At 61.8% G+C, this 57,671-nt stretch carries 48 protein-coding genes; 37 read left to right on the forward strand and 11 right to left on the reverse strand.

All coding sequences use genetic code 11. The annotated features are described in order from the left end of the window. Positions 1-6: 6 nt before the first annotated feature. The 20 genes from motC (at position 7) to folD (ending at position 18,737) form a co-directional block, all read left to right on the forward strand. Complete coding sequence (gene motC / locus ATY76_RS22310; RefSeq protein ID WP_088676859.1) at positions 7-1,296, forward strand: chemotaxis protein MotC; 1,290 nt, start codon at positions 7-9, stop codon at positions 1,294-1,296. 1 nt (position 1,297) lies between these two features. Next, positions 1,298-2,758: a flagellar hook-length control protein FliK gene (locus ATY76_RS22315; RefSeq protein WP_088676860.1), complete on the forward strand. Its 1,461-nt coding sequence runs from the start codon at positions 1,298-1,300 to the stop codon at positions 2,756-2,758. Continuing rightward, positions 2,679-3,263 carry a lytic transglycosylase domain-containing protein gene (locus ATY76_RS22320; protein ID WP_088676861.1) on the forward strand — a complete coding sequence of 195 codons (585 nt, stop codon included), beginning with the start codon at positions 2,679-2,681 and terminating at the stop codon, positions 3,261-3,263. Before ATY76_RS22315 ends, ATY76_RS22320 begins: the two co-directional genes overlap by 80 nt. 280 nt (positions 3,264-3,543) lie before the next feature. Continuing rightward, positions 3,544-4,215, forward strand: a complete 672-nt coding sequence (locus ATY76_RS22325) for a winged helix-turn-helix domain-containing protein (protein ID WP_088676862.1) — start codon at positions 3,544-3,546, stop codon at positions 4,213-4,215. A gap of 125 nt (positions 4,216-4,340) precedes the next feature. Beyond that, positions 4,341-5,639 carry a flagellar hook protein FlgE gene (locus ATY76_RS22330; RefSeq protein ID WP_088676863.1) on the forward strand — a complete coding sequence of 433 codons (1,299 nt, stop codon included), beginning with the start codon at positions 4,341-4,343 and terminating at the stop codon, positions 5,637-5,639. Between the two features lie 18 nt (positions 5,640-5,657). Next, positions 5,658-7,145: a flagellar hook-associated protein FlgK gene (gene flgK, locus ATY76_RS22335; protein WP_088676864.1), complete on the forward strand. Its 1,488-nt coding sequence runs from the start codon at positions 5,658-5,660 to the stop codon at positions 7,143-7,145. A 3-nt stretch (positions 7,146-7,148) separates the two neighbouring features. After that, entirely contained in the window at positions 7,149-8,195 is a 1,047-nt protein-coding gene (locus ATY76_RS22340) for a flagellar hook-associated family protein (protein WP_088676865.1), read from the forward strand. Between the two features lie 36 nt (positions 8,196-8,231). Next, entirely contained in the window at positions 8,232-8,579 is a 348-nt protein-coding gene (flaF, locus tag ATY76_RS22345) for a flagellar biosynthesis regulator FlaF (protein WP_088676866.1), read from the forward strand. After that, positions 8,576-9,025: a flagellar biosynthesis repressor FlbT gene (gene flbT, locus ATY76_RS22350; RefSeq protein ID WP_012482697.1), complete on the forward strand. Its 450-nt coding sequence runs from the start codon at positions 8,576-8,578 to the stop codon at positions 9,023-9,025. Before flaF ends, flbT begins: the two co-directional genes overlap by 4 nt. Further along, positions 9,016-9,447, forward strand: a complete 432-nt coding sequence (gene flgD / locus ATY76_RS22355; protein WP_088676867.1) for a flagellar hook assembly protein FlgD — start codon at positions 9,016-9,018, stop codon at positions 9,445-9,447. Before flbT ends, flgD begins: the two co-directional genes overlap by 10 nt. Before the next feature lie 79 nt (positions 9,448-9,526). Continuing rightward, positions 9,527-9,793 carry a flagellar biosynthesis protein FliQ gene (fliQ, locus tag ATY76_RS22360; protein WP_009992823.1) on the forward strand — a complete coding sequence of 89 codons (267 nt, stop codon included), beginning with the start codon at positions 9,527-9,529 and terminating at the stop codon, positions 9,791-9,793. Between the two features lie 90 nt (positions 9,794-9,883). After that, positions 9,884-11,971, forward strand: coding sequence for a flagellar biosynthesis protein FlhA (gene flhA / locus ATY76_RS22365; RefSeq protein WP_088676868.1), 2,088 nt, complete (start codon positions 9,884-9,886; stop codon positions 11,969-11,971). Further along, positions 11,968-12,720, forward strand: coding sequence for a flagellar biosynthetic protein FliR (fliR, locus tag ATY76_RS22370; RefSeq protein ID WP_088676869.1), 753 nt, complete (start codon positions 11,968-11,970; stop codon positions 12,718-12,720). The genes flhA and fliR overlap by 4 nt, the downstream gene beginning before the upstream one ends. A 7-nt stretch (positions 12,721-12,727) precedes the next feature. Further along, complete coding sequence (locus ATY76_RS22375; protein WP_088676870.1) at positions 12,728-13,141, forward strand: hypothetical protein; 414 nt, start codon at positions 12,728-12,730, stop codon at positions 13,139-13,141. Positions 13,142-13,172: 31 nt separating this feature from the next. Next, positions 13,173-13,736, forward strand: a complete 564-nt coding sequence (locus ATY76_RS22380) for a rod-binding protein (protein ID WP_088676871.1) — start codon at positions 13,173-13,175, stop codon at positions 13,734-13,736. Positions 13,737-13,747: 11 nt separating this feature from the next. Beyond that, positions 13,748-14,113: a hypothetical protein gene (locus ATY76_RS22385; protein ID WP_003570277.1), complete on the forward strand. Its 366-nt coding sequence runs from the start codon at positions 13,748-13,750 to the stop codon at positions 14,111-14,113. After that, positions 14,113-14,652, forward strand: a complete 540-nt coding sequence (locus tag ATY76_RS22390; RefSeq protein ID WP_088676872.1) for a hypothetical protein — start codon at positions 14,113-14,115, stop codon at positions 14,650-14,652. The genes ATY76_RS22385 and ATY76_RS22390 overlap by 1 nt, the downstream gene beginning before the upstream one ends. A 292-nt stretch (positions 14,653-14,944) precedes the next feature. Further along, the gene (locus ATY76_RS22395) at positions 14,945-15,787 is read left to right on the forward strand and encodes a WecB/TagA/CpsF family glycosyltransferase (protein ID WP_088676873.1); all 843 of its coding nucleotides are present in this window, start codon (positions 14,945-14,947) and stop codon (positions 15,785-15,787) included. 169 nt (positions 15,788-15,956) lie between these two features. Continuing rightward, entirely contained in the window at positions 15,957-17,717 is a 1,761-nt protein-coding gene (locus tag ATY76_RS22400) for a succinoglycan biosynthesis protein exop (RefSeq protein WP_088676874.1), read from the forward strand. 120 nt (positions 17,718-17,837) lie between these two features. Continuing rightward, entirely contained in the window at positions 17,838-18,737 is a 900-nt protein-coding gene (gene folD / locus ATY76_RS22405) for a bifunctional methylenetetrahydrofolate dehydrogenase/methenyltetrahydrofolate cyclohydrolase FolD (protein WP_088676875.1), read from the forward strand. 130 nt (positions 18,738-18,867) lie between these two features. Here the strand turns inward: folD and ATY76_RS22410 are convergent, their stop codons facing one another. Next, entirely contained in the window at positions 18,868-19,896 is a 1,029-nt protein-coding gene (locus ATY76_RS22410; RefSeq protein WP_088676876.1) for a substrate-binding domain-containing protein, read from the reverse strand. Positions 19,897-20,190: 294 nt separating this feature from the next. Here ATY76_RS22410 and ATY76_RS22415 point away from each other — a divergent pair, with 294 nt between their 5' ends. The 6 genes from ATY76_RS22415 (at position 20,191) to ATY76_RS22440 (ending at position 27,243) form a co-directional block, all read left to right on the forward strand. Further along, positions 20,191-21,552: an ABC transporter substrate-binding protein gene (locus tag ATY76_RS22415; protein WP_088676877.1), complete on the forward strand. Its 1,362-nt coding sequence runs from the start codon at positions 20,191-20,193 to the stop codon at positions 21,550-21,552. A gap of 185 nt (positions 21,553-21,737) precedes the next feature. Further along, a complete protein-coding gene (locus tag ATY76_RS22420; RefSeq protein ID WP_088676878.1) occupies positions 21,738-22,751 on the forward strand; it encodes a sugar ABC transporter permease in 1,014 nt (337 codons plus the stop codon). 1 nt (position 22,752) lies between these two features. Further along, positions 22,753-23,916, forward strand: coding sequence for a carbohydrate ABC transporter permease (locus ATY76_RS22425; protein WP_088676879.1), 1,164 nt, complete (start codon positions 22,753-22,755; stop codon positions 23,914-23,916). Positions 23,917-23,950: 34 nt separating this feature from the next. Beyond that, positions 23,951-25,603, forward strand: a complete 1,653-nt coding sequence (locus ATY76_RS22430) for an alpha-glucosidase (protein ID WP_088676880.1) — start codon at positions 23,951-23,953, stop codon at positions 25,601-25,603. Between the two features lie 21 nt (positions 25,604-25,624). Then, the gene (gene ugpC / locus ATY76_RS22435; protein ID WP_088676881.1) at positions 25,625-26,713 is read left to right on the forward strand and encodes a sn-glycerol-3-phosphate ABC transporter ATP-binding protein UgpC; all 1,089 of its coding nucleotides are present in this window, start codon (positions 25,625-25,627) and stop codon (positions 26,711-26,713) included. A gap of 176 nt (positions 26,714-26,889) precedes the next feature. After that, the gene (locus ATY76_RS22440) at positions 26,890-27,243 is read left to right on the forward strand and encodes a hypothetical protein (protein ID WP_009996042.1); all 354 of its coding nucleotides are present in this window, start codon (positions 26,890-26,892) and stop codon (positions 27,241-27,243) included. An 84-nt stretch (positions 27,244-27,327) separates the two neighbouring features. On the opposite strand, the gene edd is transcribed toward ATY76_RS22440, so the two are convergent. From edd to ATY76_RS22465, 5 genes are all read right to left on the reverse strand, one after another. Continuing rightward, positions 27,328-29,148 carry a phosphogluconate dehydratase gene (gene edd / locus ATY76_RS22445; protein WP_088676882.1) on the reverse strand — a complete coding sequence of 607 codons (1,821 nt, stop codon included), beginning with the start codon at positions 29,146-29,148 and terminating at the stop codon, positions 27,328-27,330. A gap of 68 nt (positions 29,149-29,216) precedes the next feature. Continuing rightward, the gene (gene pgl, locus ATY76_RS22450) at positions 29,217-29,915 is read right to left on the reverse strand and encodes a 6-phosphogluconolactonase (RefSeq protein WP_088676883.1); all 699 of its coding nucleotides are present in this window, start codon (positions 29,913-29,915) and stop codon (positions 29,217-29,219) included. 11 nt (positions 29,916-29,926) lie between these two features. Continuing rightward, positions 29,927-31,402, reverse strand: a complete 1,476-nt coding sequence (gene zwf / locus ATY76_RS22455; protein ID WP_088676884.1) for a glucose-6-phosphate dehydrogenase — start codon at positions 31,400-31,402, stop codon at positions 29,927-29,929. Between the two features lie 134 nt (positions 31,403-31,536). After that, positions 31,537-32,832 carry an FAD-binding oxidoreductase gene (locus tag ATY76_RS22460; protein ID WP_088676885.1) on the reverse strand — a complete coding sequence of 432 codons (1,296 nt, stop codon included), beginning with the start codon at positions 32,830-32,832 and terminating at the stop codon, positions 31,537-31,539. 10 nt (positions 32,833-32,842) lie between these two features. Next, positions 32,843-34,279, reverse strand: coding sequence for a glutamine synthetase family protein (locus ATY76_RS22465; protein ID WP_088676886.1), 1,437 nt, complete (start codon positions 34,277-34,279; stop codon positions 32,843-32,845). A gap of 109 nt (positions 34,280-34,388) precedes the next feature. Between ATY76_RS22465 and ATY76_RS22470 the strand changes: the two genes are divergently transcribed. The 4 genes from ATY76_RS22470 to ATY76_RS22480 all read left to right on the forward strand — a co-directional run bounded on the left by ATY76_RS22470 (position 34,389) and on the right by ATY76_RS22480 (position 40,787). After that, a complete protein-coding gene (locus tag ATY76_RS22470) occupies positions 34,389-35,588 on the forward strand; it encodes an NAD(P)/FAD-dependent oxidoreductase (protein WP_088676887.1) in 1,200 nt (399 codons plus the stop codon). 177 nt (positions 35,589-35,765) lie between these two features. Beyond that, positions 35,766-35,897, forward strand: coding sequence for a hypothetical protein (locus ATY76_RS34470; protein ID WP_280950944.1), 132 nt, complete (start codon positions 35,766-35,768; stop codon positions 35,895-35,897). 310 nt (positions 35,898-36,207) lie between these two features. After that, positions 36,208-38,739, forward strand: coding sequence for a methyl-accepting chemotaxis protein (locus ATY76_RS22475; protein ID WP_088676888.1), 2,532 nt, complete (start codon positions 36,208-36,210; stop codon positions 38,737-38,739). 200 nt (positions 38,740-38,939) lie between these two features. Continuing rightward, positions 38,940-40,787, forward strand: a complete 1,848-nt coding sequence (locus tag ATY76_RS22480; RefSeq protein ID WP_088676987.1) for a methyl-accepting chemotaxis protein — start codon at positions 38,940-38,942, stop codon at positions 40,785-40,787. Here the strand turns inward: ATY76_RS22480 and ATY76_RS22485 are convergent. After that, entirely contained in the window at positions 40,760-40,987 is a 228-nt protein-coding gene (locus ATY76_RS22485; RefSeq protein WP_088676889.1) for a hypothetical protein, read from the reverse strand. The two genes, ATY76_RS22480 and ATY76_RS22485, sit on opposite strands and share 28 nt — an antisense overlap. 89 nt (positions 40,988-41,076) lie before the next feature. Here ATY76_RS22485 and ATY76_RS22490 point away from each other — a divergent pair, with 89 nt between their 5' ends. After that, positions 41,077-41,946 carry a LysR family transcriptional regulator gene (locus ATY76_RS22490; protein ID WP_088676890.1) on the forward strand — a complete coding sequence of 290 codons (870 nt, stop codon included), beginning with the start codon at positions 41,077-41,079 and terminating at the stop codon, positions 41,944-41,946. Between the two features lie 87 nt (positions 41,947-42,033). Here the strand turns inward: ATY76_RS22490 and ATY76_RS22495 are convergent, their stop codons facing one another. Continuing rightward, the gene (locus ATY76_RS22495) at positions 42,034-42,270 is read right to left on the reverse strand and encodes a hypothetical protein (protein WP_088676891.1); all 237 of its coding nucleotides are present in this window, start codon (positions 42,268-42,270) and stop codon (positions 42,034-42,036) included. Positions 42,271-42,291: 21 nt separating this feature from the next. Then, positions 42,292-43,581 (reverse strand): isocitrate lyase, encoded by a 1,290-nt coding sequence (aceA, locus tag ATY76_RS22500; RefSeq protein WP_088676892.1) that lies wholly within the window; start codon positions 43,579-43,581, stop codon positions 42,292-42,294. Between the two features lie 191 nt (positions 43,582-43,772). On the opposite strand from aceA, the gene ATY76_RS22505 reads away from it, so the two are divergent. The 5 genes from ATY76_RS22505 to ATY76_RS22525 all read left to right on the forward strand — a co-directional run bounded on the left by ATY76_RS22505 (position 43,773) and on the right by ATY76_RS22525 (position 49,374). Then, positions 43,773-45,182, forward strand: coding sequence for a helix-turn-helix transcriptional regulator (locus ATY76_RS22505; RefSeq protein WP_088676893.1), 1,410 nt, complete (start codon positions 43,773-43,775; stop codon positions 45,180-45,182). Positions 45,183-45,308: 126 nt separating this feature from the next. After that, complete coding sequence (locus ATY76_RS22510; RefSeq protein ID WP_088676894.1) at positions 45,309-46,406, forward strand: polyamine ABC transporter substrate-binding protein; 1,098 nt, start codon at positions 45,309-45,311, stop codon at positions 46,404-46,406. 87 nt (positions 46,407-46,493) lie between these two features. Next, complete coding sequence (locus tag ATY76_RS22515) at positions 46,494-47,636, forward strand: ABC transporter ATP-binding protein (RefSeq protein WP_088676895.1); 1,143 nt, start codon at positions 46,494-46,496, stop codon at positions 47,634-47,636. Positions 47,637-47,640: 4 nt separating this feature from the next. Next, positions 47,641-48,552 carry an ABC transporter permease subunit gene (locus ATY76_RS22520; protein ID WP_088676896.1) on the forward strand — a complete coding sequence of 304 codons (912 nt, stop codon included), beginning with the start codon at positions 47,641-47,643 and terminating at the stop codon, positions 48,550-48,552. A 3-nt stretch (positions 48,553-48,555) separates the two neighbouring features. Beyond that, positions 48,556-49,374: an ABC transporter permease gene (locus ATY76_RS22525; protein ID WP_088676897.1), complete on the forward strand. Its 819-nt coding sequence runs from the start codon at positions 48,556-48,558 to the stop codon at positions 49,372-49,374. A 27-nt stretch (positions 49,375-49,401) separates the two neighbouring features. Here ATY76_RS22525 and ATY76_RS22530 read toward each other — a convergent pair whose 3' ends face one another. Further along, the gene (locus ATY76_RS22530) at positions 49,402-51,294 is read right to left on the reverse strand and encodes an AsmA-like C-terminal region-containing protein (protein ID WP_088676898.1); all 1,893 of its coding nucleotides are present in this window, start codon (positions 51,292-51,294) and stop codon (positions 49,402-49,404) included. 218 nt (positions 51,295-51,512) lie between these two features. On the opposite strand from ATY76_RS22530, the gene ATY76_RS22535 reads away from it, so the two are divergent. After that, positions 51,513-53,465, forward strand: a complete 1,953-nt coding sequence (locus ATY76_RS22535; protein ID WP_088676899.1) for an acetoacetate--CoA ligase — start codon at positions 51,513-51,515, stop codon at positions 53,463-53,465. 315 nt (positions 53,466-53,780) lie between these two features. Here ATY76_RS22535 and ATY76_RS22540 read toward each other — a convergent pair whose 3' ends face one another. Next, positions 53,781-57,587 carry a PAS domain-containing sensor histidine kinase gene (locus ATY76_RS22540; RefSeq protein ID WP_088676900.1) on the reverse strand — a complete coding sequence of 1,269 codons (3,807 nt, stop codon included), beginning with the start codon at positions 57,585-57,587 and terminating at the stop codon, positions 53,781-53,783. Positions 57,588-57,671 lie beyond the last annotated feature (84 nt).

Below are 57,671 nucleotides of genomic sequence, written 5' to 3' on the forward strand. Positions count from 1 at the left end.
AACAGGATGGCGCGTCGTCAGCATCGCACCTTCGGATTCGTGGCCCTCGGCCTGGCGATACTCTCGCCAGCCGTAAGCAATGCCGAGGATCCGGACGATCTTGCGCCGTACAAGATGCTGCGGTCGCTGCAGTTCGTGCAGGATTCCGTCGCTGCCGGCGATCATTCGGCCGGCGAAATGCAGCGTTTCATGCTGGGTACGATCGATCAGCGGCTGCGCACTGTCGATCCCTCGATCTTCGACGACGACCGCAACGTAGACGCCGCATTGATCTACGCGATGAGCGGCGGCAATCCGCAGACGCTCGAATATCTGATCGCCCACGACGTCAACGGCTATTTCGACAATCGTGTCACCGATGTCCTGCGCAAATATCTGAGCGGCAAGGGGCTCCTCGTTGCGAAGACGCTGGAGGAGACGTCCAGGGAATATCGCGACAAGAAGATCGGCCCTTATCTTGCGCTGATCGGCGGCAATGTGCTGATCGCGACAAAGCCGACGGAAGCGCTGGATCTTTACGATCAGGCGCGTCTCGCGGCGCCGGGCACGATCGTCGAGGAGGCAGCGTTGCGCCGCTCCGTCGCCATCTGCCTCGATAAGGGAATGGTCGACAGGGGAATGGCCTATTCGCAGCGTTATATCAGGCGCTTCCTGCATTCGCCCTATGCCGGTCAGTTCGCCGACCTCTTCGTCAAGCTCGTCGTCGGTCATGATCACGATGTGAAGCCGCAGGATGTTATCGACATTCTGTCGTTCATGGATGCTCCGCGCCAGCGCGAGGTTTATCTGCGCATCGCCCGCGCCGCGGCAATATCGGGCAAGCCGGAGCTGGCGCGTATGGCGGTGGAACGCGTGCAATCGCTTGGTGCGGGAACCGACAATGCTTTCGGCCCGCTCGCCGATTTCTATGGCGGCATGGCCGGCTTGCCGACGGACGATATCGACCGGGCGGCGAAAAATGTCAGCGGCATCGATGGCAATGCGCTCTCGCCCCGGGATCAGGCGCTGCAGGAGGCGGCGAGATCCGTCGCGGAGCAGATCCTGCGCGCGCCAGATCCGGCAAGCCTGACGCAAGCATCCGCCTCTAACGATGAGCATCAAGAAATCACTTCTGAAAAGGCTGCGGCTCTAGCTACGCAACCGGGGGCGCCAGGCGCGCATCCCGAGCCTGTTCCAGGAGGTGTGGCATCGACTGGCCAAAGCCAGGATACCGACCCCTCATTCAACGCATTTGTGACGACCAGTCGATCCAGGCTCGACGAGATCGACAGTCTTCTGGCGCAGGAAGGCAATTAACATGATGGATATGAGCGTTTCGGGCGGAGCCCCTGGTACGGAGACAGCCGCGGCCGCGAAATCCGCGCGCCAGGGCGGAAAGGCTGATGCCGCCGACCAGAAAAACGGGTTCTTCGATGCGCTTGCCAAGGCGAGCGGCGGCGCGGCCAATAGCGAGTCTGATGAGGCGCAGTCGGACGAGGGCGCGGTTGCCGAAGGTGCGGCGGAAAAGACGGCGCGGGCTATCCGCAGCCGCGGCGCAAAGCCGTTGATCGATCTCAGCGATGCCGCGCTGAAGGCGCAGGCGGAAGTGGAGCCGGGGAAAATCACCGATCTCGCAAATGCTGGAAAGGTCGCGGCAAAGCCTGCAAAGAACCAGGCAAAAATGCCGGCCGATCTCGCTTTCGGCACGCTCGATCCGAAAGACGCCGCTGCAGCCGATGTCGCCCAGGCAGCCAAAGGCGCCAAGCACGTGAAGGTCGAAGCGTCGGAAACGGATGCGGATAAGGAGAGCAGCGGTGACGACGACGGCGGTATTTCCGATGTCCTCGGCCTGTTGAAGCAGGAGCCTTCCGAAGGTGCTGCGGCTTTGCCGGCGGCAGTCGTTGCGCATCAGGCGTCGGCCAAGGCTGATGAGGTGGCTGCATCAGACAGGAAAATCGACGGTATCAACGCCAAGGCCGACGGCCACGCGACCGATGCACTGGCGGCCGTCAGCAGCGTCGAGAGTGGCAAGGCGGACGACGCCAGGCTTCCGGGAACGGAGAATGCCGACGCGGCCGATGGCAGGACGTTCAGGATCAGCCGCGCCGATGGCCGCGGCGTGTCGATGGATATGCACATCGGCGCGGACCAAGCAGGGCCGAAGGACGGGTCCAAAAAGGCCGATCTCGAAAATGTTTCGGTCCTCGAATCACGCCGCTATATCGGCTTGGCGCAGAATTCGAATTCTGCCGCCGTCACGGCCGCTCTCTCCGGCGATTCCGAATGGGCGCGAGCCATGCAGCCAAGCTCGGCCCTGTCCAACGCGGCGGAGTGGACGAGCACCGGCAAGGTGGTCAATACGCTGAAGATCCAGATGAACCCGATCGATCTCGGCCTGGTGACGGCGACCATGCGCCTGTCCGGCGACGCGCTGAACGTCGATCTTAAGGTCGAGACGGGCGCGGCTTACCGCCAACTGAAGGAAGATCACGGCAAGATTCTCGAAGCGCTGCGCAGCCAGGGTTACACGATCGAGAACGTGACGGTCAGCATGGCGCCCGTCGAGCGTGCCGATGCGGGCAACCAGGCAGGCAGCCAGGGCCAGGCCTCCCAGCAGCAGTCGCTTGCCCAGCAGGGGCAGGGCGGCGCGGCGCGAGAGCGCCAGAATCAGACGGCGCAGCGGACGGATGGAGGCTTCAATGGCGCAGGCGAGACCGGTATCGAAGACGTTTCTGCTGGCCGGCCTGGCAGCAGCGGCGCTGGCGGCGTTTACCTCTGAGGTATCAGCCTCCACCGGCGCCTGCGAACGCGAGATCCAGTCGGCGGCTGCCAAATACGGCATCCCGGAAGGCATTCTCTATTCGGTCGGCCTGACGGAGACCGGCCGCAAGGGGTCGCTCTATCCCTACGCCATGAATGTCGAGGGCAAGGCAATCTTTCCACCCTCCGAGCAGGATGCGATGAAGCAGTTCGATGTCGCCCGAAGGAGCGGCGCAAAGCTGATCGACATCGGCTGCATGCAGATCAACCATTATTATCATGGAGAGAATTTCGGCTCCGCCGAGGACATGTTCGACCCGCATCACAACGTGGAGTACGCGGCGAAATTCCTCCGCAACCTCCATGATCGGCACGAAACCTGGACGATGGCGGTAGCCCGATACCACGCCGGCCCCAACAATGACCCCGCCCAGAAGCGATATGTCTGTCGCGTCATCACCAATCTGGTCGCCACGGGGTACGGTAAGTGGACTCCCAATGCGAGTAACTTCTGCCAAAATTAATTCAATCAAAAATTGAAGCGGCATATTGTGACAAAACTGTGTCATAATATGGCAGGAATCCGGCACGAATCCCGTGCGCAAGTCATAATTAAGGGAGCGTTAACTTTTCCACGAAATTTTTGTGTGCATAAAATGGCCCCCCTACTAGATATAGATCAAATCGCCACCGGGATCTTAATCAATTATTAATTTCTGCCATTAACTTTAACGAGTTGTCGTCGATTCGTGCGATTCGTACCCATAGATCATCGAAGTGCCACACTGATTCGGAGGCGGACGAATGATCGTAGTGGTTGATGAGCGTGAGCTCGTAAAAGATGGATACACATCTCTGTTTGGCCGTGAGGGCATTCCCTCGACCGGCTTTGATCCTGCGGAATTCGGCGAGTGGGTACAGACCGCCGCGGATTCCGACATTGCGGCCGTCGAGGCCTTCCTGATCGGCCAGGGCCAGCGCAATCTGGAACTGCCCCGGGCAATCCGGGATCGATCGATGGCGCCGGTGATCGCGGTCAGCGATCAGCCGTCGCTCGAAAATACCCTTGCGCTTTTCGATTGCGGCGTTGACGACGTGGTGCGCAAGCCGGTTCATCCCCGTGAAATCCTCGCGAGGGCGGCTGCCATCCGGCGCCGGCTGAAGGCGATTGCCAACCACACCGATATCGGCGCGATCCGCGTCTTTTCGGATGGCCGTGATCCCGAGATCAACGGCGAGGTCTTCGCGCTTCCCCGGCGCGAGCGGCGCATCCTCGAATATTTGATCGCCAACCGCGGTCGCCGGGTCACCAAGACCCAGATCTTCAACGCCATCTACGGCATCTTCGACGAAGAGGTCGAGGAGAATGTCGTCGAAAGCCACATCTCGAAGCTGCGCAAGAAGCTGCGCAAGAAGCTCGGCGTCGATCCGGTCGATTCCAAGCGTTTCCTTGGTTACTGCATTGATTGGGCTTGATTTTTCAGCCGGATGGAAACGCCCGGCTGAAGTTGGATATTTGGCCTTGCTGTCCGCATAACAGACAGCTTCACGCAAGGCCCGCCAAATACTCTTGAGCTTAACAGGTAAAACGAGGTTTTCAGATGAGCATTTTCGGCAGCATGAAGACGGCAGTATCGGGGATGAACGCGCAGGCGAACCGCCTCAGCACCGTCGCCGACAACATCGCCAACGTTAACACGTCCGGCTACAAGGCCGTGTCGACGAGCTTCTCGTCGCTGGTTCTGCCCTCCTCGGGCGGCAACTACAATTCCGGCGGCGTTCAGACCTCGGTCCGCCAGGCCGTCTCCGACCAGGGCGATATTTCCTACACCACATCCACCACCGATCTTGCGATCTCGGGCGACGGCTTCTTCATCGTTCAGGGCGCCGACGGCACGCCGGTCCTGACTCGCGCCGGCGACTTCCAGAAGGACGACGAAGGCAACCTCGTCAATGCCGCCGGCTTCCAGCTGATGGGCTACTCCTACGATTCCGGCTCTCCCGCCGTCGTCGTCAACGGCTTCGACGGCCTCGTTCCCGTCAACGTCAACCAGGACGGCCTGACCGCCATTGCCTCGACATCAGGGGTGTTTAAGGGCAACCTCGATTCCAACGCAAAGGTCGCTCCGGTCGCTCCTGCGACGTTGCCGAGTGCCAACCTCGCCACGACGACGACCGACACCAAGAAGGTTTCGATGGTCGCCTATGACCGCCTCGGCAACAAGGTCATGTACGACTTCTACTTCACGAAGACCTCGGTTGTGACCCCGCCGCCGGCAACCCCCGCTACGGCTGCCACCTGGCAAGTTTCGATGTTCCGCAACGCCGACGCTGCGGTGGGCGGCACCACCTCCTTCCCCTACAGCACCGCCTCTGTCGGCACCGGAACGCTGAGCTTCGATGCTAATGGCAAGCTAACCGCCGGCGGCGCCGTTAACATCGTCGATCCGGTGACTGGGCAGACGATCGCCATGGATTTCTCCGGCTTCACACAGCTCGGCGCCGACTTCTCCGGCACTGGTACGCCGAACGGCCAGGCGGCGACACCGGTCAAGGACGTCACCATCGATGGCGACGGCATTGTCTATGCCAAGTATGAGGACGGCAGCACAAAGCCGCTCTATCGCATCCCGCTCGCCAACGTCGCCAGCCCCGACAAGCTGACGCTGATGAGCGGCAACGTCTACAGCGCCAACGGCCAGTCGGGCGTCACCGTCACCGGCTTCCCGCAGACCAACGGTCTCGGCACGATCAAATCGGGCGCCCTCGAAGGTTCGAACGTCGACCTCGCCGGCGAACTGACCGAAATGATCGAATCGCAGCGCAGCTATACCGCCAATTCCAAGGTGTTCCAGACGGGTTCCGACATCATGGACGTACTCGTCAACCTCAAGAGATAAGTAGGGTACTGGTAAGCCATGTCGCTCACGTCAGCACTTAACACCGCGCAGAGCATATTCAACAATACTGGCACTCAGAGCAGTGTCGTATCGAACAATATCTCGAATGCCGGCAACAAAGATTACGTGCGCCGGCAGGCGATGCTTACCACGTCCTTGAATGGCGCGCAGGTCGTCCAGATCAACCGTGCACAGGAAGATGCCCTGCTGCGCCAATATCTGAAGACCTCTTCTCAAGACAGCGCCCAGCAGACCCTGCTGGGTGGTCTCGAGGACTTGAAATCGATCATGGGCGGCAACGACTACGAAACGTCGCCGTCCACCTATCTCGGTGTTTTCCAGCAGAAGCTTCAGGCTTTCAGGACCTCGCCGGGCAGCACCGTCGCGGCCCAGGGCGCCATCACCGCTGCCCAGGACGTCGCCAACTCGCTGAACAACGCGTCGAAAGCCGTGCAGGACGTTCGCGCCACGGCCGATAAGCAGATCGGCACTGCGGTCGATACGCTGAACACGCTTCTCAGCCAGTTCGAGAAGGCCAACAATGCGGTGAAGACCGCCACGGCTTCCGGTGCGGATGCATCCGGCGCGCTTGACGAGCGCGAGAAGGTCCTCAAGCAGATTTCGCAGATCGTCGGCGTCAGCGCGACGACGCGCGAGAACAACGACATGGTGCTGAGCACCCCTGACGGGACAATCCTCTTCGAGACCATCCCGCGCAAGGTGACGTTCAAATCCCAGGATGTCTATACCGCCACGACCGTCGGCAATTCCGTCTATATCGATGGCGTCGCGCTGCCGCTCGGCAAGGGCTCGACGACGACGGGGCAGGGGAGCCTGCAGTCGCTCTTGCAGATCCGCGACGAGATCGCTCCCAATTTCCAGAAGCAGCTCGACGAAGTTGCCCGCGGCCTTGTTTCGCTCTTCAAGGAGCAGAACACGGCAGCGCCCCCGGCCTATGTGCCAGGACTTTTCACCTGGAGCGGCGGCACGGTTGATACCGGCGGCACGGCCGTCGCCGGCATGGCGGCGACCATCACAGTCAGCGCCCGGGTGATTACCTCGCAGGGCGGCGATCCGATGCGCCTGCGCGACGGCGGCGTCAACGCCACGGGCCTGGTCACGAACCCCACCCACGTCAGCGGCTACACAACTGAACTTGATCGCCTATATACCGCGATGAGCTCCGACATCGATTTCGATCCAGCAGCGGGAACGCCGGTCGGCTTCGATGCCACGACGGGCATCGATTCGAACGTCAGCATCATGGAATACGCCACGAATTCCCTGGGCTGGCTCGAGCAGTACCGCAGCAACGCCACGACGGCGGCGGAGAATACCTCGGCGGCGTTGTCGCGCTCCGATGAAGCTTATTCCAACGAGACCGGCGTCAATCTCGACGAAGAACTGACGCTGCTTCTCGACATCGAGCAGTCCTACAAGGCGGCGACGAAGATCCTGAACGCCGTCGACGAAATGTTGAAGTCATTGCTGGATATTGCGAGTTAAGCCATGAAGAGCTCATTTATTTCAAGTTCGGCCATTCAGAATGCGATGCGATTGACGATCCGTCAGGCGCAGAACCAGATGACCAAGGCGACGATGGAAGCAACGACGGGAGTCTATGCTGATATCGGTGTCTCGCTCGGCGGCAATGCCGCCAGGAGCGTGGACTTCAGCCGCGAGGTCGACAGGATAGACTCGATCAAGTCAAGCAATTCGCTTGTCACGGCGCGTATGGAATCCTCGCAGCTCGGTCTGTCGAAGATGAAGGACGTCGGCGACGGCCTGGTTTCGAAGCTGACTGCGCTCCAGGGCAGCCGCGATCCCGGCAGCATCACCGTCGCCATCCAGTCGGCGACCAGCGCGCTCTCCACCATGATGGATACGTCCAACACCATGGTGAACGGCGAATATCTGTTCTCCGGCATCAATACCGATGTGCAGCCGCTGACCGACAAGACGACGGCGACGAGCGCGGCGATCGTAACGGCGCTGAACACCTATGCCACCGGTCTCGGCAAGCCGGTCAACCAGCTGACCGGCGCTGAGATGCAGACCTTCATCACGACGCAGGTCGAGCCGATGTTCAGCGAGGCCAACTGGACTGACCCGACGACGGGCTGGTCGCAGGCGTCGAGCCAGAACATGACGAGCCGCATCAGCAACTCGGAAGTGATCGAATCCTCGACCAACGCCAATTCCGAAGGCATGCGCTACTTCGCGCTCGCCTCGGTCATGACTTCGGCGCTGCTTAGCCAGAACCTCAGCACCGATGCGATGAGCACGGTTTCCAAGCAGGCGATCAGCTACACGACGAAGGCGACCACAGGCCTGGTGACCCAGGCAAGTCAGCTCGGCCTTTCCCAGGAGCGCGTCAAGAAGTCCAACGATGCGCTCGATGCACAGTCGAACATCATCAAGAACAAGCTCGTGGATCTGCAGGGCGTTGATCCTTACGAAGCCTCGACCTTGGTCAAGACTTTGGAAACCCAGCTTGAAACCGCCTACACGATCGTCTCGAAGATACAGCAGTTGAGTCTAGTAAACTACCTTTGATGAGCAAAGGCGCGCAATATAAAGAAGGATGCATGAATGTATCAGTTCTCATATGCCGAAGTCATGCAAGACTCGGTGGCCGACGCGAAAGAGCGGGAATGGCAGGTTCTTGACCGGTCCATAGAACTGCTCTCGTTGGCGCGCGACAAGGAAAAATACGGGCGGGAAGCCATTGAAGCCCTGTTTTATACGCGACGCGTGTGGATCAGCTTCATCGAGGATCTGAAACATCCCGACAACCAGCTGGAGATCGAGCTCAGGGCCAACCTCATCTCGATCGCGATCTGGATCTTGAAGGAATGCGACAGGATCAGAAAACGTCTGACTAATAACTACCAGGGCATCATCGACGTTACCACCATCATCAGGGATGGACTTAAATGAAAAGTACACTTCGCATTTCTCTGAAAGCCGGAGAAAGAATCTTCATCAACGGCGCCGTCCTGCGTGTCGACCGCAAGGTCGCGCTGGAATTCCTGAATGATGTGACGTTCCTTCTCGAAAACCACGTCCTGCAGCCGGAAGGCGCCACGACGCCGTTGCGCCAGCTTTACTTCATCGCGCAGATGATCCTCATCAATCCCGAGGGCAAGGACCACTCGACGGCAATGTTCCGCAAGTCGATCACCATGCTGCTCACCTGCTTCAAGAACGAGGAAATCCTCGCCGAGCTGAAGCGCATCGACGCGCTCGTCTCGACCGGCCGCGCCTTCGATGCGTTGAAGGCGATCCGCGGTCTCTACGCCATCGAAGACAACATTCTCAACAACCACGAACTGCCGCCGACGATGGTCGAGCAGATCCGCAGGGAGATCGCACCATGGCGGTAGATGCAACGTCGAACGTGAACAGCACGAGTTCGACGACGAATACCACGAGTTCGGCTCAGAAAAAGGCGACGCTGAACTACGACAACTTCCTTCAGCTGCTCATCGCGCAGATGAAGAACCAGGATCCGACTGATCCGATGGACGCCAGCGAGCAGATGTCGCAGCTTGCAAGCTTCTCGCAGGTCGAGCAGACGATCCAGACCAACAGCAAGTTGGACACGCTTCTGGCGAGCTCGAGCCTCACTCAGGCGAGCAGCTATGTCGGCAAGTACATGGAAAGCGCCGATGGCACCGTCAAGGGCGTCATCGATTCCGTCAAGGTTTATTCCGACGGCATCATTGCGACGACCACCAATGGCGGTAAGATACTCGTGCAGGCGGGAATCACCATTGCCGACGAGGCGCCGAGCAGCAGCTCGTGATTCGACGCGCCTGTTGATGCCAACCAACGCGGCCCGGCAATGGCGGGGCCGTTTCAAGGCGATATGAGGTTGCCTTCCGATGAATGAAGCTGATGCATTGGATCTGTTTCAGGCCGCGATCTGGACCGTGCTGATCGCCGCTGGTCCCGCGGTCATCGCTGCGATGGTGGTGGGTCTCGTCATTGCGTTGATCCAGGCGCTGACCCAGGTGCAGGAAGCGACGCTGACCTTTGTGCCGAAGATCGTCGCCGTGCTCATCACCGTCGGTGTTACCGCTCCCTTCGTCGGCTCGCAGATCTCGATTTTCACCAATCTCGTCTTTTCGCGCATTCAATCGGGTTTCTGAGCCACCTTCGCGCAAGCTTCGCCATTTAATTCTCGATCCGAATTGGGCGAACTTCATGTTCGCCTCCTCTCATGAAGAGACGGAATCGTCATGGCGCAACCACCCGCACTCCCCCTTCCGAAAGTCGCCCCGAGCCTGCGCGATGTCGGTTTTGCCCTCGGCATCATCGTCATCATCTGCATTCTCTTCCTGCCGATCCCGCCCTTCCTGATCGATATGGGACTGGCCTTCTCGATCGCCTTCTCAGTGCTGATCCTGATGGTCGCGTTGTGGATCCAGAAGCCGCTCGATTTCTCGTCCTTTCCGACCATTCTGCTGATCGCGACGATGACCCGGCTGGCGCTGAACATCGCCACGACACGCGTCATCCTGTCCCACGGCAACGAGGGCCACGATGCGGCGGGTGGCGTCATCGCCGGTTTTGCAAGCCTTGTCATGTCCGGCGACTTCGTCATCGGTCTGATCGTCTTCCTGATTCTCATCACCATCAACTTCATCGTCATCACCAAGGGCGCCACGCGTATCGCCGAAGTCGGCGCGCGCTTCACTCTCGATGCCATTCCTGGCAAGCAGATGTCGATCGACGCCGATCTCTCGGCCGGCATCATCGACGAGAAGGAAGCCCAGCGCCGGCGCAGGGAGCTCGAAGAGGAAAGCTCCTTCTTTGGTGCGATGGACGGTGCGTCGAAGTTCGTGCGCGGCGATGCCGTCGCCGGCCTCATCATCACCGCCATCAACGTCTTCGGCGGCATCATCATCGGCTATTTCCGCCACGGCATGCCGATCGGCGAAGCGGCCGATGTTTTCGTCAAGCTCTCTGTCGGCGACGGCCTCGTCTCGCAGATGCCGGCCCTCATCGTCTCGCTCGCAGCCGGCCTTCTCGTCTCCCGCGGCGGCACCACCGGCTCCACCGACCAGGCGGTCGTCAACCAGTTGAGCGGCTATCCGCGCGCGCTCTCGGTCTCGGCCGTGCTGATGTTCGTTCTGGCCCTGATGCCGGGCCTGCCGTTCGTCCCCTTCGTCGTTCTCGGCAGTCTCCTCGCCTTCGGCGCCTGGTTCATCCCGCGCCAGGTCGAGGCTGAAAACAAGCTGCGCCGCGAACAGGAGGAGAAAAAGGTCGTACAGAGCAAGGAGCTGGAAAAGGACTCGGTCAAATCGGTGCTGCGCACCTCCGAGATCGAACTCGCGCTCGGCAAGATGGTTTCGACCCGCCTGCTCGGCGCCCATCAGGAACTCGCCTTCCGTGTCGGCAAGATGCGCAAGAAGTTCGCCACGCAATACGGCTTCGTGGTGCCCGAGATCAAGGTCACCGACGACATCGGCATCGCCGAGAAGTCCTACCAGATCCGCATTCACGGCACGACGGTGGCATCGAACCTGCTGCGCGTCGGCGAAGTTCTCGTTGTCACAGGCGCCGGCCGCCGGCCGAGCATTCCGGGCGACGAAATTCGCGAACCCGCTTTCGGCATGCCTGCCGTCTCGATCCTCGAAAACTTCGCCGACGATCTGAAACGCGAAGGCTTCCAGCCGATCGACAACGTCTCGGTCGTGCTGACCCATATGAGCGAGGTCATACGCAACAACCTGCCGCAGCTCCTGTCCTATAAGGACGTCAAGGTGCTGATCGATCGCCTCGATCCCGAATACAAGAAGCTTGCTGACGAAATCTGCTCGTCGCACATGTCTTATTCCGGCCTGCAGGCGGTGCTGAAGCTGCTGCTTGCCGAACGGGTCTCGATCCGCAATCTGCATCTCATTCTCGAAGCGGTGGCCGAGCTCGCCCCGCATGTCAGGAAGACCGAGCAGATCGTCGAGCACGTCCGTATCCGCATGGCCCAGCAGCTTTGCGGCGATCTCGCCGACAACGGCGTGCTGCGCGTGCTGAGGCTCGGCAGCAAGTGGGATCTCGCTTTCCATCAGGCACTGAAGCGCGACGCCAAGGGCGAGGTGATCGAATTCGACATCGATCCCCGCAGCCTGGAAGAGTTCAGCGAGCAGGCCACCAAAGTTATCCGTGAGTTCATGGATCGCGGCCTGCCATTCGCACTTGTCACGTCGCCCGAAACACGCTCCTATGTGCGCATGATCATCGAACGGCTGTTCGCTACGCTGCCGGTCCTGTCGCATGTCGAGCTGGCCAAGGGCATCGAGATAAAGATTTTGGGCTCTATTTCATGATAACAGACCCGCAAGGGACCGTTCTCGCGCTGTTTCTGGTTTTCTGCCGGATCGGCGGCTGTGTCCTGGCTCTTCCGGGTTTTTCCTCGGCGCGCGTGCCCGAACAGCTGCGCGTCTTCATTGCGGGCGCTCTCTCGATCGCCGTCATGCCGTTGCTCTGGGACACGGTCTACCCGGCAATCCACACGGGGGCGGGGACCTATATCGGCCTGATCTTCAGCGAGACGCTGATCGGCGTGATGTACGGCATGCTGGCGAGGATCTACACGCTCGGCATGCAGTTTGCCGCCTCCATCATCGCCATGATGGTCGGCTATACCCAGCCGGGTTCCGCCGACATCATCGAAGACACGCCGGAGACCAGCCTCTCGGCTTTCATCACCTTTGCCGGCATAATGATTCTCTTCATCATGGATTTTCATCACATCGTCTTCCGCGCGCTGATCGATTCCTACACGACCATGCCGTTCGGCGGCCTGATGCAGATGCGCGCGACGTTGATCTCCTTCACCGACACTTTGGAACAGACGACCTACATCATGCTGCGGCTGTCGAGCCCCTTCCTGATCTACGGCCTGATCTTCAACGTCTCGATCGGCTTCATCAACAAGCTGGCGCCGCAGATCCCGGTCTATTTCATTTCCACGCCCTATTTGTTGATGGGCGGGCTCTTCCTGTTTTATGTCTCGGTCGCAGCGCTGGTCAGCCAGTTCGGCCAGGCCTTTGATTCGATCTATATCGGGCGATGAGGCTGATATGATCGAGAGGAGCCGCTCCCAGAAACTCAAGCGTCTGCTGTCGGTACAGCGGCATATCGAGAGGATGGCGGAGAACGACCTGGCCGAAACCAGCCGCCAGCGCGTCGAGGTCAATGCCGCGATGGACGATGTCATCGTCGCTCTCGGTTCGATGGACCCGGTCCACCACGCGTTCTCGCAGAATTATGCCGACCGATTCGGCAGGCTCACCATCAAGGATCAGCAGCTGACCGGCATGCAGCAGGTCCATGAGATGCGGCTGACCCGCGAGCGCGCCAAGGGCGATCGTCTGGAAGAAGGCATGAAAGAGGCGCTGGAGGTCGAGCGCCGCGAGGCCGACGACAATGCCGTCTACGATGTGATCGATCAGCAATTCGCAACGCCAGCCTCCAGCAAGCTTCAAAAACCATAGTCGTTACGATCTTAATTTAGAGGATTGTAACGTGGCTATTTCGCCCCCCAGTGATCTGGTCCTGGACGTTGTCAAAGCTGCCGACCCCATGGAGGTTCAGGTGGCCCAGGAAAAATTGAAGGCAAACCGCGCGGCCTTTGCCGCCACGAGCCTCGCCGAGAATGGCAAGGGCTTTTCCAATACGGTCGACGTTCTCGACCATATCGGCCAGAAGAGCGGTCTCTCCAACATCCAGAATCGCACCAAGACCGAGGAAGTTCCGGAAAGCTACCGGAAGTTCGAGGCCATGGTTCTGCAGAATTTCGTCAAGTCCATGCTGCCGAGCGAGAGCGAAGACGTCTACGGCAAGGGCGCGACCGGCGACATCTGGAAGGGCATGATGGCCGAACAGCTCGGCAACACCATGGCCAAGGGTGACGGCATCGGCATCGCCAAGCAGATGTACGGCGAACTCTTGCGCCGGCAGGAAGGCAAGATCGTCAACGCTTCAACCGATAACGACGACCGCAACACCGCGCTCGGCATGATCGACGACTTCCAGCGCAAGACCTTTGGCACGCCGACCGCCGAAGCCAAGAACGCAAGCGACGCATAACCGAGGGTACAATGGAAATAGTTTCGAACGAATACAGGATCAAATCCGTTCTCGGACGCCTCGAAATGATCATCGACAATGAGAACACCCGGATCGGCAGCGACCCGCAGTTCGATCTCAAGGTCTCCAATGCGCACAAGAGCCGTTGCCTCTATGAGCTGTCGATGCTTTTCCGCGACACCGATCCGGCCGAGCTCGCCGCCGCCCATCTCGATCAGCTGCACGGCCTGAAGAAGAAGCTGGTTCTCAATGCCCGCCGTGTCGAGGCGCATCTCGAAGCGGTTCGCGCCGTGGCCGACCTCCTGAAGAATGCGGTTCAGGATGCCGATGCCGACGGCACCTATTCCCAGGAACAATTCGCCGCGCGTGGAAACTGATGATCAAGCTCGTCCTCACCGGTGTCTGGGTTTGCGCCATTACCTTGGCTTCCGTTTATTTTTCGGTGTACCTGGCGACCGCGCCGGCGCCCGTGGCAACGGATTCCAAGCAAAGCGCGCTCGAGCTGGTCAAGGGTGAGACGATCACGGTTCCGATCATCAGCGACGGTGCGGTCACCGGTTATTTCCTCGGCCGCGTTTCCTTCATGATGAACAAGGAAATGCTGAAAGGCGTGACGCTGCCGCTGACCGAGATGACGACGGACGAGCTTTTCAGCCTGCTCGTCGGCAACAAGATGGTCGATATCGCCCACGTCAAATCCTTCGATCCGCAGGCCTTCCGTGAGGAGATCAAGAAGGGCATGAACGAGCGCCTCGGTGGCGAGTATGTCGCCGAAGTGATGCTTGAGCAGCTCGACTATCTCTCCAAGGAGGACGTCAAGCAGGGTGCCGCCGGCAAACCGTCGAAAGTAGGCAGTCCCGTCAAGATCGTCGAGGCCGCGCCCGCCGCGGAAGCGCCGGCACCAGCCGCGCATTGAGACCTCATCGATGATCCATGAAAAACGGCGCCGGAGGGCGCCGTTTTGCGTTGGGGCGTGTGGTTAATAAACCACTTATGCGAGCATGGAAATCCGAAGAATTTTCCTAAGGGTTGTTTGAAACCGTCCTGTTATACCAAGCATCACAGCTTGGTCTGCGCTGCCTTCCTTCAATCAGGGGCGACGCCCTCCCGGCGTGACGCGACCGGTCCTTTCGAGACCTCCGGTGCGGAAGTATGGGCTTGTTTTCCGGGATATCGGGCGCATGACGCACCCTCGGCAGGAGGTTGGAATGAATCTGATTGCAAACTTCGCGGTGCTCGCATCGCGGCGGACGATTTTCGATCTGCCGGTATGCGATCTCGGCTGGGATGATGCCCTCGTTTTCATCAACGAGCTGGCTTCGATTCCGGTCGGCCAGACCGTGGTTTGCTTCGTCAACGCCCATAATATGCTGACGGCGCTGCGCGACGACGAATATTATCGGATCATGTCGCACAATCTCGTTCTGCCTGACGGCATCGGCCTCAACATCGCGTCCCAGATCGCCCATGGCGGGCCGTTTCCCGCCAATCTGAACGGCACCGATTTCGTGCCGGCCTTTCTCACCTTCATGGAGGCTCCGCGCCGCATCGGTCTCATCGGCGGCACGCGCTCGGTCGTCGAGGCGGCGGCGGAAAACTTCCGTAAACACGCGCCCTGGCACGAATTCGTCGTCGTTTCCGATGGCTACTTCGACAAGGTCAATTCCGACCCGGTCATCGAGGAGATCGAGCGCCAGAAGCTCGATATCCTGATCGTCGGCATGGGAACGCCGCTGCAGGAGAAATGGGTTCACGACAATATCCGCGCCGATCATGCACGCCTGGTGCTGACGGTCGGCGCGCTCTTCGACTTCGTCTCCGGCGCCGTTCCGCGCGCTCCGAAGACGGTGCGGATGATGCGCATGGAATGGGCCTATCGCCTGATGCAGGAGCCGGGGCGCCTCTGGCGCCGCTACATCATCGGCATTCCGGTCTTCCTCTTCCACGTGCTGCGATACCGCTTCCGCCGGCGCGAGAGAATTCTCAGCTATCCGGAAGAGCAGACCAGCGCACCGCTGCAGCCGCGGCTGGATCACAAGAAGGCGAGTTGATTGCCTGCAATCGCGCTGCAGTTCATTCCGCCTGAAAAGACCGGCGCCGCTATCGTTTCTTGCCGCTGCGGTTAACCATTTCTTTGCCATGAATATTTAGAGTGGCTTAATCATCTGCATGTCGTGCGGATGAGCGAACTCGGCCATCATGTGCATGAGATGTGGCGCAATGTACGATATCAGGGCGAGAAACAGCTTCCAGGATCGCGCGGCCGCGGGCCGGCGCGCCGATGGCGATCTTTATCGATCGCCTCGATCGATTGGGCCGGCTGTCGCACCGCCCGAGGCGGAGTTGCTGCGCGCCATTGGCCGCGCGCTCGAAGAGCAGCGTGCAAGGGCGGCGCGCACGGCGCCGCTGGTCGACCGCATCGAAACCATTCTCGGCAACCGCCTGCTGGCCGCCAACGACATCGGCCATTCTCTTCCCCCGGAGCCTGCGCGCCATGACGCTGCGCCGGCCGGCGAGCCGATGATCTCGATCGAACCGCCTGCCGCAATTGATCAAGAACCGGCCGGACTGCGGGCCACAGCGCCGCAACGCCGCGGGGGACGCTTTGGTCTGGCGGTGATGGTCGCCGCCGCGACGGCCCTCGGGGCAGGGCTGCCGGCGCTGATACCGGCTCCCCCGGCGCTCTACCGCGCCGAGACGACGCTTGCGATAAAGACGGATGCCGCAAGCCGCGCCGCCTTCACCGAGGCTGCCGCAAAGGGGCTGCTGTCGGCACGGACGGTTTCTTCGACGGTCGCCGCCCTGAAGCTCGATCACGATCCCGAATTTGCCGGCTCCAGCGCCAATGCGCTCGGCGTGGCGCTCGATCTCCTGTCGGCCACAGGCGCTGCCGCCGATCCTGCCTCCCGGGCTGAGATGGCGCTGAAGCACGCGGTCGAGATCTTGCCCGACGCGGCCGCCGGCACGATCCTCGTGAGGGTGACGACCGGCGACGGCGGCAAATCCACGCGCATCGCCGCAAGGCTTGCCGAAGCCGCCGGCGGCGACGGACGAAGCGGCAACGCGGAGACCGACGCCGCCCTGCGCAAGAACTATGACGATGCGAAGGCCGAGCTTGCCGCCTTCACGGCAAAAAGCGGCGAAGGCAATGTCAAAGTGGCGATCGACCTTCGACGTCAGATCGACGGGTTCGATGCCGATCTGAAAGAGGCTGAGCAGAACATCCTGACCGCCAAGGCGCAGGCCGATCGGCTGAAGGCCGCAAAGCTTGCTGAAGTGCTCGCCGGGTCGTTGCCATCCGATATGCTTTCGCGGGCGCTGCAGGACTGGCGCGACAAATATGCAGTGGCCAAAACGACGCTTGCGCAGCTTTCCGCCGAACTTGGCCCGCGCCATCCGCGCCTGCTGCAGCAGCAGGCGGAAACCGATGGTTTGAAGGAGAATATGAGCAAGGAGCTCATCCGTCTTGCCCAGGGCGCCAACGCGGCCGCCAGGGCGGCCGTCGATGCCCGCAAGAGCCTGAATGACCGCCGCAACACGCTGATCGCCCAGAGCCGGGATACGGGCGTCGATTTGTCACGCCTGACCGAGCTGCGCGAAAAGGCGAATGCCGCGCGCTCGCGTCTGGAGGAGGCAACGTCCGCAGCGACGGGCTCGGCCGCCGATGGTCGCATCGTTCTCCTGAAGCCGGCGCTGGCAACCGCAGTGTCGCAAACCGATGGTCTGACCGCCCGCTCGCTGGCCGGTGCAGCGGCGGGCCTTGCGATCGGCCTGGGCGCGGCATTCCTGCTGTGGCGCCGTAGGCCAGCCGTCGATTCCGCAAGGGAGGATCAGCCGGTGTTCCGGCCGCCCGTCCTGCCGCCGGCGCCTGTGCTGCACTCCGCGCCGGCCGATGAAATGGATGTGCTGCGCTCCGAAATCTCCGGCCTGCGCGACCGGCTTCGTGTTCATGCGCGTGAGGCGCGGCAGCCTCTGCACTGAACGAACATTTCCTTGCAAGTTTGATATTGCCTTGCCTCTTTCGGACAGGATAGGGCGTTAGCGGGCAATTGGCGCTCGCCGAACATCCATAGATTGGCGCGAAACAAGGCGGAGAGACGCGTGACGACAGTAATCGATGGCAAGAACGTAGCTGCATCCGTGATTCAGACGGTCAAGAGTGCAACGTCGGCGCTGGAAAAAAGCAGCGGCGTGACCACCGGTCTTGCGGTCATCATCGTCGGCGACGATCCGGCAAGTCACGCCTATGTCGGCTCCAAAGGCCGCATGGCCAAGGAATGCGGCTTCAAATCCGTCCAGCACACGCTGCCGGCCGAGACCAGGCAGGAAGAGCTCGCAGCCCTCGTCGCCAGCCTGAACGCCGATCCGTCGATCCACGGCATCCTGGTGCAGCTGCCGCTGCCGAAGCCGCTCGACAGCGAGCCGATCATCCAGTCGATCCTGCCTGAGAAGGATGTCGACGGCCTGAGCGTCGTCAATGCCGGCAAGCTCGCCACCGGCGACCTGAAGACCGGATTGGTCTCCTGTACGCCGGCCGGCGCCATGGTCTTCGTCCGCCGCACCCACGGCGAGGATCTCTCCGGTCTCAACGCCGTCGTCATCGGCCGCTCCAATCTGTTCGGCAAGCCGATGGCGCAATTGCTGCTCAATGCCAATGCGACGGTGACGATCGCCCACTCCAGGACCAAGAACCTCGCCGAGGTTTGCCGCAACGCCGATATTCTGGTCGCCGCCGTCGGCCGGCCGGAGATGGTCAAAGCGGATTGGGTCAAGCCGGGCGCGACGGTCATCGACGTCGGCATCAATCGGGTGGCGGCTCCCGACAAGGGCGAGGGCAAGACCCGGCTCGTCGGCGACGTTGCCTTCCGCGAAGTTTCCGAGGTCGCGAGCACCATTACCCCGGTCCCCGGCGGCGTCGGACCAATGACCATCGCCATGCTGATGGCCAATACGGTCATCGCCGCCCATCGCGCCGCGGGCCAGACACCGCCGCAGTTCTGATTAAAGCATGTCGCGCAAAAGTGTGCGGCGGTTTTGCCAGGCAAAGCGCTAAGCGCTTTTGCCGCAAACGACATGCGTAAAAGCAAAGGGCTAAAGCGCGAGGAGCGAATCTGAAAGATCGCGACGCGCTTTAGAGCTGCTGCGGGGCAGGGCCGGTCGAGGCCCTGACGATCAGCTCGGTCTTCCAGAGTTCCTGATCGGGGAAGGGCCCGGCCAGTTTCACGGTGCCGATCAGCCGCTGCGCGATGCGCGCGCCCGCCGCCCGCAATGAAGAGCGTGTTGTCGTCAGCGGCACCGAGAAGCTCTCGGGCTTCAAGAGCGGCAGCACGTCGTCATGGGCGATCAGGGAGATATCCTCGCCGAGGCGCAGTCCCGCCTGGTTGACCGCGCGAATCGCCCCGAGCGCCAGCACCGTGCTGGAGCAGAGGATGGCGGTCGGCCGGTTCGGCAGTTGCAGAAACCGCTCCATCGCCAAGAGGCCCTGTTCGTCGGTCATCAGCGCGTGGCTCATGCAGTCCTCGTCGAGGGTCAGGCCGCGTTCGGCAAGGGCCAATATGACGCCGTTCTTCCTGCGGATGGCGAAATCCAGATGCATCGGACCGTTCATCAGTCCAAAGCGCGTATGGCCGAGCTGCAGCAACAACCGCGTTGCATCGTAAAACGCTCCCTCATTGTCGATGTCGAGGAAGGGATAGTCCGGCTCGGATCCGAAAGAGCGGCCGTGCACGACATAGGGCATGGAGAGCGATTTCAGCATAGGAAGGCGCGGATCGTGGCCGCGCATATAGGCGACGAACAACGCATCGACATTGCCGCTGATCGCAAGGCGCCGCAGCGCCGCCACCTCGTCATCGGGGTCGGACGGCATGATGACGAAATGAAAGTCGTGGCGGACGGACTCCTCGCCCAGACCGGCCAGGAATTCGCCGAAATGCACGTCGGACTGATGGCCGGGCGCCGTCGGCATGACGAGACCGATCGAGCCTGCCTTGCCGGTCGCAAGCCGCTGCGCCGCCTTGTTCGGCCGGTATCCTGTTTCCTTGACAGCTTGGAGCACGCGCTCCCGGGTCGCTTCGTTGACCTCGGGATAGCCGTTGAGCGCTCGGCTCACCGTCGTCTGCGACAGCCCCAGCAATTCCGATAGCTGTTTGAGATTCACCTGCTATGCTTCCTCCCGGCCCGCTCTGCGCCGTCTAAAAAGGCAGGCCGCCTCCCAGCGGCATCCAAAGCGCTTTCAATTATGTAGCATTTGGCGCGCTTGACTCAAGAAAAATCGCTCCATATTCCCCAATAGACGCAGCTTGGCTGCGCAATCCGCAGGCGTATGGCGAGTTTTCGCGAAATGACTTGACTCTGTTCCACCGAAAGTGGAATGAGTTGGGTGTCAAAGCGCTTTGAAATTTCCCTTTGAAGGAATTTGGCGCGGTTGGGATTGTGATGGGAGGTTGATCACATGAAAAAGACGTTTTTGATGGGCGTTGCCGTTGCGGCGCTTTTTGCCGGTGCTGCGTCCGCGGCCGATCTGAAGTTTGCGCCGGGGCAGGATGCCAAGTTCAACTGGAAGAGCTATGACGAATTCAAGGCTGCCCATGCCGATCTGAAGGGCCAGCCGCTGACGATCTTCGGGCCGTGGCGCGGCGAGGACGAGGCGTTCTTCATGAGCGTTCTCGCCTATTTCACCGAAGCGACCGGCATCGAAGCCAAGTACTCTTCGTCTGAAAACTACGAACAGCAGATCGTCATCGACACGCAGGCGGGCTCGCCGCCGAACATCGCCATTCTGCCGCAGCCGGGCCTCCTTGCCGATCTCGCCAGCAAGGGCTTCCTGACGCCGCTCGGCGACGACAATTCCAAGTGGATCAAGGATAATTACGGCGCCGGCGACAGCTGGGTCGGTTACGGCACCTACAAGGGCAAGGACGGCAACCAAGCCTTCTACGCCTTCCCCTACAAGGCCGACGTGAAGTCGCTCGTCTGGTACGTGCCGGAGAACTTCGAGGAAGCCGGCTACAAGATCCCGACGACCATGGAAGAGCTGCACGCCCTGACCGATCAGATCGTCAAGGACGGCGGGGTTCCCTGGTGCATCGGCCTCGGTTCCGGCGGCGCCACCGGCTGGCCGGCGACCGACTGGGTCGAAGACATCATGCTGCGCATGCAGCCGCCGGAAGCCTACGACAAATGGACGACGAACGAGCTGAAATTCACCGATCCGGCCGTCGTTGCCGCGATCGACGAATTCGGCAAGTTCGCCAAGAACGAGAAATACGTCGACGGCGGTGTCGCTGCTGTGGCCTCGACCGACTTCCGCGACAGCCCGAAGGGCCTCTTCGCCGTTCCGCCGAAGTGCTACATGCACCACCAGGCCTCGTTCATCCCGTCCTTCTTCCCGGAGGGCACGAAGCTCGGCCAGGATGCCGACTTCTTCTACATGCCGACCTATGCGTCGCATCCCGAACTCGGCAAGCCGGTTCTCGGCGCCGGTACGCTCGTGTCGATCGCCAAGGACTCGAAGGCCGCCCGCGCCTTCATCGACTTCCTGAAGACGCCGATCGCGCATGAGGTCTGGATGGCGCAGTCGAGCTTCCTGACGCCTTACAAGGGTGTCAGCACCGAGGCTTACGCCAATCCGCAGATGAAGAAGGAAGGCGAGATCCTCACCTCCGCCACCACCTTCCGCTTCGACGGTTCCGACCTGATGCCGGGCAAGATCGGCGCCGGCGCCTTCTGGACGGGCATGGTCGATTTCGTCGGCGGCAAGTCCGCGGAAGAGGCGGCTGGCGAAATCCAGAGCGCATGGGACGGCATCAAGTAATCTTCCGGAGTTATGCCGCCGGCTTGCCGGCGGCATGGTCTGCATGAGTGGCCGGATTCAAAAGAGTCCGGCCATCAGAGGATACTGTGGTCAAGTGGGGCAGGCATATTGACGATGACCGGCGCTGACCCGTCAGAATAAAAAACCGGTCGGAATAAGATCAGGGGAAGCAGGGGAGGGACGTAATGCTGTTGCAGATAGTGTCCGCTTTGGGCGTCGTGGTCGTCGCCGTTTTCGCGTGCTCGGCCTATTTCTATTTTTCGAACAAGATTCTGGACCTGGCCCTGCCGGTGAAGGACGGCGACATTTTCGCCGCATCGCGCAATCTCAATCGCCGTGCAGTCATCCGGCCGTGGCTGTTTCTCGGCCCGGCGCTCTTCCTGCTCTTCGTCTATCTCGTCTATCCCGTCGTCGCGACCTTCATCCTGTCCTTCTACGATCGCGCCGGTCTTCAGTTCGTCGGCCTCGCCAACTACAAATGGGCAATCAGCGACCGCGAATTCCGTCAGTCGATCTTCAACAACATCCTCTGGCTCGCCGTCGTACCGGCCGCCTGCACCTTCTTCGGCCTCGTCATCGCCGTGATGACCGACCGAATCTGGTGGGGCAATATCGCCAAAAGCATCGTCTTCATGCCGATGGCGATCTCCTTCGTCGGCGCCTCGGTCATCTGGAAATTCATCTATGAATATCGCGGCGGCAACGATGTCCAGATCGGCCTGCTGAACGCCATCGTCCAGTTGTTCGGCGGGACGCCAGAGGTGTGGATCTCGGTTCCCTTCTGGAACAATTTCTTCCTGATGGTCATCCTGATCTGGATCCAGACCGGGTTCGCCATGGTCATCCTGTCGGCCGCCCTGCGCGGCATTCCCGAGGAGACGATCGAGGCCGCCGTCATCGACGGCGCCAATGGCTGGCAGATCTTCTGGCGCATCATGGTGCCGCAGGTCTGGGGCACCATCGCCGTCGTCTGGACGACGATCACCATCCTCGTCCTCAAGGTCTTCGATATCGTGCTGACCATGACCAACGGCCAATGGCAGACGATGGTGCTGGCGAACCTGATGTTCGACTGGATGTTCCGCGGCGGCGGCGATTCCGGCCGAAGCGCCGTCATCGCCATCATCATCATGCTCGCCGTCACGCCGATCATGGTCTGGAACGTGCGCCGTGCCAATCGCGAACTGAAGGGCCATTGAGATGACTGCTGTTGGAAGCTACTTCAAGATCGGCCCCGCCCGCCTCTTCGTTCACCTTGCCGTCCTTCTGATCGTCATCATCTGGCTGATCCCGACGCTCGGCATCTTCGTCAGCGCGTTGCGCGACAAGGACCAGATCGTCGTGTCCGGCTGGTGGACGTCCTTCGTCGGCTCGACGCAGACCGTCGCCGTGCGCCTGGGCACGCCCGACCAGCAACAGCAGGAAGGTGCCAACTACGTCATTTCTGGCAACGTGCTGGAAGGACAGACCGGCCGTTCGGTAAAGGCCTTCGGCAACCGCGTGCAGCAGCCGGCGGCTTTCGATGCCGGCACGACCGCCGATCTCGGCGACGGCGAAACGCTGCAGATCAATAGCGACGGCAGCTATCGTTACATGAAGAACGCGGCCTTTTCGCCTGACGAGCGGCCGCGGCGCATCTACGTCTCCGTCTCCGCGCCGCCGGAATTCACGCTGCAGAACTACAATACGGTGCTGAGAGGCGAAGGCATTGGCCAGTCCTTCATCAATTCGCTGACGGTGACGATCCCGGCAACGATCATTCCGATCCTGATTGCCGCTTTCGCCGCCTATGCCCTGAGCTGGATGGAGTTTCCGGGCCGGGCGCTGTTGATCGCGCTCGTCGTCGGCCTCATTGTCGTGCCGCTGCAGATGTCGCTGATCCCGCTGCTGCGCCTCTATAACGAAGTCGGCAACATGCTCGGCCAGCCGTCGAAAACCTATCCCGGCATCTGGCTTGCCCATACCGCCTTCGGCATGCCGCTCGCCATCTTTCTCCTGCGGGCCTACATTGCCGGCCTGCCCAAGGAGATCATCGAATCCGCCCGCGTCGACGGCGCGAGCGATTTCGAGATCTTCACCCGCATCGTTTTGCCTTTGTCCTTCCCGGCACTCGCCTCCTTCGCCATCTTCCAGTTCCTGTGGGTGTGGAACGACCTGCTCGTCGCCATGGTCTTCCTCGGCACCGACAAGGACCACATCGTGCTGACCGGCAGTCTCAACGCGCTGCTCGGTTCGCGCGGCGGCAATTGGGAGATTTTGACGGCGTCGGCCTTCGTCACCATCGTCGTGCCGCTGCTCGTCTTCTTCGGACTGCAGCGCTATCTGGTGCGCGGTCTGCTGGCGGGTTCGGTCAAGGGAGGCTGATCATCTTAGAACGTGACTTCAGACAGGATATTCCATGAACGTGGCTCCCCAATCGATCTTGACCGCCGATAAGGACTGGTGGCGCGGCGCGGTGATCTATCAGATCTATCCGCGCTCCTACCAAGATTCGAACGGCGACGGCATCGGCGACCTGAAGGGCATCACCGCCCGCCTGCCGCATGTGGCAAGCCTCGGCGCCGATGCGATCTGGATCTCGCCCTTCTTCACGTCGCCAATGCGGGATTTCGGCTATGACGTTTCCGACTATGAGAACGTCGATTCGATTTTCGGCACGCTGGTGGATTTCGACACCCTGATTGCCGAAGCTCACCGCCTCGGCATCCGGGTAATGATCGACCTCGTCATCTCCCACAGCTCGGATCAGCACCCCTGGTTCGTCCAGAGCCGCTCCAGCAAGACCAATGCCAAGGCCGACTGGTATGTCTGGGCCGACGCCAAGCCGGACGGCACGCCGCCGAACAACTGGCTGTCGATCTTCGGCGGCTCGGCATGGGCGTGGGATCCGACGCGCATGCAATATTACCTGCACAATTTCCTGACCTCGCAGCCGGACATGAACCTGCACAATCCCGAGGTGCAGGACCGTCTGCTCGACGTCGTGCGCTTCTGGCTCAACCGCGGCGTCGACGGCTTCCGCCTCGACACGATCAATTTCTATTTTCATGATCCGCTCCTGCGCGACAATCCGGCGCTTGCCCCCGAAAGGCGCAACGCTTCGACCGCGCCTGCGGTCAACCCCTATAATTTCCAGGAGCATGTCTACGACAAGAACCGTCCGGAGAATCTTGCTTTCCTGAAGCGCTTCCGCGCCGTTCTCGAGGAATACCCGGCGATCGCCGCCGTCGGCGAGGTGGGCGACAGCCAGCGCGGGCTCGAAATCGTCGGCGAATATACCTCCGGCAACGACAAGATGCACATGTGCTACGCCTTCGAATTCCTGGCGCCCGATCCGCTGACGCCGGAGCGCGTCGAGGAGGTGATGCAGGATTTCGAAGCCGCCGCACCCGATGGCTGGGCCTGCTGGGCCTTCTCCAACCACGACGTCGTGCGCCATGTCAGCCGCTGGGGCGGGCTGGTCGCCGATCACGACGCCTTCGCCAAGCTCTATGCCTCGTTGCTGCTAACGCTACGCGGCTCCGTCTGCCTCTATCAGGGCGAGGAACTGGCGCTGACGGAGGCCGATCTCGCCTATCAGGATCTGCAGGATCCCTACGGCATCCAGTTCTGGCCGGAATTCAAGGGCCGTGACGGCTGCCGCACGCCGATGGTCTGGGACAGCCACGTCGCCCAGGGCGGCTTTTCGTCAGTCAAGCCCTGGCTGCCGGTGCCGGTCGAACATATTCTGCGCGCCGTCAACGTGCAGCAGGGCGACGAAAATTCCGTGCTGGAGCACTATCGCCGCTTCATCGCCTTCCGCAAGCTGTACCCGGCTTTTGCCAAGGGCGAGATCGAATTCGAGGAGCAGCAGGACGAAGCGCTGATCTTTACCCGCGAATATGGTAATGAGAAGCTGCTCTGCATCTTCAACATGAGCCCGGATGAAACGGGCGTCACGCTGCCTGCCGGTGAATGGCAGGCATTGACGGGCCATGGCTTTACCAGCAACAACTATGGCGACAAGATCGATATTCCGGCCTGGGGGGCGTATTTCGCCCGTCTCGCCTAAGGATCAGGAGGGGAAAGAGAAATGACTGGACTGACGCTGAAGGATATTCGCAAATCCTACGGTTCCGTGGACGTTCTCCATGGCATCGACCTCGATATCAAGCAAGGCGAATTCATCGTCTTCGTCGGTCCGTCCGGCTGCGGAAAATCCACGCTTCTGCGCATGATCGCCGGTCTCGAGGCGATCACCGGCGGTGAGATGTATATCGATGGCCACCTCGTCAACGATGTGCCGCCCTCGAAGCGCGGCATCGCCATGGTCTTCCAGTCCTATGCGCTCTACCCGCACATGACCGTCTACGACAACATGGCCTTCGGCATGAAGATCGCCGGCGAAAGCAAGCAGGAGATCGACCGCCGCGTCCGTGCGGCGGCCGAGAGCCTGCAGCTGACCAAATATCTCGACCGCCTGCCGAAGGCGCTTTCCGGCGGCCAGCGCCAGCGCGTGGCGATCGGGCGCGCCATCTGCCGCGATCCGAAGGTCTTCCTGTTCGATGAGCCGCTCTCCAACCTCGACGCCGCTCTGCGCGTCGCGACCCGCATCGAGATCGCCCGCCTCAACGAGCAGATGGCCGATACGACGATGATCTACGTCACCCACGACCAGGTCGAGGCAATGACGCTCGCCGACCGCATCGTCGTGCTTTCCGCCGGCAATATCGAGCAGGTCGGCGCGCCGCTGGAGCTTTACGAGCGCCCCGCCAACCTCTTCGTCGCGAAATTCATCGGCTCGCCGGCCATGAACATCATCCCGGCGACGATCACCGCAACCGGCAGCCAGACGACCGTGACGCTGACCGGCGGCATGTCGGTGACGCTCGATATCGCAACCGACGCTTCCGAGAAGGGCAAGCAGGCGAGCTTCGGCGTCCGTCCCGAGGATCTGAGGATCGCCGACGGTCCCGACTATGTTTTCGAGGGTGAAGTCTCGATCGTCGAAGCACTTGGCGAAGTGACGCTGCTTTACATCGAAGGTCTGGTCCCCGGCGAGCCGATCGTCGTCAAGCTGCCCGGCATCTACGATGTCCATAAGGGCCAGAAGATGCGGTTTGCCGCCGACCGGCAAAAACTGCATCTCTTCGACGCGAGCGGCCACACCTACAGGAAATGAGTCAGCCATTTTTGGGGTAATAATCCCGGGAATTATACTTGGCGGACCAAATTATCACTTTCTGTTAAAGATCGGCTGCTACCTTTTCCCAGTCAATTTATGAGGGGGATAAGCACGTGGCCGCTTCCAATCCGTCACAGCCAAGATCTCATTTCCTGAGCAAGGAAGAATCCTTCATGTATGACCGCGAGGCGCGGTTCAAAATGGAGGACACAATGAATGCCGCGCGCATCGAATATACGGAAAAGGGCGTCATGCACGCGGCGTCGCGCCGCTGCGACATCGTCCGGATTTCGATGAGCAGCGCGACGCTCGCGATCCTGACGCAGTTCAACCTGCCGAAGCAGTTCTATCTGGATATTCCGGATGCGCGCATCACCAAGGTCGGCTGCCTGCTGATGAAGGTGAATGCCAACAACACGATCGAAGTCCGTTTCCTGCGCTTGCTGACGCAGAAGGAACTGAACAAGATCTTCGTTTACAGCACGCATCCGGCGCATAAGGATTACGTCCTCGATATCCGCGCCTGACGGATAGACCGGGCTGGTAATATGAAAAACCCGCGGGACGCTTCGCGCGCCTCGCGGGTTTTTGTTTATTCATGTTGGCTATGCTCAGTGGAAGAGAACGCTAGCCCCCTGGTCCGAAGCGCCGACAGCGCGGCGGAACGGCGCGAAGAGTTCGCGGCCCATGCCGAATTCATTGTCGGAGAGATCGACGGTGACCGGCTCGCGCTCGGCCATGTCGGCCGCATCGACCAGCACTTCGAGCGTTCCCTTGATCGCGTCCAGGCGAATGATATCGCCGTTCTTGATGCGGGCGATCGGGCCGCCGTCGACCGCCTCCGGAGTGACGTGGATCGCCGCCGGCACCTTGCCGGACGCGCCGGACATGCGCCCGTCGGTCAGAAGCGCCACGCGGAAGCCGCGGTCCTGCAGCACGCCGAGCGGTGGCGTCAGCTTGTGCAGTTCCGGCATGCCGTTCGCCTTCGGTCCCTGGAAGCGCACGACGGCGACGAAATCGCGGTTGAGCTTGCCTTCCTTGAAGGCGTCCTGCAGTTCCTGCTGGCTGTGGAAGACGATTGCCGGCGCCTCGATGACATGGCGCTCCGGCTTGACGGCGGAGATCTTGATGACCGCCTTGCCGAGATTGCCGCGCAGCATCTTCAACCCGCCATTCGCCTGGAAAGGCGTCTCGATGCTGGAGAGCACCTTCGGATCATGGCTCTTTTCCGGCGACGGCTCGCGCAGGACGGTATTGTTTTCGCCGAGGCGGGCATCGACCGTATAGGCTTCGAGTCCTTGGCCGAAGACCGTGCGCACGTCGTCGTGCACCAGACCCTGCTTCAGGAGTTCCTTGATGAGGAAGCCCATGCCGCCGGCCGCCTGGAAATGGTTCACATCGGCAAGGCCGTTCGGATAGACGCGGGCGAGCAGCGGCACGACTTCCGAAAGCTCGGCAATGTCCTGCCAGGTCAGCTGGATGCCGGCTGCCCGGGCCATGGCGACGAGGTGCAGCGTGTGGTTGGTCGAGCCGCCGGTTGCATGCAGGCCGACGACGCCGTTGACGACCGAGCGCTCGTCGATCATCTCGCCCGCCGGCGTGAATTCGTTGCCGAGCGCCGTGATCGCCAGCGCCCGCTTGGCCGCTTCGCGCGTCAGCGCTTCACGCAGCGGCGTGCCGGGATTGATGAAGGAGGAGCCAGGTAGGTGGAAGCCCATGATCTCCATCAGCATCTGGTTGGAATTGGCGGTGCCGTAGAAGGTGCAGGTGCCGGGACCGTGATAGGATTTCGATTCCGCCTCCAGGAGCTCGGCGCGGCCGACCTTGCCCTCGGCAAAGAGCTGGCGCACGCGCGACTTCTCGTCGTTCGGCAGGCCCGTCGTCATCGGACCGGCCGGAACGAAGATCGACGGCAGGTGCCCGAAGGACAGCGCCGCGATGACGAGGCCCGGCACGATCTTGTCGCAGACGCCGAGGAAGAGGGCGGCATCGAACATGTTGTGCGACAGGCCGACGCCCGCAGACATGGCGATCAGGTCGCGCGAGAAGAGCGACAGCTCCATGCCCGGCTGCCCCTGGGTGACGCCGTCGCACATGGCGGGCACGCCGCCGGCTACCTGCGCGACGCCGCCGGCCTCGGCGGCCGCCTCACGGATGATCGCGGGATAGGTCTCGAACGGCTGATGGGCCGAGAGCATGTCGTTATAGGCGGTGATGATGCCGAGATTGGGAATACGGTCGCCGGCGAGCGCGTCCTTCTCGGCGGGGGAACAGACCGCAAAGCCATGGGCGAGGTTGGCGCAGCCGAGCACCGAGCGCTGCACGCCCTGGGAGGCGGCGGCCCGCAGGCGTTCCAGATAGCGCTCGCGGGTCGGCTTCGAGCGTTCGACAATACGGTTCGTGATCGCAGCAATGCGTGCGTGAGCGGACATGGAAAATCCCTGCCTTGTTCTGGTTCGTCTCTGTCTGTTCGCTGGTTCCGGCGGCCTCTATGGCCGTATCAGGGAGCCCAGTAGATCTCGACCGGGGAAATGGCCCGGCGCAGAACGGCGCGGATCGGCATTTCTGCCTCGTCACCGCTGCCTTCCGCCTTGGCGAGAACGTCTTTTTTGCCTTCGCCCTCAATATGGAGAATGAGCAGTTTGGCATCTTCGAGAGCGGAGAAGGTGAAGGTCAGGCGTGGCTCGCCGGCCCCTTCCGCGTCCATGGTGATGATGCCGCGCGGCGTCTGCGGATCGAGCGCGAGGCGCAGATTGCTGCCGCCGGGGAAGAACGACGCCGTATGGCCGTCTCCGCCCATGCCGAGGATGACGACATCAAAAGGAATGCCGATCTCGGCGCTTTTCGCCGTCGCAAGCTTTGCAGCCTCTTCGACGGAAGCCGCCGGCTGGTAGAGCGGCACGAAACGAGCCGCTTTGGCCTTATTCTGGAGGAGATTGGCATCGACCAGCAGATGGTTCGAGCGCGCGTTGTCGGCCGGCACGAAGCGTTCGTCGACGAGGGTGATCGTCACCTTGTCCCAGGCGATGTCGCGCGTCGACAGCACCTGGAAGAAGACCTTCGGCGTCGAGCCGCCGGAAACGGCGATGGATGCCGCTCCGCGGGCGGCGATCGCCGCCGAAAGTGTGTTGGCGACCTTATCGGCGAGAGCGTCGGCGAGGTCTGCGGCACTGGCGAAGGAATGCAGGGTCGATGCCATCGATGTCGTTCCTAGATGTTGTCGTGCCAGGTGCGGCCGTCACGCTCGATCAGTGCGATGGCCTGGCTCGGGCCCCAGGTGCCGGCCGTATAGCCCTGCACCTGCTGGCCGGTCGTTTCCCAACCCTTGAGGATCGGATCGACCCATTTCCATGCGGCTTCGACTTCGTCGCGGCGCATGAACAGGGTCTGGTTGGAACGGATCACGTCCATCAGCAGACGCTCGTAGGCATCGGGATTGCGGACGTTGAAAGCCTGGGCAAAGCTCATGTCGAGCGAAACATTGCGCAGCCGCATGCCGCCCGGGCCCGGGTCCTTGATCATTAGCGACTGCTTGACCCCTTCATCCGGCTGCAGGCGGATGATCAGCTGGTTCTGGCTGATGCGGCCGGCTGCCTGGTCGAAGATCGCGTGCGGGATCGACTTGAAGGTGATGACGATTTCCGAGACGCGGCCGGCAAGGCGCTTGCCGGTTCTGATATAGAAGGGAACGCCCGCCCAGCGCCAGTTGTTGATCTCGGCCTTGATGGCGACGAAGGTCTCGGTGTTGGAGACGCCGCCTTCGAGTTCTTCGAGATAGCCTTTGACCGGGCCGTTGCCCGATGCGCCGGCGCGGTACTGGCCGCGAACCGTCGCCTGCTCGACATTCGATGCGTTGAGCGGCTTCAGCGCCCGCAACACCTTCAGCTTTTCGTCGCGAACGGCTTCCGAATCCATCGAAGACGGAACTTCCATCGCCGTCAGGCAGAGGAGCTGCAGGATGTGGTTCTGCACCATGTCGCGCAGGGCGCCAGCGGTATCGTAATAGCCTGCGCGCCCTTCGAGGCCGACGGCTTCGGCAACGGTGATCTGCACATGGTCGATATAGTTGGCGTTCCACAGCGGCTCATAAAGCGCGTTGGCAAAACGCAGCGCCATCAGGTTCTGCACCGTTTCCTTGCCGAGATAATGATCGATGCGGAAGATCTGCTCTTCCTTGAAGGCGCGGCCGATATTGTCGTTGAGCTGCAGAGCAGAGGCCAGATCGCGGCCGATCGGCTTTTCGACGACGATGCGGGTCGACTTGGTGATGAGCTTGTGGTCGTGAATCTTCTGGGCGATATCGCCGAAAATGCCGGGCGCGACCGCGAGATAGAAGGCGCGCACGCGATCCTTGCTCTCATCGAGCAGCTTCTTCAGCTGATCCCAGCCTGTATCTGTGCGCGCATCGACGGAGACATAGTAGAGACGGGCGCAGAACTTCTCCACTTCAGCGTCGTCATACTCGCCCTTCTTCAGGTGTTCCTTGAGCGCGTCGCGGGCGAACTTGCGGTATTCCTCATGCGTCAGCGGGCTGCGCGAGGCGCCGATCACGCGGGTCGGTTCGCCGAACTGGCCTTCAATCTGACGGTGATAGAGGGCCGGCAGCAACTTGCGCTCGGCAAGGTCGCCGCTGCCGCCGAAGACGACGTAATCAAAAGGCTCAACGGGAATGATCTGGCTGCTCATGAGCTTGTCTCTCAATCAGGCTGGTTGACGGCCCTTTTAATCTAATCGATTTAAAAAAGCCAGTGTGCAGTGCAATGAATCTGTCAGGCCTCGGTTTTAGAGCGAATTTCCCTGAGAGGAAATCCGCAATCGGACTAAAACTTGTCGCGAAGGGCAAACCACGACAAGGCAAGGAAAAGCAGGGGCGCCCGCATGCGGGCCCCGCCGGGAAAGGCTGGAATATCGAGCGATTTGAACAAGTCGAGATCGCCGGATTTGCCAAGTACCGCTTCCGCGTAGAGCTTGCCACAATAGTTTGACAGCATGACGCCATGGCCGGAATAACCGCCGATCGAGGTGACGCCGGGCATGACCTCGCGCACGAAGAGTTCGCGCGGCATAGTGATGCCGACCGAACCGCCCCAGGCATGGGTGATCTCGATGTCTTTCAGGTCAGGATAGATTTCGGCGATCTGCCGGCGGATATGCTGCGAAATGTCTCGCGGATTGTCCGCGGTATAGGCCTCGCGCCCGCCGAACAGCAGGCGGCCTTCGAATTTGCGGAAGTAGCGCACGACGAAGCGCGAATCGGCAACAGCCTCACCCCCCGGAAGTACATCGGGATGACGATCGAGCGGGACGGTAGCGCCGATGAAGGAGCGGATCGGCATGACATGGCTTGCCGTCACCGGCTCCAGATTGCCGATATGGCCGTTGCAGGCGATCAGCGCGCGGTCGGCGGTGATCGTCCCTCTCTCGGTTTCGATCGTCACCTTGCCGCCGCCCTGGCGGAGCGCCGTTGCCTTGGTCATCTCGAAGATATCAGCGCCCGCATTGGCGGCGACCCGGGCGAGCCCGATCAGTAGCTTCAGCGGGTGGATATGGCCGGTGCCGACATCGCGCACGCCGCAGTGGAAGCGCTTCGAGCCGAGCCTTTCCTGCGTCTCGTCCTTATCCATGAAGCTGATGTGCGGATAGTCGTAGCGCTGCGCGGCGCTCTCGGCATTCTGACGATAGTCGCGTTCGTAGCTTGCCTTGTGGGCGACGTTGAGCTGGCCGGGCACAAAGTCGATCTCGATCTGGTGCTCTCTTGCGAAATCGAGGAGATGGCGCTTGGCCGCCTCGGCGACATCGAACAGCGCCTTCGAGCGTTGGTAGCCGATCTTTTCCTCGAGCTCTTCCGGCCACCATCGCTGGCCGGTGCCGAGCTGACCGCCATTGCGCCCCGACGCCCCGTCGCCGAAGCGGCAGGCCTCGATCAGGATGACCGAAACGCCTGACCTGGCGAGATTATAGGCGGCCTGCAATCCGGTATAACCGCCCCCGACGATGGCGACGTCGCATGTTCTCGATCCATCGAGAGCGGGATAGGTGGGCCGCTCGCCGACCGTTGCCTGATACCAGGATAGTCCCGGGGAGATCGGGCTCTGCCACATCTCTTGTGGTGCCATGACGATCCCCTCACACGTTGAGCAGAAGGAATTCCCGCTCCCAGGGGCTGATCACCTGCATGAAGGTTTCGAACTCGCCGCGTTTGACGCCGGCATAAAGGCCGATGAACTGCGAACCGAAGACCTCTTCGAAGGCGGGCTCGTCCTCCATCAGCGCCACGGCTTCCAAGAGGCCGCGCGGCAGGTCGATCGAACCCTCATTGGCCGAATCCTCCGTCGGCGCCGTCGGCTCGATCTGCTTCATGATGCCGAGCAGGCCGGACGCGAGGGAGGCAGCGAGCGCCAGATAGGGATTGGCGTCCGAACTCGGCAGCCGGTTTTCGACGCGCCTGGCCTGCGGATCGGAAACCGGAACGCGGAAAGCCGTCGTCCTGTTGTCGTAGCCCCAGGCATTGTTGACCGGGCAGGACATGTCAGGCTGCAGGCGCCGGTAGGAATTCACATAGGGCGCGAGCATCGCCATCGCGCTCGGCACGAATTTCTGCATGCCGCCGATGAAATGGAAGAATTCCTTCGAGGCCGATCCGTCCGGATTGGAGAAGACGTTCTTGCCCGTCTCGATATTGACCACCGACTGGTGGATATGCATCGCCGAACCCGGTTGGCCCTGCATCGGCTTGGCCATGAAGGTCGCGTAGATGTCGTGCTTCAGCGCCGCCTCGCGGATCGTGCGCTTGAACAGGAACACCTGGTCGGCGAGCTCGATCGGATTGCCGTGGCGCAGGTTGATTTCGAGCTGGGCCGGTCCCTCTTCATGGATCAGCGTGTCGATCTCCAGGCCCTGTTTTTCCGAGAAATGATAGATGTCGTCGATCAACTCGTCGAACTCGTTGATGCCGGCGATCGAATAGCCCTGGCCGCCGAGGATCGAGCGGCCGGACCGGCCTTTCGGCGGGTGTAGCGGATAGTCGGGATCGTCATTCTTGGCGACGAGATAGAATTCGATCTCGGGCGCGACGATCGGCTTCCAGCCGCGGTCGTGATAGAGGCTCATGATCCGCTTCAGCACGTTGCGCGGCGTATAGGGCACTTCCCCGCCGTCCGAATCGACGATGTCGCAGATCACCTGCGCCGTCGGATCAGTCTCCCAGGGCACGACAGAAAGCGTCGACAGGTCGGGCATCAGCTTGAGGTCGCTGTCGCGCGGCTCGTAGCGGAAGCTCTCGGTCTCCTCGGGATATTCGCCTGATATCGTATGCCGGTAGATCGCCGAAGGCAGCGCCAGCGAGGTGTTCGAGGTGAATTTCGAGCTCGGCATCATCTTGCCGCGCGGCACGCCGGCAAGGTCCGGCGTGATGCATTCGATGTCTTCGATGCCCCTGGCCCTCAGCCACTGCGCTGCTTCCTTCCAGTTCGAAACGCCGCGCAGGGATCCGGGGTCCGGAGGTGTCTTGGTCGAGGCGGATACGTTTCTGGCAGGCTTCAGCGTCGTCTTTTTTGGGGACATGACACACCGGTTTGGTTGATCGTGGCGCCATCATAACCGGACTTTGCCAATTGGCGAGGGGTTGAGAACGTTGACTTTCGCCCTTTGATGGAAAAAGAAGACGCGACTTTTGATCGGGGAAACGGGTTTGCAGCGCAAGAGCGACGTCATCGTCATCGGCGCCGGGGCGGCGGGCATGATGGCGGCCATCCGCGCGGGAAAGCGCGGCCGTTCCGTCCTGGTCCTCGACCATGCGAGGGCGCCCGGCGAGAAGATCCGCATCTCCGGCGGCGGTCGCTGCAATTTCACCAATATTCATGCCGGGCCGAAGAATTTCCTTTCGACCAATCCGCATTTCTGCAAGTCGGCGCTTGCCCGTTTTACGCCGGCCGATTTCATCGCGATGGTCGAGCGCCACGGCATCACCTGGCACGAAAAGACGCTCGGCCAGCTCTTCTGTGACGAGAGCGCCAAGGACATCATCCGCATGCTGCTCGAAGAGATGCGCGCGGCCGGCGCGGCGCTCAATCTCGGCACCGAAATCACAGGTGTCGAAAGGGCAGGGGACGGCTTCCGTATTTCGACCGGTGAGGGCGTCTATGAAGCATCGTCGCTGATCGTTGCGACGGGCGGCAAATCGATCCCGAAGATGGGCGCCACCGGCTTTGCCTATCGCCTTGCCGAACAGTTCGGCCTGCCGGTGCTGGAAACCCGTCCCGGCCTCGTGCCGCTGACCCTCGATCCCGGCCTGCTCGAGGCAATCGCGCCGCTTGCCGGCATTTCCGCGCCTGCCGAAATCCGCCATGGCAAGACTGCCTTCCGCGAAGCGCTGCTGTTTACCCATCGGGGCCTCAGCGGACCAGCGATCCTGCAGATCTCTTCCTATTGGCGCGAAGGCGACGAGATCGTCGTTTCAATCGAACCGGACATCGACATTGCGGCGCAGTTGAAGGCGGCAAAGCAGCGCAATGGCCGCCAGTCGGCGCAGACGGCGCTCGGCGATATCCTGCCGAAGCGGCTGGCGCAGTTTCTCGTCGAGCGCGAAAAGATCTCCGGCAACATGGCCGACATGCCCGACAAGACGCTCATGCGCCTTGCAGCCAGCGCCCAGAACTGGCCGGTCAAGCCTTCCGGTTCGGAAGGCTACCGTACCGCCGAGGTGACGCTCGGCGGCATCGATACGGCTGCGCTCGATTCCCGCAGCATGGAGGCCAAGGCCGTTCCCGGCCTTTATTTCATCGGCGAATGTGTCGACGTCACCGGCTGGCTCGGTGGCTATAATTTCCAATGGGCCTGGGCCTCCGGTTTTGCGGCCGGCGAATACGCCTGAAGCGCTGTTTTTCTACACGTCGCTCCGGCATATATTAGCAATGTCGATTCAAGACTTCTTAATAGAGGTGCGCCATCCTGTCTCAATTGGCGGTTTGCAGAGCTCTCCCTAAATTAAGCTTTACGGACTGGCCGATTTGTTGGATTGTTGTGTCACATGAGAAGTGAGGTTTCGAGCATGACCAGAAACGCACGACGCGCCCGCGCCATCGCAATTGCCAAGGCAAAGCCGAACGCCCTGCATTATCTCATGCTCGCCGCCGGCGCTACCGCCGCCAGCCTCGTACTGTTGCTCTCGCACGTCCTCTGATCTTGCCGGCAGGCACGGAACGAACCGTGTGATGTCGTCATCGCGGCCCGCTGGCCGCGGCCCATAATTTACAACTATTTCACTACCTTGGCTTAAGTCTGCCTTACCGCTTATCCGAAAATTAATATCTAATCTGACACTATTGCCCGCGAATGTTTTGGGCGTCTCCAAGTTGTTTGGAAATGAACTGGCAATGACTGCCGCCTGGCCTCCGGGTTCCCCAGTGTAAACAAGAACAGCTCGATGCGTACCCGGCTGGCGCCATGTGGCCGCCTGCGGGAGGAGTGATGTATGAAAGGCCCGGAACGCCATGTTGATTGATAAGATTCTTTCCCGTTTCAGGATCAAGACGAAGGTTCTGATCTTCGTTCTGCCCTTCGTGGTCACCATTTCGGCCGTGGGCCTGACCGGCCTCTACGCGTCGGGCCTGCTGCAGGGCCGCATGGAGATCTCCAACAGCGTCCTGCAGTCGCTGAGCGGCTTCAAGGATCTCTACGGTTCCATGGACGACTTCCTGCGCATCACAAGCCCTGAGGCGCGCGACAAGCTGCTTGCGGACCTGAAGACCCAGCAGGGCGTGCTCGACGCGACGCTGAACCAGGTCGGCGAACAGGCTGCCGGCCGCGACAGCCTTGCCGAAGCGTCGCGCCGCACCAAGGACGTTTCAGGCGTCGTCGACAAGCTCTGGGCGCTGCATGAGCAGGAAGTGGCGCTGCATCAGTCGATCGATGCGGCGCAGAAGAGCCTGATCAGCACCCGCTTCACCGTCTCCTATCAGGCCGACGAACTGCAGACCGCGCTCCAGCGCGACGAAGGCGATGCCACCATCACCCTTCGCACGGCCGACCGCCTGCTGAAGGGCGGCGATTTCCTCGGCAGCGTTGCCAGCGGCTACAGCAAGCCGCAGACGCCGCAGGACAAGATCGCCTATATCAAAGAACAGCTGCCTCAGATTACGAAATCCCAGCGCCTGATCGCCATCTCGGTTCCCACCAACCAGAAAAACGTCATCGACTCGCTGGCCGCCACCATCGACAGCATTAAGACGATCGCCGAGATGCCCGCGCCGACAGACGAGAACATCGCCGAACTCGGCCGTCTCGTTTCGCGCTTCCGCCAGACATCCACCTATACGCAGCTGACCGCGACGCAGAAGATGCGCGAGGCGACGCAGCGCTTCGCCGATCTCGAAGGCCGCATCGCCCAGACCAACTCTGTCCTCCAGGATACGCGGCGCCTCGAAAATTCCGTCTATTCGTTGCAAATCGTCCTGTCGGATTTCCTCGCCAACTCGAGCAAGGAGAACCTGGTGCGTCTGCAGCAGCAGGCCGGCACGCTTGGCAAGGACATGCAGGTGCTGACCACCAGCGCCAAGGGCATGGGCTTTGCCGAAGGCATTTCCGGCGCGATCCAGCCGGCGCTCGATTCGATCTCCGGCGGCGGCTCGAAGATCGTCGATACGATCGCTCAACGTGTTACGGCCTATGCTGCGGCTCGCCAGGAACTCGACGATATCTGGAGGAAGCTCACCGATTTCGCCGAGCTGCAGAAGCAGACGGCCGGAACCGAGCGCACCCAGGCCAACAGCATCTCCGTCATGACCACCGGCCTCGGCATCCTGCTCTCGATCCTCGGCGGCATCGCCCTGGTGCTGACGCTGCAGCGCCCAATCAGCCAGATCACCGCCGCCATGCGCCGCATCGCCGAAGGGGCGCTGGACACCAGCATCTCCGGCGAGAAGCGCTACGACGAAATCGGCGACATGGCCCGCGCCCTCGGCATCTTCAAGGAAAACGCCATCTCGAAGATCCGCATCGAGGAGCAGAGCGACGAGGAGCGCGCTGCCGCCGAACACGAACGCCAGCGCAACGATGCCGAAAAGCGCGAGATGGATCGCCAGATCGAATTCGCGGTCAATCAGCTCGCCGCCGGTCTCGAGCGCATGTCGCAGGGCGATATTTCGACGACGATCGAAACGCCCTTCATCGGCCGCCTCGAACAACTGCGCCAGGATTTCAACGGGTCGATGATGCGCCTGCAGGCGACGATGAGCCAGATCCGCGACAATGTCGAACTGATCCAGGGCAACGGCAACCAGATGGCCCAGTCAGCCGAAGATCTCTCCAAGCGCACCGAGCAGCAGGCTGCCTCGCTCGAGGAGACCGCGGCTGCCGTCGATCAGATCACCGTCACGGTCCGCTCTTCGGCCGAGCGTGCCAAGGATGCCGACCAGATCGTCCGCCAGGCCAAGCGCAGCGCCGATGACTCCGCCGTCGTCGTCAGCAACGCGATCGATGCGATGGGCCGCATCGAGGATGCCTCGCGCCAGATCGAGCAGATCATCGGCGTCATCGACGAGATCGCCTTCCAGACCAATCTCCTGGCGCTCAACGCCGGCATCGAGGCGGCACGCGCCGGTGAAGCCGGCAAGGGCTTTGCGGTCGTCGCCATGGAAGTGCGCGAACTCGCTCAGCGCTCCGCAGCCGCGGCCCAGGAAATCAAGGGCCTCATCAACAAGTCGACCAACGAGGTCAGCTCCGGCTCGCAATTCGTGCAGGAGACCGGCACGGTGCTCGCCAAGATCAGCGCTCAGATCGTCACGATCAGCCAGCACGTCGAGATGATCGCCCGCGCCAGCCACGACCAGTCGAACGCCCTGCAGAGCGTCAATGCGACGGTCAACCAGATGGACCAGATGACGCAGCAGAATGCCGCGATGGTGGAAGAGACGACCGCTGCCAGCCGCGAACTCGCCGACGAGGCGGACTCGCTGCGCCGCCTCATCCAGCAGTTCAAGATCGACGGCGAGGCGGCCGTGGCGCCTGTCTACCGCGCCGCCTGATCGTCGATCGCACTCTCATTCGAATGGCCCCGGATTTCCGGGGCCATTTTCGTTTGTCCGCACCTTGAAAATCGCACTCTTCCAAGGCGGAGACGTGCCGAAACGAGGCGGCTCATTATCTCCGGTAGCCCTGATTCACGGAAAATTTTCCTTAACGCTTTTCGGCTAATTTAGCAGTGGTTATCCTGCCGGGGGTTTTGATGCTGCGCCTTTTCTCTACGTCGATCGTACGCCAGATCGTTGCGATCACGCTGTTTCTGCTGGCTGTCAGCACCGCCGCCATCGTCGGCGCGACCTATTACAATCTGAGCTACCATGTCATGGACGGGGCCGTTGCCGACGCCAGGGACGCCACCCGCGCGATGGCCGTCCTCTACGGCGCGGCCGATCAGGCGGCCAAGATCGAAGTCAAAGACAATCAGCTCGCGGCCGTCACCGAAGACGCCATTCCGGCCCTTGCCGATCATTCGCTGGTCGACCGCACGGCGCAGTCGATCGCAGGTGTTGCGACCATCTTCCAGAAAGAGGGCAGCGATTACGTCCGCATATCGACGAACGTCAAGAAGGAAAACGGTGACCGCGCCGTCGGCACCAAGCTCGTCGCCAATCATCCCGCCCAGCCGGTTCTCGCCAAGGGCGAAGCCTATTACGGACCGGCGGATCTTTTCGGCCGCAAGTTCATGACCGGTTATTTCCCGATCAAGAACGCGTCGAACGCCAATGTCGGCCTTCTCTTCATCGGCATTCCGATGGAAGTCTATTACGAGCGCCTCAACGAGCTGCAGATGCTGGTTCTGGGAGTCGGCCTCATCGTCATGCTGCTCGTCGGCGTGCTTGCCTATTACACGATCCGCCTGTCGGTGAAGCCCCTGCTGGCGCTGACCGCGAGCGTCCATTCGATCTCCTCGGGCGATCTCGAAGGAGAGGTTCCCTGCATCGCGAAGAAAAACGAGTTCGGCGAGATCGGCCGGGCCTTGGCGCTCTTCCGCGACAGCGCCCGCGCCAAGCGCGATCTGGAAACGCAGGCCGCCGAACAGCGTGCGTTGAGCGATGCCGAACGCGCCAGGAACGATGCCGACAAGCGCTCGCTCGACAGCCAGATCGATTTTGCCGTCAACCAGCTGGCGGCCGGCCTCGGACGCCTGTCGCAGGGCGATGTCTCGCAGACGATCGGCACGCCTTTCGTCGGCCGTCTCGAGCAGCTGCGCGTCGATTTCAACGCGTCCCTGCTGCGGCTCCAGGATACGCTGTCGGGTATCCGTGACAGCGCCGCGACGATCCAGCGCAACAGCGGTGCCGTCTCCGCCTCCGCCGACGAGCTTTCCAAGCGCACCGAAGCCCAGGCGGCCAGCCTTGAAGAGACTGCAGCCGCAGTGGAGGAGATCACCGTGACGGTTCGTTCTTCCGCCGAGCGTGCCCGGGAAGCGAACAGTGTGGTCGCTGCCACCAAGAAAACGGCCGACAACTCCGGCGCCGTCGTTGGCGACGCCGTCGCCGCCATGGAGCGTATCGAGGAGGCCTCACAGCGCATCGAGCAGATCATCGAGGTGATCGACGACATCGCCTTCCAGACCAATCTCCTGGCGCTGAACGCCGGCATAGAGGCGGCGCGCGCCGGCGAGGCGGGCAAGGGTTTTGCCGTCGTCGCCCAGGAGGTGCGCGAACTCGCCCAGCGTTCGGCCGATGCGGCGCGCGAGATCAAGTCTCTGATCGAGACATCGAGCCGGGAAGTGACCGCAGGCTCCGAGCTGGTCCAGAAGACCGGCAGCGTGCTTGCCTCTATCAGCCACGAGATCATCGCGATCAGCGGCCACGTCGAGACCATCGCCACCGCGAGCCGGGATCAGTCGGCCGCGCTGCAGGAGGTCAACGGTTCGGTCAACGCCATGGACCAGATGACCCAGAAGAATGCCTCGATGGTGGCCGAGACGACGCAGGCAAGCCGCCTGCTGGCGGGCGAGGCCGATACGCTGATGACGCTGATCGAGCGCTTCCGTATCGGCGCTGAGCCCGCATCGGCTCACCTGACGGCCAGGAAAGTCGCCTGAACCCCGCAGCCGCCGTCGGTTTGGGCCGCCGGCGTGCGGCCTTTTCGCCATCTGAGGTCGATCGACGTCAGCCAGGTGGCGAAACGAATAAGCGGGCTGTCTCCGAATTCGGTATAGAATTCGTCCTCGCTCGGTCTCGAACGGCATCGCCAGGAATATTGAGTATCGCGGATAGCTGCGATTGCGACCATGTCGATCATGGGAATGTCCTTTCGTTGCAAGACATCACCTGATTTAAGCGTCAAATTTCTCTTCATAAATAGAAGAAATCCCGCTATGTTTTTCACCGATGAAAAACGCCAATTGGGATTCCTATCAGCTTTTCCTGCAAGTCGCCCGGCTCGGCGGTCTAACGGGGGCAAGCACCGCAAGCGGGCTCAGCCCCGCCACCGTCGGCCGGCGCATGCTCGACCTCGAGCAGGAGATTGGCCGCGCCCTGTTTTCGCGCAGCCAGACCGGCTACCGCCTGACGCCGGATGGCCAGGCGCTGCTCGATCATCTGCAGGAAATGGAAGCCGCCGCCCGCAAGGTGGAAGCATGGCGCCAATCCGGTGAGGGCGGCACGACCGTCAGGGTTGCCGCCGGCACCTGGGTCGCCTGGCTGCTGACGGAGAATTTCGCCGCAATCCGTATGCCGGGTGACGCCTTCGCCATCGCGCTGACCATCGGCGAGGCGCGGGCGAGCCTTGCCTATCGTGAGAGCGATATCGGCATTCGTGCCTTCGAGCCGGCGGAGGCCAACCTTGCCGCGCGTCTGCTCGGTGAGGTGGCCTATGCCGTCTATGTCAGGCGCAATGCCGCCGAAACCGACGAGCGCTGGATCGCGGTCGCCGAGGAGGAGGCGATATCGGCCTATCTGCGCTGGCCGCATGCCAATGCCGCTGGCGGCATCGTCGCCACCGTCAACCGTCCGCGTTCGCTGCCCGATCTCGTGCGCGCCGGCGCGGGCAAGGTGGTGCTGCCCTGTTTCGTCGGCGATCTTCATCCGGAACTGCAGCGCCAGGGCAGCGAGTTGCCGGAATTGCGCCACCGGCAATGGATCGTCATGAATGCCGAGGACCGTCATCGCCCGGAGATCCGCACCGTTGCCGACCGCATGACGAAGCTCATCAGAAGTTATGCCGATCTTTTCGCCGGAAAGCGGCCAAGCCGCGGCTGATGTTGCGACGGAGCGCCTGCGCATCTCGGGGAAACGCGGGCGCTCCGATTTAAAGTTGGGGCCGAATCCGGCGGGCCGCCGTCTTCGTCACTGCCGGTTGGTGACGACGACGGGGATCAGCAGGTCGCCCCAGTTGCCGTCGCCGCCGTGATGGCGAGCCGAGCGCACCAGCTCGACCGAGACGCCGGCCTCGACGGCTTTCATGACGGATTGGTTCAGCCGGTGCAGGTCGTTGGCGAGCATGCGGATCATCGTCTGCTGATCGTCGCTCATGCTGCTTGCCTGCTCTTCGGCCCGTTCTCGTACGCGTGCGATGGATGCCATGGTCTTCTCCTCCTCTTCAGGTTATTCCGCAGCCGGTTTGAACTGCGCATGCTCGGTTGAATCATGCATCGCCGTGGTCGAAGACCGGCCGCCGGTGATGGCGAGCGAGACGGCGTCGAAATAGCCGGTGCCGACCTCGCGCTGATGTTTGGTGGCGGTGTAGCCGTTGACCTCGGCGGCGAACTCCGCCTCCTGCAGCTCGGAATAGGCCGACATCTGCCGCTGCCGGTAGCCGCGGGCCAGCTCGTACATGCCGTAGTTCAGCTGGTGGAAGCCGGCGAGCGTGATGAACTGGAACTTGTAGCCCATCGCGCCGAGCTCGCGCTGGAACCTGGCAATCGTCGCCTCGTCGAGGTTCTTCTTCCAGTTGAAGGAAGGCGAGCAGTTATAGGCGAGCAGCTTGCCGGGATAGACCTTGTGCACGCCTTCGGCAAAGCGCCGCGCCTGGTCGAGGTCCGGCTTCGAGGTCTCGCACCAGATGAGGTCGCAATGCGGCGCATAGGCGACGGCGCGGGCGATGCAGGGCTCGATGCCGTTCCTGACCTGGTAGAAACCTTCGACCGTGCGGCCGGCATCGTAGTCGACGAAGGGCTGGTCGCGCTCGTCGATGTCCGATGTCAGGAGCTTTGCCGCTTCCGCATCGGTGCGGGCAATGACGAGTGTGGCAACGCCCATGACGTCGGCGGCAAGGCGGGCGGCGTCGAGATTGCGGATATGAGCGGCTGTCGGGATCAGCACCTTGCCGCCGAGATGACCGCATTTCTTCTCCGAGGCCAGCTGATCCTCGAAATGAACGCCGGCCGCACCCGCTTCGATATAGGCTTTCATGATTTCGAAGGCGTTGAGCGGCCCGCCGAAACCAGCCTCCGCATCGGCGACGATCGGCGCAAACCAGGTATCGACGGAAAGGCCCTGGCCTTCCGAGGTCTCGATCTGATCGGCGCGCTGCAGCGTGCGGTTGATGCGTTTGGCAAGCTCGGGGCCGGCATTGGCCGGATAGAGCGATTGATCGGGATACATGGCAGACGCCGTATTGGCGTCGGCCGCCACCTGCCAGCCGGAGAGATAGATGGCCTTCAGCCCGGCGCGGACCATCTGCATGGCCTGGTTGCCGGAAAGCGCGCCGAGCGCGTTGACGAAGTCCTCCTGATGCAGAAGCCGCCACAACCGGTCCGCCCCCATTTCGGCCAGCGTATGAGTGAGCGTCACCGAGCCCCTGAGCCGCTGCACGTCATCGGCGGAGTAGGGTCTCTCGATGCCGTCGAAACGGGTTGCCGACGTGTTTGGGACGAGTTTGTAAAAATCGGTCATGCTGCTCTCCTCACTGAAGTCCAATGCAAAGTGGATGCATGACAAGATTGACAATAACGTCCGAAATGACCAGAAAAACCTTTGATTTCTGGCTCGGAAAGAGGTTAAGATGACGAGGATTGACAGACGGAAGCTGTGAATTTGTAACAAATTGTAAATAAAAATCTCCCTGCGTTGTCAAAAGGTGTGACATGGCGGAACGCAAGATATTCGCAGGCGCGAAAGTGCGGCGCATCCGCAATGCGCTGGCGCTGACGCAGACCGCCATGGCCGAGGCGCTGGAGATCTCGCCTTCCTATCTGAACCTCATCGAGCGCAACCAGCGGCCGCTGACGGTGCAGCTCCTTCTCAAGCTTGCGGCCGTCTACAGGGTCGACCTGGAGGATCTGCGGGGCCAGACCGGCGGCAGTCTCGGTCAGCTCAAGGAGATCTTTGCCGACCCGCTGCTATCCGGCGAGCTGCCGGGCGATCAGGAACTGGTGGAAGTTGCCGAGGCGGCTCCCAATGCCGCGAGCGGTATGATCAAGCTCTATCGCGCCTATCGCGAACAGGCGGCAAGACTTTCCGACCTGACGGCGCTGATGGCCGCCGAAGGCCATGCGCCTATCGCCGCCGGCCGTTTGCCGCTCGATGAGGTACGCGAGACGCTGGAGCGCCGGTCCGGCTATTTCGCCCGGATCGAGACGGCGGCGGAAGCCTTTGCCGCAACGCTTCCCGGCGGAACCGATCTCGGCGCCGGGCTGAAGGATTGGCTGCGCACCGAGCGCGGCATCGCGGTGCGCGTCCTGCCGGTGCACGTCATGCCGGATCTGCGTCGCCGTTTCGATCGCCACTCGATGCGGCTCTTCATCTCAGAGCGCCTGTCGCAGACCGACCGCGCCCATGAAATCGCCGTCGAGGCCGTCACGCTCGCGCTGCTGCCGGCCATCAATGCCGAACTCGACGATCTCTCGCTCTCTTCGGCCGAGGCACGTCGCATCGCCCGTTTCGAGCTTGCCCGCGTCGCCGCGCTGGCGCTCGCAATGCCCTACGAGGGCTTTCTTTCGGCGGCGAAATCGACACGCTACGACATCGACATATTGCGGGCCCGCTTCGGCGTTTCCTTCGGCCATGCCGCGGCACGCCTAGCCATGCTGCAGCGCCCTGGCGCTGCTGCGATCCCCTTCTTCCTGATCGAGATCGATGCCGCGGGCCACCGGCTGCGCAGAGCCGGCGCGCAGGGTTTCCCGCAGGCCGGTTTCGGCGGCGGCTGCCCGAAGCTCAACATCCATGCCGCTTTCCTGCAGCCGGGCCAGATCCTCGCCGAAACGGTCGTCATGCCGGATGGAGCCTCCTTCCTGACGGTCGCCCGCACGCTGGAGGGGCCGAGCGTCGAATTCGGCGAAAGGGTCAGGCGCACCGCGATCCTGATCGGCTGTGACGCGACCCTCGCAGACAGCCTGGTCTACGGGCAGGCGACGGCGCTCGAGCCGGTCGCGATCGGTCCGGCCTGCCGCCTCTGCGAGCGGCGCGGCTGCCTTTCCCGCGCCGAGCCGCCGGTGACGAGACCGCTCGGGCTCGATGAGATGGTGGCGGGGCTCAGCGCCTTCGATTTCCAGTGATTGTGAAATCGTTGAAGACGCAGGATTTTGCGCTTGTGGGCTGCGAAATTCCTTCTTAGTCTGCGGGCAAAACCAGAGGGAAAAGACGTCCGGGGGTGCGGGCTCTTTGAACAAACAGGAGAAGTCATGAGGTCAATCATCCCAAGCGTGACGGCCGCCGCCGTTGCTGCGCTTCTTGCCGCCGCTCCGGCCTTTGCGCAGGACCGCGTCGTCAACGTCTACAACTGGTCGGATTATATCGACGACAGCATCCTGACCGATTTCACCAAGGAGACGGGCATCAAGGTCGTCTACGACACCTTCGATTCGAACGAGACCGTGGAAACCAAGCTGCTCGCCGGCGGCACGGGTTATGACGTCGTCGTTCCCACTGCCGACTTCCTGCAGCGCCAGATCCAGGCCGGCGTCTTCCAGAAGCTCGACAAGTCCAAGCTGCCCAACCTTTCCAACATGTGGGACCTGATCCTGCAGCGCACCGCGGCATACGATCCGGGCAATGAATATGCGGTCGATTACATGTGGGGCACCGACGGCATCGGCTACAACGTCAAGAAGGTCGCCGAAATCCTCGGTCCCGATGCCAAGCCCGGTCTGGAAGTGATCTTCGATCCGAAGGTCGCCGAAAAGTTCAAGGACTGCGGCATCTACGTGCTCGACACCCCGAAGGACGTCATGACGACGGCCCTGCGTTATCTCGGCCTCGATCCGAACTCCACCAAGGCCGAGGATTTCCAGAAGGTCGAGGAACTGCTGACCGCCGTGCGCCCCTATATCCGCAAGTTCCATTCGTCCGAATATATCAACGCCCTTGCCAACGGCGATATCTGCATCGCCTTCGGCTATTCCGGCGACATGCTGCAGGCCCGCGACCGTGCGGCCGAAGCCAAGAACGGCGTTGAGGTCAACTACTCGATCCCCGTGCAGGGCGCCCAGATGTGGTTCGACATGATGGCGATCCCCGCCGATGCGCCGCATGTGGCCGAAGCGCATGAGTTCCTGAATTACATGATGAAGCCCGAGGTCATCGCCAAGGCGAGCGACCACACCTTCTATGCGAACGGCAACAAGGCCTCGCAGCAGTTCGTCAGCAAGGAAGTGCTGGAAGATCCGGCTGTCTATCCGACGGAAGAGGTGATGAAGAACCTCTTCACCGTCAAGCCGTGGGATCCGAAGACGCAGCGCACCGCGACGCGAATCTGGACGAAGGTCGTCACCGGCCAGTAATGCGATGCCAGGCCCGGACGGCAACGTCCGGGCCTTTCAATTACCGGCCCGGGTGGGAGCCGGCTGCATATTTTTCGGGGAATAATGATGAAATCTTTGGGCAATATCCGCCGCGCTTTCGCACCCTGGACCGATCCGTCCGCAAAACCTTTCATCGCTTTCAAGAATGTCACCAAGCGCTTCGGCAATTTCACCGCCGTCGACGATCTGTCGCTGAACATCTATCACCGCGAGTTCTTCGCGCTGCTCGGCGCGTCCGGCTGCGGAAAGTCGACGCTGCTGCGCATGCTTGCCGGCTTCGAACAGCCGACCTCGGGCGAGATCGTCCTCGACGGCACCGATCTCGCCGGCACGCCGCCCTACAAGCGGCCGGTCAACATGATGTTCCAGTCCTACGCGCTTTTCCCGCACATGACGGTCGAGAAGAACATCGCCTTCGGCCTGAAACAGGACGGCATGCCGAAGGACGAAATGGTCGAACGCGTCGCGCAGATGCTGAAGCTGGTTAAACTCGAGCAATTCGCCTCCCGCAAGCCGAACCAGCTCTCCGGCGGCCAGCGCCAGCGCGTGGCGCTCGCCCGATCGCTCGCCAAGCGTCCGAAAGTGCTGCTGCTCGACGAGCCGCTCGGCGCGCTCGACAAGAAGCTGCGCGAGGAAACCCAGTTCGAGCTGATGGACCTGCAGCAGAGCCTCGGCCTCACCTTTGTCGTCGTCACCCACGATCAGGAGGAGGCGATGACCATGGCCGATCGCATCGCCGTCATGAGCCATGGCAAGGTGGTGCAGGTCGCAACGCCTGCCGAAATCTACGAGGCGCCGAATTCCCGCTTCGTCGCGGACTTCATCGGTGACGTCAACATCTTCGACGGCAAGGTGGCGGCATCTGGAAATGGCGCTGTCGAAATATCGGTCGAAAGCGGCTTCACCATCCGCAGCGCCGCCGCTGAAACACCCGCCATCGGCAATACGGTCGGTTTTGCCATCCGGCCGGAAAAGATCCGTGTGACGCGTGCAGCACCCGCGAATGCCTCGGTCAATTCAGTCAAAGGCGAGATCTGGGATATCGCCTATCTCGGCGACATGACCGTCTTCCATATCAAGCTGCCGAGCGGCAAAGTCGTCAGAGCCTCTTCTCTCAACGCGCAGCGTTCCGTCGACGACCCTTTCGGCTACGATCAGGACGTCTGGGTCTCCTTCGATGAGAATGCCGGCGTGCTGCTGAAGGATTGAGCCTATGGGAACATTCGCCTCGCGCTTCTACAGCCGCCTCGTCATCATCATTCCCTATGCCTGGCTGCTGCTCTTCTTTCTGGCGCCGTTCTTCATCGTCTTCCGCATTTCGCTGTCGACGACGGCGATCGCCATACCGCCTTATGAGCCGGTTTTCTCGCTTGCCGATGGCTGGGCTGGTTTCTGGAGCAAGGTCGCGACCTTCTCCTTCGACAATTATGGCTACCTCACGGACGACCCGCTCTACTTCAACGCCTATCTGTCGAGCGTCATCATTGCCGGTATTTCGACCTTCCTGATGCTGCTGATCGCCTATCCGATCGCCTATGGCATGGCGCAGGCGCCGCGCAGCATTCGCCCGACGCTGCTGATGCTTGTGATCCTGCCGTTCTGGACGAGCTTCCTCATCCGCGTCTATGCCTGGATTGCCATCCTGAAGCCGGAAGGATTGCTGAACCAGCTTCTGCTGTCGCTGCATATCATCGACAGCCCGCTGATCATCCTCAACACCACGACGGCCGTCTATATCGGCATCGTCTATTCCTACCTGCCCTTCATGGTGCTGCCGCTTTATTCGGCGCTCGAAAAGATGGACGGCACGCTGATCGAGGCCGCCCAGGATCTCGGCTGCACGCCGATCCAGGCCTTCTGGCGTGTCACCTTTCCGCTGTCGATCCCCGGTGTGATTGCCGGCTGTATGCTGGTCTTCATCCCCGCCGTCGGTGAATTCGTCATCCCCGATCTTCTCGGCGGCTCGCAGACGCTGATGATCGGCAAGACGCTCTGGAACGAATTCAATGCCAACAGAGACTGGCCGGTCTCCTCGGCGGTCGCGACGATCCTGCTGCTGATCCTGGTGATCCCCATCGTCTTCTTCCAGAATGCGCAGGCAAAGGCCGAAGAGCGGGGGAAGTAAGCCATGCTGAGATGGACCCGTTTCAACATCATCTCCGTCGCGCTCGGCTTTGCCTTCCTCTATCTGCCGATCGTGCTTCTTGTGGTCTTTTCCTTCAACGAGTCGAAGCTCGTTACCGTCTGGGGCGGCTTCTCCACCAAGTGGTATGTCTCGCTGCTCTCGAACCAGGCGCTGCTCGACGCCGCCTGGGTGACGATCCGTGTCGGCCTGCTGTCGGCCACCTTCGCGACCGTGCTCGGCACAATGGCGGCGCTGACGCTGGTGCGTTACACCCGCTTCCGCGGCCGCATGCTCTTTTCGGGCATGGTCTACGCGCCGCTCGTCATGCCTGAAGTCATCACCGGCCTGTCGCTGCTGCTGCTCTTCGTGGCGATCGGCTTCGACCGCGGCTTCTGGACCATCACGCTGGCGCATACGACGCTGACCATGTGCTTCGTCGCCGTCGTGGTGCAATCGCGGCTCTTGAGCTTCGATCAGTCGATCGAGGAAGCCGCGCAGGATCTCGGGGCGCCGCCGGTGCGCACCTTTTTCGAAATCACCCTGCCGATCATTTCCCCGGCGGTGTTTTCCGGCTGGATCCTGGCTTTTACCCTGTCGCTGGATGATCTCGTGATCGCAAGCTTCACCTCCGGTCCGGGTGCGACCACGCTGCCGATGAAGATCTACAGCCAGGTGCGTCTCGGCGTGACGCCGGAGATCAATGCGGTCTGCACCATCCTCATCGGCATGGTCGCCGTCGGCGTCATCTGCGCCTCGGTTATCACCAAACGCCGAGAAGTGCAGCGCGAGCGTGACGAGCGCGAGGCCGCTGCCGGCGCGTGAGCGTTAGGCCCTGCCCGGTGTCGGGCTCTACTGCGCCTGGGGCGTGCTGTTGAGAAGCGGGACCGGCGAAATGACCGGGTTTGGCCATGAGCCGCCGACGAAGAACGGCAGAAGCGGCAGCTCCGCCGCCTTGGCCGGGTCGGTCGCCTCCAGAGATCCGGAAAGCGCCAGCCCGTTCGTCTGATAGGTGACGACGCCGGAAAGCGTCAGCGTCTGCGCCGGCCCGGCCACGCGGGCGTCATGGATTTCGGCGGAGCCGTTGGCGAAATCGGCCTGAAGGTCCAGCTGGTCGAAGGCGAAAGCGCCGCTCGCCGCGGCGCTCAGCGGAAAGAACGGCTTTTGGGCCGCCTGGGTCCGCAGCGCGCCGGCGTCGATACCGGGGATCGTGCCTTCCCGCGTCCAGAAGTGCAGCTTGCCGGTGACGTCGCCGAGACCGGCCGTCCAGATCGCCTTCGCCGACTGCAGGTCGAGATCGAGCGATCCTGTCGCAAGCGGCAGCGGCCCCTTGAGCTGCAGCCGTTCGGCAAGGGCAGCGAAGTCGGCGTTGCGGATCAACAGCTGCAATTTCCCGCCGCCGTCGAAATCGCGTTGTGTCGCCTCCAGATGCGCCGTCATTTCGCCGCCTTCGAACTGGCTGTCGCCAATGTCGAATTTCGCCTCGCCGCCGGTCACGATCATGCTGGCGCCGAGATCGGAAAGCTCGAAGAGCCCCATCTGCGCGCGGCGGGCCGAAAGCCTGACGTCGACATCGAGCATCTTCAGCGGCTCTCTCATGTCGGCGGAGATTTCCTCCGCCTCGCCGGCGGCGAGCCTCAGCGCGAAGGCGTCGAGGAATGGCTTGAGGTTCATCTGGTCGAAGGCGAGCGTGCCGCCGATTTTCGGCCGCTTGCCTGGCGCGGTCGAGAGGTCCATGACGCCGGTGGCGCTCGCTTCGTTCAGCGACAGGCTGAGATTGTTGAAGCGCAGCCCGGTGCCGGATGACATGATGTCGGCGTCGAACGAAGCGCTCCTCAGTGTGCCGATGCCGGGGATCGATTTGCCCGACCATGTAAGGAGCCCCGGCATGTCGGGAATGGTGACGGCGATGTTTCCGGAAAGTGACGAAAGGCTGGCGATGCTGGCGACCCCTTGGAAGTGCGCGGTCATCAGATTTGATGTCAGCGACGTCTTGGCCTCGGCGTTCCTGCCGGCAAAGGCGAGCAGCGGCTGGCGCGAGGCGTAGTCGATTTTCAGGTCCTCGCCGTTGATGCGGGCGATGACGACCGCCGAGATGGCGCCTGAAAGCCTCGGCCAGGCGATGTCGGCCGTGACGCTGTCGAAATGATAGACGTTGTTGCTCCTGACGTCGGTAACGACAAGCGTGCCGTCCTCGACGGTCACCGCGCCGATCTCGGCGTCAAGATCAGGATCGAGCACTTCCGCGCCGTTTTCGTAGCGGACGCCTCCGATGGCGCGGGCGAGCAGCCCTGCATAGCTCCAGTCGATCAGCCCTTTCTCGTCACGCGTCAGCGAAAGATTGGGGCGCAGCAGGTGGAATTCATGGAAGCTCGTGCGGCCTCTCAGCGCGTCGATCAGGCTGAAATCGGCCGACAGGCTTTCAATGCTGCCGAGCAGCTTGTCGCCGCTATCACGCGGCTGGCGGATGGTGACCTGGTTCAATGTGATGCGCGGCGTCGGCCAGAATTCCAGAACCGGGCTGCCCTTGATCTCGGCATGATAGCCCGTCCATTTCGACAGCGCGTCCTCGATGCCGGAGCGCACGAAACCGGTCGAGATGAGATAGGGCGCGGCGACCCTGAGGGCGACGAAAAGCCCCAGCGCGATCAGGAGGAAGAGCGTCGAAAGGCGCGCGAATGCCGGGAGCCAGCGCGAAACGGGCCCGATCTTCCTGCGCCACCTGCGATGTCTTGACGTACTCATGATCTCCGCCGGTTAACCCGTTATGCGCTGATTTCGCCGGATATAGGAAATGCCTCTCAGATGCAAATCCCTCCGGCGCCCTGCGTCCGCCGATATTGTGAATCGACGCTGAAGGGGATCGCGATTTCCGGGTTCGCCGAGCGTCGAATCCGGTCGGGTTCCGGCCTTTATAATGCAATGCAGCATGATATAAAGACCATATTGGGGAGGAGGATTGAATGCAGGACAACAGACCACTTTGGGTGCCATCGGACGAAGCCGTCGCAAAAAGCCCGATCCATGCCTTCATGGAGCGCTGCAATGCAGACTTCGGGCTTTCGCTTTCAGGCTTTGAGGACCTGCATGCATGGTCTGTCGCCGAGCGGGAGAAATTCTGGTCAACCGTCTGGGATTTCTGCGGCGTGAAGGGAGAGCGCGGCGCAAGGATACTCATCGACGGCGACAGCATGCTTGGCGCCCGCTTCTTTCCCGACGCAACGCTGAATTTCGCCGAAAACCTGCTGTCCGGTCGCGGCGGGGGCGATGCCATCATATTCCGCGGCGAGGATAAGGCCGAGGATCGCTGGTCGTGGGACAGGCTGCGCGCGCTGATCTCGAAGCTGCAGCAGGCCTTCAAGGCGCAAGGTGTGCGCGAAGGCGACCGTATTGCCGCCATGATGCCGAACATGCCGGAGACTGTCGCTGCCATGCTGGCGGCCGCCTCGATCGGCGCCATCTGGTCGTCCTGCTCCCCCGATTTCGGCGAGCAGGGCGTGCTCGACCGCTTCGGCCAGATCGGCCCCAGGCTTTTCATCACCTGCGATGCCTATTGGTATTCCGGCAAGCTGCAGGATGTCGGCCCCAAGGTCGCCGCGGTCGCAAGAAGCCTGGGCGTGCCTGTCGTCGTCGTTCACTATGCCGGCGATGCCGAGGCCGTGGCGCGCAACACTCCCGATGCGTCGACGTTGGAAGCCTTCGTCGCGCCCTATGAGTCAGCGGAGGTCGAGTTCACGCGCCTTGGCTTCTCGCATCCGCTCTACATCCTCTTTTCGTCAGGCACGACGGGGGTGCCGAAATGCATCGTCCATTCGGCCGGCGGCACGCTGCTGCAGCACCTCAAGGAGCAGCGGCTGCATTGCGGCCTGGAGGCCGGCGAAAAGCTCTTCTATTTCACCACCTGCGGCTGGATGATGTGGAACTGGCTGGTCAGCGGATTGGCGAGCGGCGCGACGCTCTGCCTGTTCGACGGCTCGCCTTTTGCACCTGACGGCAACGTATTGTTCGACTATGCCGAGGCTGAGAAATTCGCGATCTTCGGCACCTCGGCGAAATATATCGATGCGGTGCGCAAGAGCGGCCTGACGCCGCGCGTGAGCCATGATCTCTCCAGCCTCCGGCTGATGACCTCCACCGGCTCGCCGCTGTCGCCCGAAGGCTTCACCTTCGTCTATGAGGGCATCAAGCAAGACGTGCAGCTCGCCTCGATTTCGGGCGGCACCGATATCGTCTCCTGCTTCGTGCTCGGCAATCCGCTGCAGCCGGTCTGGCGCGGTGAGATCCAGGGGCCGGGCCTCGGCCTTGCCGTCGACGTGTGGGACGATGACGGCAAGCCGGTGCGGGGAGAGAAGGGCGAGCTCGTCTGCACCAAGGCCTTCCCCTCCATGCCGGTGATGTTCTGGAACGACCCCGATGGTGCCAAATATCGCGCCGCCTATTTCGACCGCTTCGACAATGTCTGGTGTCACGGCGATTTCGCCGAATGGACGGAGCATGGCGGCCTGATCATCCACGGCCGTTCGGATGCGACGCTCAACCCCGGCGGCGTGCGCATCGGTACGGCCGAGATCTATAATCAGGTGGAGCAGATGGAGGAGGTGGCCGAAGCGCTGTGCATCGGCCAGGAGTGGGACGACGACGTGCGCGTCATCCTCTTCGTTCGCCTTGCATCCGGCGTGACGCTGACCGAGGATCTCGTCAAGGCGATCAAGACACGTATCCGCACCGGCGCCTCGCCGCGCCACGTGCCGGCGAAGATCATCGCCGTCGCCGATATTCCCCGCACAAAGTCAGGCAAGATCGTGGAGCTTGCCGTGCGCGAAGTCGTCCACAACCGACCGGTGAAAAACCAGGAAGCGCTCGCCAATCCCGAGGCGCTGGAGCTCTTTGCGGGCTTGGAGGAATTGCGGACCTGATAAGGGATCGTAAACTACAAGCTTTCACCATTCATCAATTCGCTGTCATAGAAACCTTTCGTTAAGAAAGGTTGGTCAAAGGTGAAGCAACTTGGGGGCCGCACATGAACGAGGCGGCCTGGAGCCTCCGGGCTTACGAAACATGACGTTGATCGACTGAGCTCTTGTTGAACAGCACAAAATTTAAGGCAGCCACTGGCTGCCTTTTTTTTCTGAGAGCGATTCCAGCAAGAGTGCGCAGCGTCGTTCCCAGGAATTACGGGAAAACAAAGAGATAGGGTATTTCCGCGATCGAGAAAACGGAAAGGCTTCGGATCAGCCGGCCAGCACGCGCTGCGACGGGAAGGTGATCTCGACGAGGGTGCCCTCGTTCGGCGCCGAATTGATCGAGAAGGTCGCCCGGTTGGCATCGACCATCGCCTTGGTCAGCGGCAGGCCGAGCCCGGTGCCGTCGCCGCGATGGCGTGATTGGGTCGAGGAAACCTGCCGGAACGGCTTCATCGCTTGGTCGAGTTCGCTGCGCGTCATGCCGACGCCGGTATCGCGGACCCGCAACACGACGCTGCCATTGGCTTCATAAGAGGTGGAGACGACGATCTGCCCGCCCGACGGAGTGAAGCGGATGGCGTTCGACAGGATGTTCAGCGCAATCTGCTTGATTGAGCGGAGATCCGCCACGACATCAGGCACCGCATGCGACAACGCCGTGCGGATGATGACGCGCTGGCCGTTCGCCTGCGGCTGCACCAGCGCCACGGCCTCCGAGACCGCCTCGTTGAGGCCGACGGCGGCAAAATCGAGATCCATCTCGCCCGCCTCGATCTTCGAAATGTCGAGCAGGTCGTTGACGATATCCAGCACGTGGCGGCCGGAGCGGCCGATGTCGTTGGCATATTCGATGTAGCGCGGATGGCCGATTGGCCCGAAGCGCTCGCCCGCCATCATGTCGGAAAAGCCGATGATGGCGTTGAGCGGCGTGCGGATTTCGTGGCTGACGCGGGCGAGGAAATCCGTCTTGTGGGCATTGGCGGTTTCGGCCGCGCCCTTGGCGTTGCGCAGCTCGTCCTCGGTGCGCTTCCACTGGGTGATGTCACGGATGACGGCGCAATAGCCGTTGGAGGAGGTGAGCTGGCCCATCGTCATGAACAGCGGTACGAAGCCGCCGGCAGCCTCGCGGCCGATCACTTCGCGCCCGTCGTTCAAGACGCTCGCCACACCATAGCCCGAGAGGCCGTTCAGATAGTCGAGCACCGCCTTCTGGCTCTCATGGGCAAAGAGCATCACGAAGGGTTTGCCGCGCGTCTCCTGCTCATCGTAATTGAAAAGCGCGCTCGCCGAGCGGTTCATCGAGCGGATGTCGCCCTCCGTGCCGATGACGACGACGCCGTCGGTCGCCGTTTCCAGGATCGAGCGCAATTCCTCGACCTCGATCTGCAGCTTGGCGACTTTCTCGACCATCCGCTCAGGACGCGCTTCGGACCGGCTGGCGTCACCTCGGCTGTCATCCTTGCCTTCGACCGGCATCAGCGCCAGCATCAGGGCATTGGCGTCCTCCCAGCGCACCGATTGCAGCCGCGCCGTCACCGGGACCAGCCTGTCGTCGGCTTTGACGAGCATCATGGTGCCGGAGCCCGCCGCCTTTTCCTCGAGGTCGCGGCGCTGCAGCAGCGCTTCGATGCCGCCGACCTCGCGCAGCGCTTCGAGCGACGCGTAGCCGGTCAGCCGCATGAATTCCGGATTGGCATGAAGCAGCGCATCGCCGACATGGATGAGCACGGCGACGGGCAACTGGTCGACCGTTCCGGCCGAAAGCCCGTCCGTCATCTTCACGCGCGGCGGGATGAAGCTGGTCAGCACCTCGATCTGGCTGACGGTCTCCTCGAGACCTTCCGTCGCCCCGTCATCGGCGATGATTGCCGTTTCGTCGTCTTCACCCTCGGCCTCGGCCGCATTTTCGAAGATCGCTTCCTGCGGCGCCGCTTCATCGACGAGGGGAACTTCGGCCTCGACCTTCTCGATTGCGGGCGCTTCCTCAAGATCGGCCGTCTCCGTGGGAGCGGCTTCCGCCGCTTCCGGGACGGCGGGGTCTTCCTTGCGCGCGCCGAAGGCTTCGAGACGTTTGGCGATTTCGCGGAAATTCGCCTGTTCGGCGGCCGTCAATCCGGCGCCGCCACTGTGAAGCTGAACGATCTTGTCGGTGAAACGGCGATTGGGCGTTTCCGAAATGCGCAGTGCCGGCGGCTCTTCCGCAGGGCTGGCGGCCTGTTCGGCGGCTGAGGCTTGCCCGGCGTCGGCGCTGCCCTCGGCTTCCTCTGCCGCGCTTTCAAAGATAGGCGTCTCAACGGCCGGCTCGCCGGCGGCAATTCCTTCGGGCGCCGACTCCTGGCTCTCCGGCTCGGCTGCTGCAGCCGCCTGATCTTCCGCCACGGGTGTTTCGGCCGCGATAGACTGGGGAGCAGCTTCCTCGTCGGCAACGGGCTCGGGCACTGGGCCGAGGCTCGCCGCATCATGGCCAATCCCGTCGGGGCCAAGCGTCAGGCCAAGCGCCAGCGGGTCTTCCTGCGCATCGGACAGCCGGACGACGCCGAAACCGCGGAAGCCGTCGAAATCGCGATTGCGGGTATAAGTCGGCAAGGCCGCGAGATCGACCGGAACGACGAGGCTGGTGCCTTCGACCGGCCAGAGGATCGTTTTGCCCGACCATGTATCGCGGCGGGCGAGCGCTTCGGAAAGCTTGCCATCGGGATCGAGATTGAAGAGCGCGGCGATATCGCTGAAGGCGGAGCCGATAATGTCGGACGCATGCGGACCGACAGCCTCGGCGAATTCATGGCTGACCTCGTTGAACCGGCCCTCGGCATCGATCTTCCAGACGAAGCGCGTGGCGCGGCTGTTCGGCTTGAAGACGAAACCAGGCTCGGCCGCGAGCTTGGGGGCAGGGGGCGCGTCGGCAACTTCAGCCGTTGCGGGTGCGGGTTCTTCATGGACGGCTGCCGCCGCCTCTTCATTTGGCGTATCGCTGGCCTCATCAGGCGTTTCCGCCATGGCGACATCTTCCGCCGTCTCGCCGCCAGAGATTACGTCGTCTTCGACGGTTGCGGCAGGCTCCTCGACCTCCGCTGCGCTGCCGTCGATCTGGCTGCCGTCGCTTTCCGGCATCTCGTGTTCGGCAGAATGCGTCTCAGCAACCGCGTCGTCCTCTTCTGTCCCGGCCGCCTGTTCGCTATCGCCGGTGATGTCTTCAAGCGTCTCCTCGACCTCTTCGATGTCAGAGACAGCATCGATGATCTCGGTGAAGCCCGTGGCGGCGGGTCCATCCTGAAGCGCTTCGGCCGGTGCCGGGCTTTCTTCCCCCGCAGGCGCGTCGGTCGACTGCAGCGCGGGGACGTCAGCTGTCTGCGGCAGGCGCGTATCGATGGTTTCCTGCGCGGGCGGATCGATGGGGTCGAGGTGGCCGAGCACGGTCTCGACCGCAAAGAGCAGATTGAGCGCCGGCTCGTCGCTGAGCTTGCCGACGGCGGCAGGCAGATAACCCTTGCCGGTTGCAACAGGGCGCTTCACCAGCCGGTCGGGATGGGCGCCTGCAAGGTTGATCAGCGTCTTTGCGGTCTCGTCTGATATGGCGAGCGAAGCAAAACCCGGCGAGGCGGCGATAACCTCGCCATTGGCGCCGATGACGGCCATATGCGTGTCGGGATCATCGAGCCCCTGCAGCATCTGGGCGGCGGCAGCGCCCGATGTCATCGGTCTTGCCGAGACCGGCACCGAAAACAGGATGGCCCTTTCGCCCGACGAAAGCCGGATCAGTTCGGCCGCGGCCTGCGCCTGCACGCGCTGGAAGCCCTTGGCGACGCGGATCATCAGATTTCTGCTGTCGCCGATATCGGCAAGCTGGCGCGCGGCCGTTTCCAGCTGGCGGAAGGTGATGTCGCCGCGGTCGAGGCCCTGATCGAGAAGGTCATATACCGCCGAGTGGCCGAACAGCTCCGCACCTGCACCGTTCGCCCAGAGCAGCCGGGCAAGATCGGCCGAAAACAGCACCATCGCCTCGCCGCGTGAAAAGCGCTCCCGCACCCGCGCATGCACGGCAATGTCGATGAACGGGTATTGGACTGCGGGCATGATCGAACCTTGTCGCTGTCGGCGTCTAAATTAACGGCTTATTAATAACTGCAGGTCGCAAGCCGGTCCAGAACAGCGGGGTCC

Origin of the sequence: Rhizobium sp. R339, assembly GCF_002211395.1 — a bacterium.
GTDB lineage: Bacteria > Pseudomonadota > Alphaproteobacteria > Rhizobiales > Rhizobiaceae > Rhizobium.

Coding starts and splice junctions, on each gene's coding strand:
- motC (WP_088676859.1), top strand. CDS start 7: ATGGCGCGTCGTCAGCATCGCACCTTCGGATTCGTGGCCCTCGGCCTG.
- ATY76_RS22315 (WP_088676860.1), top strand. CDS start 1,298: ATGATGGATATGAGCGTTTCGGGCGGAGCCCCTGGTACGGAGACAGCC.
- ATY76_RS22320 (WP_088676861.1), top strand. CDS start 2,679: ATGGCGCAGGCGAGACCGGTATCGAAGACGTTTCTGCTGGCCGGCCTG.
- ATY76_RS22325 (WP_088676862.1), top strand. CDS start 3,544: ATGATCGTAGTGGTTGATGAGCGTGAGCTCGTAAAAGATGGATACACA.
- ATY76_RS22330 (WP_088676863.1), top strand. CDS start 4,341: ATGAGCATTTTCGGCAGCATGAAGACGGCAGTATCGGGGATGAACGCG.
- flgK (WP_088676864.1), top strand. CDS start 5,658: ATGTCGCTCACGTCAGCACTTAACACCGCGCAGAGCATATTCAACAAT.
- ATY76_RS22340 (WP_088676865.1), top strand. CDS start 7,149: ATGAAGAGCTCATTTATTTCAAGTTCGGCCATTCAGAATGCGATGCGA.
- flaF (WP_088676866.1), top strand. CDS start 8,232: ATGTATCAGTTCTCATATGCCGAAGTCATGCAAGACTCGGTGGCCGAC.
- flbT (WP_012482697.1), top strand. CDS start 8,576: ATGAAAAGTACACTTCGCATTTCTCTGAAAGCCGGAGAAAGAATCTTC.
- flgD (WP_088676867.1), top strand. CDS start 9,016: ATGGCGGTAGATGCAACGTCGAACGTGAACAGCACGAGTTCGACGACG.
- fliQ (WP_009992823.1), top strand. CDS start 9,527: ATGAATGAAGCTGATGCATTGGATCTGTTTCAGGCCGCGATCTGGACC.
- flhA (WP_088676868.1), top strand. CDS start 9,884: ATGGCGCAACCACCCGCACTCCCCCTTCCGAAAGTCGCCCCGAGCCTG.
- fliR (WP_088676869.1), top strand. CDS start 11,968: ATGATAACAGACCCGCAAGGGACCGTTCTCGCGCTGTTTCTGGTTTTC.
- ATY76_RS22375 (WP_088676870.1), top strand. CDS start 12,728: ATGATCGAGAGGAGCCGCTCCCAGAAACTCAAGCGTCTGCTGTCGGTA.
- ATY76_RS22385 (WP_003570277.1), top strand. CDS start 13,748: ATGGAAATAGTTTCGAACGAATACAGGATCAAATCCGTTCTCGGACGC.
- ATY76_RS22390 (WP_088676872.1), top strand. CDS start 14,113: ATGATCAAGCTCGTCCTCACCGGTGTCTGGGTTTGCGCCATTACCTTG.
- ATY76_RS22395 (WP_088676873.1), top strand. CDS start 14,945: ATGAATCTGATTGCAAACTTCGCGGTGCTCGCATCGCGGCGGACGATT.
- ATY76_RS22400 (WP_088676874.1), top strand. CDS start 15,957: ATGTACGATATCAGGGCGAGAAACAGCTTCCAGGATCGCGCGGCCGCG.
- ATY76_RS22415 (WP_088676877.1), top strand. CDS start 20,191: ATGAAAAAGACGTTTTTGATGGGCGTTGCCGTTGCGGCGCTTTTTGCC.
- ATY76_RS22420 (WP_088676878.1), top strand. CDS start 21,738: ATGCTGTTGCAGATAGTGTCCGCTTTGGGCGTCGTGGTCGTCGCCGTT.
- ATY76_RS22425 (WP_088676879.1), top strand. CDS start 22,753: ATGACTGCTGTTGGAAGCTACTTCAAGATCGGCCCCGCCCGCCTCTTC.
- ATY76_RS22430 (WP_088676880.1), top strand. CDS start 23,951: ATGAACGTGGCTCCCCAATCGATCTTGACCGCCGATAAGGACTGGTGG.
- ugpC (WP_088676881.1), top strand. CDS start 25,625: ATGACTGGACTGACGCTGAAGGATATTCGCAAATCCTACGGTTCCGTG.
- ATY76_RS22440 (WP_009996042.1), top strand. CDS start 26,890: ATGTATGACCGCGAGGCGCGGTTCAAAATGGAGGACACAATGAATGCC.
- edd (WP_088676882.1), bottom strand. CDS start 29,148: ATGTCCGCTCACGCACGCATTGCTGCGATCACGAACCGTATTGTCGAA.
- pgl (WP_088676883.1), bottom strand. CDS start 29,915: ATGGCATCGACCCTGCATTCCTTCGCCAGTGCCGCAGACCTCGCCGAC.
- zwf (WP_088676884.1), bottom strand. CDS start 31,402: ATGAGCAGCCAGATCATTCCCGTTGAGCCTTTTGATTACGTCGTCTTC.
- ATY76_RS22460 (WP_088676885.1), bottom strand. CDS start 32,832: ATGGCACCACAAGAGATGTGGCAGAGCCCGATCTCCCCGGGACTATCC.
- ATY76_RS22465 (WP_088676886.1), bottom strand. CDS start 34,279: ATGTCCCCAAAAAAGACGACGCTGAAGCCTGCCAGAAACGTATCCGCC.
- ATY76_RS34470 (WP_280950944.1), top strand. CDS start 35,766: ATGACCAGAAACGCACGACGCGCCCGCGCCATCGCAATTGCCAAGGCA.
- ATY76_RS22475 (WP_088676888.1), top strand. CDS start 36,208: ATGTTGATTGATAAGATTCTTTCCCGTTTCAGGATCAAGACGAAGGTT.
- ATY76_RS22480 (WP_088676987.1), top strand. CDS start 38,940: ATGCTGCGCCTTTTCTCTACGTCGATCGTACGCCAGATCGTTGCGATC.
- ATY76_RS22485 (WP_088676889.1), bottom strand. CDS start 40,987: ATGATCGACATGGTCGCAATCGCAGCTATCCGCGATACTCAATATTCC.
- ATY76_RS22490 (WP_088676890.1), top strand. CDS start 41,077: ATGAAAAACGCCAATTGGGATTCCTATCAGCTTTTCCTGCAAGTCGCC.
- ATY76_RS22495 (WP_088676891.1), bottom strand. CDS start 42,270: ATGGCATCCATCGCACGCGTACGAGAACGGGCCGAAGAGCAGGCAAGC.
- aceA (WP_088676892.1), bottom strand. CDS start 43,581: ATGACCGATTTTTACAAACTCGTCCCAAACACGTCGGCAACCCGTTTC.
- ATY76_RS22505 (WP_088676893.1), top strand. CDS start 43,773: ATGGCGGAACGCAAGATATTCGCAGGCGCGAAAGTGCGGCGCATCCGC.
- ATY76_RS22510 (WP_088676894.1), top strand. CDS start 45,309: ATGAGGTCAATCATCCCAAGCGTGACGGCCGCCGCCGTTGCTGCGCTT.
- ATY76_RS22515 (WP_088676895.1), top strand. CDS start 46,494: ATGAAATCTTTGGGCAATATCCGCCGCGCTTTCGCACCCTGGACCGAT.
- ATY76_RS22520 (WP_088676896.1), top strand. CDS start 47,641: ATGGGAACATTCGCCTCGCGCTTCTACAGCCGCCTCGTCATCATCATT.
- ATY76_RS22525 (WP_088676897.1), top strand. CDS start 48,556: ATGCTGAGATGGACCCGTTTCAACATCATCTCCGTCGCGCTCGGCTTT.
- ATY76_RS22530 (WP_088676898.1), bottom strand. CDS start 51,294: ATGAGTACGTCAAGACATCGCAGGTGGCGCAGGAAGATCGGGCCCGTT.
- ATY76_RS22535 (WP_088676899.1), top strand. CDS start 51,513: ATGCAGGACAACAGACCACTTTGGGTGCCATCGGACGAAGCCGTCGCA.
- ATY76_RS22540 (WP_088676900.1), bottom strand. CDS start 57,587: ATGCCCGCAGTCCAATACCCGTTCATCGACATTGCCGTGCATGCGCGG.